This is a genomic window from Pseudoxanthomonas dokdonensis (assembly GCF_001431405.1).
Lineage (GTDB): Bacteria > Pseudomonadota > Gammaproteobacteria > Xanthomonadales > Xanthomonadaceae > Pseudoxanthomonas_A > Pseudoxanthomonas_A dokdonensis.
The window spans coordinates 1-56,189 of the sequence record NZ_LDJL01000017.1; the positions used below are offsets into that span (position 1 = coordinate 1).

Genomic DNA, 56,189 nt, shown 5'->3' on the forward strand with positions numbered 1-56,189 from the left:
CTCCCCCGTGCACGGGGGAGGGTTGGGGTGGGGGCGCGGTACGCCGGCCGTCAGCCGGAATGACGATAGGCGTAGGCGGCCAATGCCAGTGCGGCGATCAGCCGCTTTACGATCATCGTGACGAAGTGATTGTTCGGCTCCCTCCCCTGTTCACGGGGGAGGGCTGGGGTGGGGGCGCGTTACGCCGGCCGTCAGCCGGAATGACGATAGGCGTAGGCGGCCAATCCCAGTGCGGCGATCAGCCCGGCCAGGATCAGAAAGCCATAACGCAGGCGAAACAGCAGCGGATGCCGGGGCAGGTCGCGTTCGGTCTGGCGTGTGTCGAGGATCCAGCCATGACCGCATTGTGGACAGGCCAGTTGATAGCGTTTGTTGTAGACGAAACCGAACAGCAGATCGAATTCGCCATAACTGTATTTCAGCTGTGGCACGAAATCGGTCTGCTGCTGGCAACGCGGGCAATCGCGTGGCTCGGCCGGGCCGATGGCGACGGTGCGCTCACCCTGGCCAATCATGAACATCATCGGCATCCTCCCGGTACCATTCCGTTGCGGTAAGTGTGGCTTAGCGGACTCTGGCATGCCAGCAGCCAGCAGCCAGCAGCCAGCAGCCAGCCGTCAGCGGCCCGGGGTTAGTCGACGCTGCGGGCGCGGAACACCACGCTGATCCGTGGTGGCTGCTCGCGGCGGGACTTGGGAATACCGTGCTCGTGGCTCAGTTGCGAAGCATGGCTCATCCGCAGCAGGCTGCCCGGTGCCAGATCCACGGCAATGGTGTCGTCGCGACCAGCCAGCCGGCCCCGCGCCTGGCGCCGGATCAACATGCGTCGTGGCGCGCCCAGTGACACCAGCGTAATCGGCTGGCCTGGCTGCAGGTTGTGCAGCTTGTCGTGATGCATCGCCACGCTGTCATCGCCGTCGCGATACAGGTTCATGCCGATCCGGTTGTAGGGCGCCGGCGCTTCGGCCTGCACCCGTTGCAGGATTTCGGCCAGGGGCAACTCCGTCGGCAGCGCATCGGTGGCGTAGTGGGCCAGCAGCCGCGGTACGTCGACGATGCGCTGGTACATCGGCCGCTGCAGGTGGGTCCATGCCGCGTGGGCATGCAATTGCTGGAACCAGCGCCGGGCCAGCTGTGCATCGACAAACCGCGGCCAGTAGCGCACGCCACCTTCGGCGTCATCGACCAGTTGCAGCACGCGCGGTGCGAACAGATCATCAGCGGCAGCGGAGAATGCGCGCACCGCGGCCCTCAATGGAAATCACGCGAGCTGGTCTGCAGGCCGCCGAGCAACGGACTCAGGTCCTGCAGGTGGCGGGCGATCAGATGCTGCACGCCGTCGACCTGTTCCCAGCGACCGCGCACCGACAGCAGTCGCGCGCCCAGCAATGCCTTGCGCTGGCGCATGGCCAGATCCGGCCAGACCACCACGTTGACCATGCCGTGCTCGTCTTCCAGGGTCACGAAGATGGTGCCGTTGGCGGTGCCCGGACGCTGGCGCTGGGTGACGATGCCAGCGGCGTGCGCGCTGTGTCCATGCGCCAGTGCCTGCAGCTGCCGTGAGTCCAGGATCCGCTCTTGCCGCAATCGATCGCGCAGCAATGACAACGGGTGCGTGCGCAGGGTCAAGCCGACCGCGCGGTAGTCGGACAGGATTTCCTCGCCCAGATCCGGCGCCGGCAGCTGGATTGGCTGTTCGTCGGGACTTCCGGGCAACAGTGGTCGTTGCCGTTCGATCCCGGCGACTGCCCAGCGTGCGGCATGGCGATGACCGGCCAGTGATTGCAGGGCACCGGCTTCGGTCAGCGCGTGGCGCGCTTTTTCATCAAGGCCGGCGCGCAGGCACAGGTCGTGGATGTCGCGGAATGGCTGTTGCCGGCGCGCAGCGACCAGTGCAGTGGCCATTGTTTCGGACAGCCCGCCGACCTGGCGCAGCCCCAACCGGATGGCGGCCTGTCCACTGTCATCGCCACGCCGGTCGTGGCCGCCTTCCAGGCTGTTGTCCCAGTCGCTGCAGGTCGCGTCCACCGGCAGGATCTCCAATCCCCGGCGGCCGCCCTTGCCGCGTCGCGCATCCTGCACGATCTGGCTTGGCGAATAGAAGCCCATCGGCTGCGAATTGAGCAGCGCGCAGGTGAAGGCCGCCGGTTCGTGGCGTTTCAGCCAGCAGCTGATGTAGACCAGCTTGGCGAAGGAAGCCGCATGGCTCTGCGGGAATCCATACGAGCCGAATCCCTTGATCTGTTCGAATACCTGATCGATGAATTCGGTTGAATAGTTCCTGGCTTCCATCAATTCGCGGATCCGCTGCCGATGCGGCTGCATGTCGCCGCCGCGCCCCCATGCGGCCATCGAACGGCGCAGGCCATCGGCTTCCTCCGGGCTGTAACCGGCATGGATCACCAGTTCCATCACCTGTTCCTGGAACAACGGAATGCCCAGCGTGCGGCCAAGGATCTGTTCGATCCCCGTCGAGGGATACACCACCGGCTCCTTGCCCTGGCGGCGACGCAGGTAGGGATGGACCATGCCGCCCTGGATCGGTCCGGGGCGCACGATCGCCACTTCCACCACCAGGTCGTAGAAATCCGCCGGTTTCAGGCGTGGCAACATGCTCATCTGCGCGCGTGATTCAATCTGGAACACACCCACCGTGTCAGCCGCCTGGATCAGATCGAACGTCGGCCGGTCGTCCATCGGCAGCCGCGCCAGGTCAATGCGGTAACCGCGATGCCGTTCGACCAGTTGCACCGCCTTGCGGATGCAGGTCAGCATCCCCAGGGCCAGGCAATCGACCTTCAGCAGGCGCATGGTTTCCAGATCGTCCTTGTCCCACTGGATGATGGTGCGTTCGGCCATTGCCGCGTTTTCGACCGGCACCACCGTGCTCAGCGCTGCATCGCTGATGACAAAACCACCGACGTGCTGCGACAGGTGACGCGGATGGCCGTGCAACTGCCCGGCCACCGCCAGCACCTGCTGGATCAGCGGGTTGTCCGGATCAAAACCGGCTTCGGACAGGCGTTGCGGCATCGGTGTCTCGCCATTGCCCCAGCCATGGCATTCGGCCAGCAGGGCAATCTGATCCGGCGGCAGGCCGAACGCCTTGGCGACATCGCGCACCGCGCTCTTGCCGCGGTAACGGATCACGGTGGCGGCCAGTGCCGCGCGCTGGCGGCCATACTTGGCGTAGACGTACTGCAGCACTTCCTCACGCCGCTCATGTTCGAAATCGACGTCGATGTCCGGTGGTTCGTTGCGCTCCCTGGACAGGAAGCGCGCCATCAGCAGTCGGCTTTCGGCCGGGTTGACCACGGTGATGCCCAGCGCGAAGCACACCGCCGAATTGGCCGATGATCCCCGACCCTGGCAGAGGATGCCCAGCGACCTGGCATGGCGGACGATGTCCTCGACGGTCAGGAAGAAGGCTTCGTATTGCAGCTCGGCAATCAGCGCCAGCTCGCTGTCGATCTGGGTAGCAATGGCCGCCGGAATGCCATCGGGCCAGCGCTCGCGGCAACCAGCCTCGGTCAGCTGCCGCAACCAGCTGCTGGGGGTGTGGCCAAGTGGCACCAGTTCGGCTGGATAGCGGTAGCGCACTTGATCGAGGTGGAAATCGCAGCGGCGCGCCAGTTGCACCGCGTTGTCGAGCAGGGCCTGGCCGCCGGCCACCGCAGCGTAGATGTTGCCAAGAGCCCGCCGCGTGCGCAGATGGTGCTCGCCATTGCGGAACAGGTAACGGCCACAATCGGACAGCGTGCGGCCATGGCGGATGGCGGTCATCGTGTCCTGCAACATGCGCCTGCGGCGCACGTCCATGTGCACGTCACCGCTGGCCAGCGCGGTCATCCGCAAGCGGGTGGCCAGCTGCAACAGTTGTTGCAGGCGCAGCGCATCATCCTGTTCGCGATGCAGCTCCACCGCGAGGAAGGCCCGTTCGCCGAACACGCTGGACAACCATTGGCCCTGGCTTTCATCGATGACCATGGCCGGCAGCCACAGCGCGAACAGGCCGCATGCCCGCGCATCGTCGCCGATCGCCTGCTGCAAGTCCTGCCGGCTCAAGCGGTACTGGCCCTTGCCGGCAGCGCGACGTGCGGTGGTGATGATTTCGCACAATCTGGTGTAGCCAGCATGATGCTGGACCAGCAGCACCAGCCGGGTGCCGCAGGTCAGGGTCAGTTCGCTGCCGACGATCAGCTTGAGGCCGGTCGCGCGCGAGGCTTCCAGTGCGCGCACGATGCCGGCCAGCGAACACTCGTCGGTGATCGCCAGCGCTTCATAGCCACAGGCCCGGGCACGCAGGAACAGGGCCTCGGCATCGGATGCGCCACGCAGGAATGAAAAATCCGACAGGCAATGCAGCTCGGCATAGGCCGGCAGATCGTCGCTGGCAGCGGCGAGGTCATCGTTGGCTGCCTGCAGGTGCATCCGCTGCGCTACCTCCCAGGCACGCGGTACCCGTGCCCCGGGATGATCGGGACGTTGCTGGTCACGGCTCACGCGAACCACCCGTGCAGCATCCAGCCGCTACGCTCGCCCGGCGCGGCGAATGCCCAGGCACGCTGGCCTTGTGATGTTTCCAGCAGGTAGTAATCACGACGCGCGTCGGCGCCGTCCCACCAGCCACTTTCCAGACGTTCGGGGCCGTGGACGATGCGCGGGCGCGGGTCACGCAAGGGAATCGGTTGCGGCAACAGCCAGCATGGCCGGGCTGGACGCGGCGGTGCATCGTCGATGGCCTGCTGATCGGTCTGCAGCCGTTGCCAGGCATGCTCCGGTCGCGGGTCGCCCGATGGCGCCACCCGGTACACCGACGCATCGCCCAGCCGTGCGCGCAGGCGTTCACGCAGTTGCGGCCACGGCAATGTCTGCTGCGCGCGCTGGTCGAACAGATCGCGGCTGGCCGGCACGAATGACGGCAGCTCTCGCGCCAGCAAGCGCAACGCCAGCACTGGCTGCGATATCCGCACCCGTTCCAGGCGGTTGCGGGTGAGCTCGAACAGCATCGCCGGATCGCGCTCGGCAGCCAGCAGGCCGACTTCGACATCGGTATGTGCGCCTTCGTGCTCCAGTCGCAGCAGGAAACGCTGCACGCCGCCATCGCGGATCGACAGGCAGGTGCACAGGTCGCCAATCAAACGCCGCAACGGGAACAGCAGCGTCATGTGGTTTTCCACTTCGTAACCCAGTTCGACCCTGGCATCGAAATGATCCGGCGGGGTGTAATACGCCAGCGGGTCATCGGCCTGGCCATACAGGCGGTCCAGATGCTCCAGCAAGGGCAGGCCGAAGCGCCGGCGCAGGCTGTCGCGTGGCAATCCGCGTAGCGCATGCAGATCGCAGATACCCATCTGTTGCAGGCGTTCGCCAGCGCCATCGGGCAGGCGGGCGCGGCGTACCGGCACCCGATCCAGCCAGTCGGCCATGGCACCGGGGTGTGGCAACGCCATGCCATCGCGCAATCCCGCCAGTACCTGGGCCGCACGCGCGGTCGGCGCCAGGCCGATGCGATGGCTGAAGCCCAGTGCGGTCAGTTCCTCGCGCAACTGGGCCTGCAGGCGCGGCCACGGCCCCAGCAGACGGAAGCTGGCGCGCACCTCCAGCACGATGCAGCCAGGCCACTGCGCACTGACCAGTGAACTGTGGCGATAGGCCCAGGCGGCCAGGAAGCGTTGCCAATGCGCCTGGGCCTGCGGGTCGTGTTCGACCAGGCGCAGCTCCGGCAACAAGGCGTGGGCGGCGGTCAGGCGCATGCCAGGACGCAGGCCGGCCTGTGCGGCTGTTGCATTGACCGCATGCAGACTGCGCAGTTGCGGCGCACCGGTGACCAGCGCCAACGGCGCCTGCGGATCAGGCAAACGGCGGAGGACGGCGTCCAGCGCCAGCTGCGGCAGCAATACACAGGCCCACAACATGCGCGTGCCTCACCCGGCTTCGATGACGAAACGTTGCGCGGGAGCGGGACCGCCGCGGCATTTGAGGATCTGCCAGGCCGGCGTGCCCGCCGCCGGCGCCGTGCGCAGCAGGCGCAGGGCCGCTGGCGAAGGATTGGCCGCATGGGCGTGGTCGCGGAACGCGAAACCCAGGCAATCGCCGCTGTCGGCGGCCACCTGCAGGCGCCGCAATGAAGGCGCGCTGGCCTGCTGCGGCCAGCCCAGTACCGCCGCGCAGGCGCCGCTGCGCAGGCACTGCTCAAACGCCCACAAGCCATCGCGGGGCGTGGCGTCGATGATCTGCAAATGGGCCAGATCGATGCCGGCGGCCTGCCAGGCCGGTGCATACGGCAGATAGGGCGGGGCAATCACCGCCACGGTCGCCGCGGTCTGGGTCAGCCGAGCCAGGGTCGGCATCAGCAGCGCCAGCTCACCGACGCCATCGGCCGGCAACAGCAGTTCGGTCAGTGCCCGCCGTGGCCATCCGCCCTGCGGCAGCAGCCGATCCAGTGGCGCATGACCGCTGGGCTCGCCGTCGTCGGCAACACTGGCCTGACGCCCGGCATGCCACAGGGTGCGGGCATCCAGCAGGGTCTGGATGGTGGCGACGCTGCCGATGTCAGCCACGTCGCACCAGCCCGCAGTAAACGCCTTCGATGGCGAAATCCTGGCCGGCTTCGACCACGATCGGCGCATAGGCCGGGTTGCGCGGCAGCAACCGGATCCGGCGCTGCTGGTATTGCAGGCGCTTGATGGTCAGTTCGCCATCAATGCGCGCGACCACGATCTGTCCGTCACGGGCGTCGGGGCTGCGATGCACGCCCACCAGATCACCATCGAGGATGCCGTCGTCGATCATCGAATCGCCTTCGACCTTGAGCAGGTAATCCGGTGCCGGCGAAAACAACCGCCGGTCCAGCCACAGCTGCTGGTCCAGGCCGATGTCGGCGCCAATCGGTTGGCCGGCGGCAACCCGTCCCAGCACCGGCAGCGGCAGCAGGTCGGCGCTGCCACCGGGCAGGCGCAGACCGCGTTTCTGGCCGGGGATGGCTTCCAGCAGGCCATCGGCAATCAGCGCTTGGACGTGTTTCTGCGCCGCATTGCGCGAGGAAAAGCTGAAGGCGGCGGCGATTTCGGCCAGGCTCGGGGCTCGTCCGGCAGTCAGCTCGCGGCGCAGGAAAGCCAGCACCGCGGCACGTTGGGGGGGCAGGGAAGGCAGCATGTCCATAGGTGTACATTTGTACACCATTCGGTCGCATCAGGCGAGATTTTCATTGCCCGTCCGCCGTTCAGGCAGTGGCCCGCTAGGACTGTTCCAACTCCAGCCGGGTCAGGTACAGGCGCAGATCGAATTCGAGCTGGTGGTAGTCGGGCGCCATGTGCGTGCACAGCTGGTAGAACGCCTTGTTGTGCTCGGCTTCCTTCAGATGGGCCAGTTCGTGGACGACGATCATCTGCAGGAATTCCGCCGGTGCGTCGCGGAAGACCGTGGCGATGCGGATCTCGCGACTGGCCTTGAGCTTGCCGCCATGGACCCGGGAAATGCTGGTGTGGGTGCCCAGCGCGTGCTTCATCACCTGCAGTTTGCTGTCGTAGACGACTTTGCCCAGCGGCACCGAACGGCGCAGGTGGCGATCCTTCAACGCCTGCACGTATTCATACAGCTGGTCATCGCTGCGCACCGCATGCGCCTGGCTGTAGCGGGCGCTCAGCACCTCGCCCAGGCGACCCTGTGCAATCAGTTCGCGGACTTTTGCCTGCAGCTGCGGCGGATAGCCGGCGAGGTATTTCAGCGGGTCCATCGGTGCGCGGGTGGTGGTCACGGCAGGTATCATGGACCGGAAACCATCGGCAAGAAACCGCGACATGGCAAAGGCCAACCCACTCCAGGAACAACTGCTCAAGGCCGGCCTGGTCAAGAAATCGAAACTGGCCGAAGTCACCCGCGAGCAGCACAAGGCCCGGCATGGCAAAGCGCCGGCGCCGTCCAGCGAAATCCAGCGGGAAGCCGAGCGCGCACGTGCTGAAAAAGCCGAGCGCGACCGTGTCCTGGCCGCGCAACACAAGGCCCAGGTCCGGATCGCCGAACTGCGTGCCCAGGCCCGGCAGATCATCGAAGACCGCAAGCTGCCACGTTCAGGCGATATCGAATACCGCTTCAGTAGCGGCGGTGCCATCCGCAGCCTGCTGGTCAATGAGGATCTACGCCGGCAACTGGCCTCCGGCGCGCTGGTCATCGTCAGCCTGGATGGGCGTCACGAGCTGTTGCCCCGGGTCGCCGCCGACAAGGTGCGAGAACGCGATGCCAGGCTGATCGTGCTTGATCACGGACGCGATGGTGAACGCCAACCGGCAGCGACCGATGCCGAAGATGATGCCTATTACGCGCAGTTCCAGGTGCCCGACGATTTGATCTGGTAAGCGTCGCCCACAACTGCGCGGGTTCTCCTTGCGTTGCGGGTGGTCATCGTCAGGCCGTTGAATCCGGTTTGCCGAAGGCTTCCTCGATGATGGCCAGTTGCTGGACCGCCTCGGCATGGCCCTCGGCGGCAGCCTGGCGCACTTGATCCAGGCTGGGGTGGGGAATGATCAGCAACAGGCTTTCGCAGCGGGGACAGGCAAAGTCGGTGACCTCTTCCTGCAGGTCCATGGCCATGTCGGCGGACGCACCCTGCCAACCGCAGGCACAGTCGATGACGCGCTGTCGCCAGTCCGGAGTGAAGTAGGGCTGGATCAGTCCGCTCATGTCATGGCTGCCGTTGCTGTTGCCACATCCACTGCCACAGCTGTGGGTCGGCGTAGGTGAGATCCCAGGAATTATGGTTGGCCTGCGGCCATTCGGTGTAGTGCACGTCGGCGCCGGCGGCCTGCATCGCCGCATACATCCGCTGCGATTGTTGTGGTGGCACCACGTCGTCCTTGCCACCGTGGAAAATCCAGGTCGGGATGTGCTTGAGCCCGGCCGCGGCGGCGGCAAACGGATCCGGCGAAGCGGCCACCGCATCGACCACCAGTGGCGTGTCCACGTTCGGTTGGGTGATGCCGCCACAGACCGGTGCCAGCGCAGCGAAACGTCGTGGCTGCATCAAGGCCATTTGCCAGGTGCCGTAGCCACCGCGTGACATGCCGGTCAGATAGGTACGTTGCGGATCGCCGTTGAACTCGCCAGTGGCGGCATCCAGCGTGTCGAACGCCATCTGCGCGATGTCGCCGTCCCACGACCGCTCCAATGGTGATTGCGGAAACACCACGATTGCCGGAAAGCTGTCGGCATGGCTGCGCAGATAAGGTCCCAGCCCGGCCTGCGTCTGCAGCGCGCCATCGCTGCCGCGCTCCCCGGAACCATGCAGGAACAACACTACCGGCGTCCTGCCATGTCGCAACGCGGCTGCCGGCACGAATACCTGGTAGCGATAGGACTTGCCGCCGGATTCAATCTGGCGTGACACGAACGTGCCGGATGATGTGTCGGGCATTGATTGGCAGCCTGCCAGCAGCGAGATCAATACCAGTATCGACAATCGTGGCGGGAAACGGAAAAGCGGTGACAGACAGCGTGGAATGCGCATGGCAATGAGTCGGCAACACGAACCAGACATGAGATAGGACACATGTTTCAGTGCTGCGTCAACAGCCAGCCGGCCACCATGGCCAGATTGAGCACGACCATGCTCCAGAACGCGCGCCGGTAGCTCGGCTTGAGTGTCTTGTGGCGCAACAGGCGTTGTGCGATCCACGCACCGGGCCAACCGCCGAGCAGTTCCAGCAGGTGCAGGTTGTTTTCCGCGATCCGCCAGCGTCCGGACTGCGCCGCATGCTTGTCCAGCGCATAGGCGATGTAGGTGATGACGGATACGGTGACGGCCCACATCCCGGCTTCCAATGGCAGCCGTTGTCGATGGATGGCCCAGGCCAGTCCACCTAATGCGGTGATCAGCACCATCCAGCCTGCCAGCGACCGGTCATGACCGCGCTGGTTGCCATTGCCGTGCTTTGAGCGCGGCCGATGGGTGGCTGACGGCGATGCCGCCCGCCTGACCTGGACAGCACGCCATTTCCCATCGGCCTGCGACTGTGCGCTGAACTTGACCAGCTCACCGGGCTCCGGTCGCCGCCCCTGTTGCTGATAGTCGCGGATGTGCAGGAAATAGCGTGGATGCGCTTGTTCAAGCGCGACGATGAAGCCGAAGCCACGCTGGTCATCCCATTCGACAATCCTGCCGAGTCTTTGCATATCGCGCACCGCTGGAATTTGAACAACGGCAGAGCCGGACATGGCCGACCCTGCCTTGCCACGGAAGGATCAATGCAACAGCAGCAGCGTGGCCAGGCCGAGGAAGGTGAAGAAGCCCATCACGTCGGTGACCGTGGTCAGGAAAATACTGCTGGCCAGGGCTGGATCGTAGCCGAAGCGCTTCAGGGTGACCGGCACCATGACCCCGGCCAGCGCGGCAAACAGCAGGTTGGCGGTCAAGGCGATGAAAATCACCGCCGACAAGCCCGCGCTGTGGAACCAGAAAAACACGATTACCGCGAGCAGTGCACCCAGTACCAGGCCGTTGAGCAGACCGACCCGCGCTTCCTTCCACAGCAGCGTCTTGACGTTGGCCGCACCGACCTGGCCCAGTGCCAGGCCGCGAATCATCAGTGCCAGTACCTGGGTACCGGCATTGCCGCCCATGCCGGCGACAATCGGCATCAACACCGCCAACGCCACCAGCTTGTCGATGGTGCCTTCGAACTGACCGACCACGCTGGCGGCCAGGAACGCGGTGCCGAGATTGATCGACAGCCAGATCAGGCGCCGGCGCATGGCGCGCCAGACCGGGCTGAACAGATCTTCTTCCTCGTCCAGACCGGCCGCGCCCAGGGCCTGGTGCTCGGCCTGCTCGCGGATGATGTCGACCACGTCATCGATGGTGATGCGGCCGAGCAGGATGTTGTTGTCATCGACCACCGGTGCCGAAATCCAGTCGTGATCGGAGAACTGGCGGGCCACTTCGTCATCGGACTCATCGACATCGATCGCCGGCTGCTCGTCATCGATCAGGCGATTGATCGGGGTGCTGTCCTCGTGGGTGACCAGCGAGGCCAGCGACACCCGGCCCAGGTACTGGTGACGACGACTGACCACGTACAGATGATCGGTATGTTCGGGCAGTTCGCCGCGCAGGCGCAGGAAGCGCAATACCACGTCGACGTTGACGTCGGCGCGCACGGTCACCACGTCAGGGTTCATCAGGCGACCGGCGGTGTCTTCCGGATACGACAGCACCTGCTCCAGCCGCTCGCGGTTGTCGCGGTCCATCGACTTCAGTACTTCGTCGATCACCGTCGCCGGCAGGTCCTCGACCAGATCGGCCAGATCGTCGATATCCAGATCTTCGACCGCGGCGATGATTTCGTCGGTGTCCATCGCCGCCAGCAGGCTTTCGCGGACTTCATCGCCGACGTGGACCAGCACTTCGCCGTCGTCCTCGGCATCGACCAGGCCCCATACCACCTCGCGCTTGCCCGGTGGCAACGATTCCAGCAGGTTGCCGATCTCCGCCGGCGCCAGCGTGTTGACCAGGCGCCGCACCGGCCCCAGGCGCCCGCTGTCGAGGGCGTCGGACAACAGACGCAGCTGACGGGACGTCTTGTCGTGGCGGACGGCTTCGGCCATGGAGTGCTCCGGTAGGGGCCAATCCGTTGGACCGAATTGACCAGGGCATCAGATGTTCATCGCGACATTATCGCCCGCCTTGACAAGGATGGACAGCGTTGTCGGAGGATGTGAGATGGCGCCGCGGCCGCGGCGCGCGTTTCAGGCGCTGTTGCGTTTCAGCCAGCGCTCGATGCCGCTGCGACTGCGTGCCTGCAGCAGCTTGCCGGCATTGTCGCGCAGTTGTTGCAGATGGCTGGCGCGGATGCAGCGGCGCACTTCCAGCAGGGTCGCCGGATGCAGGCTGAATTCGGTCAGCCCAAGCGCCAGCAGCAGCGGCACCAGCCGCGGGTCGCCGGCAATCTCGCCGCACACCGACACACTCTTGCCGTGTTCGGCCCCCAGCCTGATGACATGCGCCAGCAACCGCAGCACGCCCGGATGCAGCGGTGAATACAGCTCGCCGAGGGCTTCATTGTTGCGATCCGCCGCCAGCAGGTACTGCACCAGATCGTTGGTGCCGACCGAGACGAAATCGACCAGACCGATGAAACCGGCCATGCCGATTGCCGCCGCCGGTACTTCGATCATCGCCCCCAACGGCAACCGCTGCGCGACCGGATGGCCCTGCTCACGCAGCTGCGCGGCGACCTTCTTCAGGCAGCGGCGCACGGCGATGATCTCCTCGCGGCTGCTGACCATCGGCACCAGGATGCGGACCGGGCCGTAGTCCGATGCGCGCAGGATGGCGCGCAACTGGGTTTCGAACACCGGCGCGTGCGCCAGCGACAGGCGTACGCCACGCACGCCCAGCGCCGGGTTGCCCTCATGTGGCAGGGTCAGCCCACTGCGATCGACCTTGTCCGAGCCCAGATCGAGGGTGCGGATGGTGACCGGACGGCCGTTCATGCCGAGGATGACATCGCGATAGGTCTGGAACTGTTCCTCTTCGTCCGGTGGCTGGTTGCGCTGCAGGAACAGGAATTCGGTCCGGTACAGGCCCAGCCCGGCGGCACCCAGCACGTGCGCCCTGGCGACGTCGTCGAGCGATTCGGCATTGGCGTACAGGGCGATGTCGCTGCCATCGAGGGTGCGGCTGGGTTTGCTGCGCAGACGGCCGAGTTCGCGTTCTTCGCGTTCGGCCTCGCGCAGGCGCAGCTGGTAGGCGCGCAGGTCTGACGGGTCGGGATTGACGATGAGCGCGCCGCTGGCGCCATCCACGCTCAGCACATCGCCGTCGTTGATGCGTTGCAGGGCATGCGCCGCGCCGACCACCAGCGGCATGTGCAGGCTGCGGGCGAGGATGGCGCTGTGCGAGAGCGTGCTGCCGGCGGAGGTCACCACCGCCACTACGCCCTGCGATTGCAACTGCGCCAGTTCGGACGGGGCGACGTTGTCGGTGACCAGGATCTGGCCGGCCACGCCCTGGGTTTCGACCGCGCGCTGGTGCAGGTGCAGGTGGATGCGGCCAATGACGTGGTCCAGGTCATCCATGCGACTCTTGAGGTATGGATCGTCCATGCCCTCGAACACCGCCGCCAGGCGATCGCGCTGCAGGCGCAGGGCGTAGTCGGCGCTGTAGCGCCCGGCCTGGATCAGCTGGTCCAGGCCCTGCAGCAGTTCCGGGTCGTCCAGCAGCAGGGCATGCAGATCCAGGAACTCGCCGACTTCCTTGGCCAATGCCCCGTGCAGGCGCTGGCGTAGCGCATGCATCTCATCACGGGTGGCGGCGATCGCCGCGTGCAGGCGCTGCAGCTGCTCTGCAATCTGATCCTGGGTGATGTGCTGTTCGGCGACGTCCAGTACGTGCGGAAGCCGCAGGTGGGCACGGCCCAACGCGCTGCCGCGGGATGCACCATGGCCCGACAGCAGCAGCCGCATCAGCCGTCCTCGTCGAAACGCCGTTCGAACAGCTCGACGACGGCCTGCATCGCTTCCATCTCGTCATCACCGTCCATCCGCACCAGCACCGACGTACCCTGTCCGGCGGCCAGCAGCATCACGCCCATGATGCTTTTCGCATTGACCTCGCGTCCCTTGGCCGCCAGCGTGCAGCCGCAGCGGAACGGTGCCAGCGTCTGCACCAGCTTGGCCGTGGCCCGTGCATGCAGGCCCAGGCGGTTGGAAATGGTGAGTTCGCGTTCAAGCATCGTCGTGTATGACTCCATTGCGTGCGCCAGCGGCGGCGGTCGCGGGCAGTTCGTTCAATCCCTGTTCCGAATAGTTCATCACCCGCAACAGCATCGGCAGGCTCAGCGCGGACACCCGTCTGACCGGCGTGCCCAGCTGGGCTACCCGTGCGGCCAGGTTGCTGGGGCTGGCGCCGTACAGGTCGGTCAGCACCAGCACCCCCTCGCCATCATCGACGCGGCGCAGGGCAGCTGACGCCAACGGCAACAAACTGTCCAGATCCGCGTCGAACGGTACTTCCAGCGCTTCGGCTTTCAGCGGCAGGTTGCGCAGCAGTACGCCCGCCACCGACAGCATCGCCGTGCCGATCCCCGGATGAGTAATGAGAAGAATGCCACAGGCCATGGGCAAACGTTAGCAGAAGTGCGTGCAGGGAATTAAGCCGGCAGACCGGGACGGTCTATTCCAGCTCGCGATGATAGGTCGCCACCTCGTCCCAGCCCTGCTGCCGGGCATGGCCGGCGATGACCTCGGCCAGGTATACCGAACGGTGCTTGCCGCCGGTGCAGCCGAAGGCGATGGTCACGTAACTGCGGGTCTCGCCCTGCAGGCGCGGCAGCCAGGTGTCGAGGAAGCGGGTGACCTGGTCCACGTATTCGGCTACTTCCGGCTGCGAAGCCAGGTAGTCGCGAACCTTGCCGTCGCGGCCGGAATAGGGCCGCAGTTCGGGAATCCAGTGCGGATTGGGCAGCACCCGGGCGTCGAACACGAAATCGGCGTCGCCGGGCACGCCGCGCTTGTAGGCGAACGATTCGAACAGCAGCGACAATACGTTGCCGCGCTGGAATGCGAATTCCGAGATGATGCGCCGGCGCAACTGGTGCACGTTGAGCTTGCTGGTGTCGATGACTACGTCGGCCTCGGCCAGCAAGGGCGCGGTAATCCTGCGTTCGCTGAGGATTGATTCGTGCAGCTGCAGGCCCGAATGGGCCAGCGGGTGCCGGCGCCGGGTATCGGAGAAACGCCGCAGCAGCACCTCGTCATCGGCATCGAAGAAGATCAGCTTGCCGTCCAGCCCCAGTTGCGCCAGCGCGCTGCGCCACTGCGCCAGCTTGCTGAGGTCACTGTGGCGGTTGCGCACGTCGATGCCAACCGCGACCTTCTGCGGCAGCACATCGTCGCGCATCAGGCTGCGCACGAACGACGGCAGCAGCTCTACCGGCAGGTTGTCGACGCAGTAGTAGTCCAGATCCTCGAAGGTCTTCAGGGCGACCGACTTGCCGGAACCGGACAGCCCGCTGACGATGACCACCATGGGCGGACTGGCGGTGCTGCCGTCTTCTTCCAGTTCGTGCCGCGGATCCGTATTCATGGCCGGGTCCGTTCCAGCAGATTGGTATGGCGGGCGATGAACATCGCCGCCGGGTCGATGCCCTTGGTGCGCAGGATATGCAGCCGGGTCGCCGCTTCGGTCAACACCGACAGGTTGCGCCCCGGCATCACCGGCAGGGTGATCAGCGGCACATCCAGATCCAGTACGTGGCGGGTGCCGCTGTCACCGGTAAGACGTTCGTAGCCGTGCGGGGTGGGTTCGGTCATCGGCCGGGTCAGGTGGACGATCAGGCGCAGATACTTGTTCTTCTTGACCGCGGTATCGCCAAACATCTCGCGTACGTTGAGGACGCCCAGTCCGCGCACTTCCAGCAGGTCCTGCAGCAGTTCCGGGCAGGTGCCGTCGAGCACGTCCGGTGCGATCTGGGTGAACTCGGGCGCGTCGTCGGCGACCAGGCGGTGGCCGCGGGTCAGTAGTTCCAGCGCCAGCTCGCTCTTGCCCGAGCCGGCTTCGCCGGTGATCAGCACGCCGATGGAATAGATCTCCATGAACACACCGTGCAGGGTCACCCGTGGCGCCAGCGTGCGGGCCATGTGGTACGAAAGATGGTTGAGCAGCTCGTGGCCGCGCTTGGGCGATGACCACAGCGGCGTGTCGGTCTCATTGGCCGCTTCGCGCAGATCCTCGGGGCAGGGCTGGTTCTTGCTGATGACCAGCGCCAGCGGCCGGAACTGGATGATCTTCTGGATGGTCTCCCAGCGTTGCCGCGAGTCCAGAGTATCCAGCCAGGTCAGTTCCTCGGTCCCGAGAATCTGCACCTTGTTGGGATAGACCGCGTTGAGATAGCCGGCCAGCGACGGACGCCGTGACTGGGTGTCGCCGGCATCGACCACGCGATGATCGCCCTTCTGCCCGGCCAGCCAGCGCAGGACCAGTTTGTCTTTCTGTTGATCGAACAACTCGCGGGCAGTGATGCTGGTGTTCATGCAATACCGGAAAGGACAGAAGAAAAACACGCCGGTCGCGGCGTTCCCTATGTCCGCAGTGTAGTGTGCCGGCGCCGTCGACGCGACCGTCGCGGCCGCTCAATCGGTGATGGGTGCGCTGGCGCTCATTGCCATTGCCGGATGCCTGGGCGGGTCGCTTCCCGCACCTGTGTGCCGGTGGTCCCGGACCGAGCCGGGACCACGGGACTGCGCGTGCTGTTACTCAGCCGGGGATTTCGGCGGCGCGCACGCTGTCGCGCTGGATGGTGTTCTTCTTGTCCTTGTACTTCAGCAGGACGCGGTCGAGTTTGTCGGCCAGCACATCGATGGCGGCGTACATGGTCGGTGCGCTGGCATCGGCGTGCAGGGTGCGCCCAGCGACGGAGATATTGGCTTCGGCCAGATAGTCGGGTTTGCGCGTGCCGAGTTGCGCACGTACCTCGAAAGGTTGATCGAAGTGCCGCTCCAGCTTCTGCAGCTTGGTTTCGACGTATTCGCGCAATGCCGGGGTGACTTCGATTTCATGGCCGTAAGTCTCGATACGCATCATTTCATCTCCTTCGGTCGATGGGCCGCGGTCTGCGCCGCGGTGATTTTGTTGCCTGGGTTGGGACAACAAAAAAAGGCTCTGGGTTTCGGCGGCTCTCCTTCTGGTTCAGGCGGGGGTACGTCACGGCCACGCTTGCCGCGATTGCCAAGCATTCGGCGGCATCCGGGCTTGCTAGCAAGATGGCGCTTTCGCGGCGGGTAATCAAGTGTCCACTGCCGCTTTACGACGAGTGTTGCGGCGGCCTCATGTTCATGAGGCGGATGTTGGCCTGGCGATGCCCGCGCGCATACATCGCGCGAATTTGATGTAAAAAAAGCGTTGCAGGATTCCGCCCCTCGGCCGCGCCGTCTCAGTCCAGGCGCACGCGCTCGTGCGAGGACAGGATGTTGAGGGCTTCGCGGTATTTGGCGATGGTGCGGCGGGCGACCGCAATCCCGGCATCCTTCAGCAGCTCGGCCAGCTTGGCGTCGGACAGCGGCTTGCGCGGGTTTTCCTGTTCCACCAGTTGCTTGATCATCGACTGGATGGCGGTGCTGGAGGCGCCACCACCGCCCTGGGTTTCCACGCCCGAGGCGAAGAAGGCGCGCAGCGGCAGGGTGCCGCGCGGGGTGCGCACGTATTTGCGGGCGACCGCTCGCGAGACGGTGGACTCGTGCAAGCCGACCTCGGTGGCGACTTCGCGCAGGGTCAGCGGTCGCAGTGCGCGCTCGCCGAATTCGAGGAAGCCGGCCTGCTCGCGCAGCAGGCACTGGACCACCTTGAGCAGGGTCTCGCCACGTGCTTCCAGGCTTTTGAGCAGCCAGCGGGCCTCCTGCAGGTGACCACGCAGGTAGCCGGCATCGCTGTCGCCGCAGCGGCTGATCATGCTTTCGTAAGCGCGATGGATGGTGATGCGGGGGGTCGATGCGCGTGACAGGGCGACCCGCCAGACACCACGCTGGCGCCAGATCACGCAGTCAGGCACCACATAATTGTCATGGGCCAGCTCGCCAATCTGCGCGCCGGGTTTTGGGTCGAGTCCGCGCAGCAGCTGGATCGCGGTTTCCACCTCCGCCAGCGGCTGCTTGAGTTCGCTGGCCAGGCCGGCGGCGCCGCTCCGGGGCAGGCGTTCCAGCGCGGTGCCGGCAATCAGCAGGGCCAGCGCCTTGCCCGGTGTGTCATCGCTGAGTACGCCGAGCTGCAGTTGCAGGCATTCGCTGAGGCTGCGCGCGGCGACGCCGACCGGGTCGAAGCGCTGCAGTTGATGCAGCACCACCAGGACTTCGTCTTCGTCGGCCAGGATTTCCGGACGCAGGCTGTCGGCGATGTCCGACAGTGGCACCCGCAGATAGCCATCGTCTTCCATCGCATCGATCAGGGTGGCGCCAATCCGGCGGTCGCGTTCGCTCAGGTGCGACAGATGCAACTGCCACAGCAGGTGGTCATGCAGGTTGTCGACTTCGGCCATGCGCTCGGCGGCGCTGCCGTGTTCATCATCATCGAATGAGCCGCCGCTGCCACCGCTCCATTGACTGTCCTCGGGCATCCAGTCATCGGCGGGGCCGTCGCTGTCGCGCGGGTCAGCGTCATCGGCTGGTGACGGTTCGCCGGCGGCTTCCCCGGCTGGGCTGTTTTCGCCACTGGGACCGCCGGCCTCCGACTCATCCGCCCAGTCCAGCAACGGATTGGTCTCGACAGCTTCACTGAGCTCTGCTTCAAGCTCGGTGGTGGACATCTGCAGCAGGCGGATGGCCTGACGCAACTGCGGCGTCATGACCAGCTGTTGCCCCAACGATGTCTGCAGACGTGCTTTCATTTCAACCCAGCGCTCCCCGGAGCCTGTCGTGTGCGGTGAACCACCAGCGATGGCGGCGGCGACTCCGGATCACGCCGGCGTCGCCGGCCGGTGCCAAGATTGCCACCGGCGGCGTATCGGTGATGTATGTATTCCCCGGGGCGGTACCACGCAACCGGCAGCATCGTTGCCGGCCGCGGATCATTCCGCCGTGGACGGCGCACCCCGCATCGCGGAGGCGCCGGCGCACTTCACAGACGGAACGCTTCGCCCAGATAGACGCGGCGCACGTCGGGATTGGCCAGCAACGCGTCCGGCGCCCCCTGCGCCAGTACCGTCCCTTCGTTGAGGATATACGCACGGTCGCAGATTCCCAAGGTCTCGCGCACGTTGTGGTCGGTAATCAGCACGCCGATGCCACGATCCTTCAGGTGTTTGACGATGCGCTGGATCTCGCCGACCGAGATCGGATCGACCCCGGCGAAGGGCTCGTCGAGCAGCATCAGCCGTGGCTTGGCCGCCAGCGCCCGGGCGATCTCGCAGCGGCGGCGCTCGCCGCCGGACAGGCTGGCGCCCATCTGGTCGGCGACATGGGTGATCTGCAGTTCGTCCAGCAATGAGGCCAGTTCGCGCTCCTGGCCGGGGCCGTCGAGGTCTTCGCGCAGTTCCAGGACCAGCCGGATGTTGTCGGACACGCTGAGCTTGCGGAATACCGATGGCTCCTGCGGCAGGTAGCCGACCCCCAGCTTCGCCCGCCGGTACATCGGTTCGCTGGTGATGTCCTGGCCATCCAGTTCGATCTTGCCGGCATCGGCACTGACCAGGCCGACGATCATGTAGAAGCAGGTGGTCTTGCCGGCACCATTGGGGCCCAGCACGCCGACGACTTCGCCGGCATCCAGGGTCAGGCCGAAATCGGCCACTACCTTGCGCTGGCGATAGCTCTTGCGCAGTCCCTGGGCGATCAGCATCAGTTGCCCCCGGTCTTTTTGGGTTGGATGACGGTGCGCACGCGGCTGCCATCGCCGCCGCTCTGCATGTTGCCGGATTTCAGGTCATAGACCATTTTCTGGCCACTGTTGGAGCCTTTCGGTGACTTGACGGTGTAGTCGCCGATGAAGGTCACCACGTCGGCCAGCAGATCGTATTCAACCCGGTTGGCGACGGCGGTCATCGGGCTGCCGTCATCGAGCTGCTGTTTCATGGTCACTGGCGAGCCGGTGAAAATGGCCTGCGAGAGATCGCCGTTCTTGCGGATGATCTCGCCTTTGTCCGCCTTGATGTCCAGCGTGCCCTGCTTGAGCGCCACGTTGCCGCTGAGGACGGTGGAACCATCACCATCGACGACGCCGGACTGATGGTCCGACTCGATTTCCATCGCCTGGTTGCGGTCGCTGGACTTGGCCATTGCCAGTGCCGGCAGCAACATCAATATCAGCGCGGCCAGCAACAACGGGGCGTTAGCGGGAGTTCGGTTCATAACGTGTCCTTACCTGCGACTTGAGAGTGTATTGGCCGGTTTCTAGATTGGTCTCGAATCCGCGGCCGGTAAGCGTGGCACCGGGCTGCGACATGCGGACCACCTGGTCGGTCACCGCCAGGTTTTTTTGCGGAAAGATGTTCAGGCGCTGGGTTTCGAAGCTGGAAGGCCGCTCCATGGCGCTCGGGCTGACGCCCTTGACGTCTTTCAACAGGCGCAGCTCGTCGCCCTTGGCACTGACCCAGCCGGTCTGCGAAGTGACGTGCCAGTGCTGGCCTTCGGCATTCGGGACCAGGAACAGCGGGGTGGTGATGCGATAGGTTTCGTCAGCCGGTTCGCGGTGCATCTCCGGCGCGCGCAGACTGACCGATTCCTTGCCCTGTTTGTCCAGCGCAACCATCTCGAAATCGTACATGACGTAGTCGGAGCGATCGGTTTCAGCCAGCGTCGGTGCTTCCTTCTTGCGCTGATCCCAGGCCGACCAGGCACTGAAGATCGCCGCTGCCAGCAGCACCACGCCAATCAACGCACGCCAGTTCATGAGCGGCTCCCGTCAAAGAATTCCTCGACCCGGCCCTGCGCGGCCAGGATCAGGTCGCAGGCCTCGCGGACTGCTCCCTGGCCACCGTTGGCGGTGCTCTGCCAGTGCGCGGATTGTGCCGTCCACGGGTGCGCATCGGCCGGAGCCAGGGCAAGGCCAACCGCCCGCAATGAGGGCAGGTCGGCCAAGTCATCGCCCATGAACGCGACCTGAGACAGGGTCAATCCCTGTTCGGCGGCCAGCGCCTGCACCTGGCTGAGCTTGTCCTTGACCCCATCCATCACCGCTATGCCCAGTTCCTGTCCGCGCCGATGCGCGACCGGACTGTGGCGGGCGGTGATCAGCACGACGTCGATGCCGGCGCGGCGCAGCAGCACCATGCCCTGGCCATCATGGACGTGGAAGGCCTTGCTTTCGCACCCTTGCTCGTCAAGGTACAGGCGGCCGTCGGTCAGCGTGCCGTCGACATCCAGGCACAGCAGGCGGATGGCGGCCGCGCGTGCCTGCAGATCCGGCGAAAGTGAGGTAAACGGGAAGCGATTCATGAGGTACGGTTAGACCACGCGCGCGCGCAACAGGTCATGAATATTGAGCGCTCCCAGTGGACGATGATCGCCATCGACGACAATCAGGCCGCTGATTTTGTGGGTTTCCATCAGGCGGGCGGCTTCGACCGCCAGTTGATCGGCGTCGATGGTCTTGGGCTGCCGGGTCATCACCTCGCCGATGGTGGCCTGGCGGACATCCAGTGCCGGATTGTCCAGCGTGCGGCGTAGATCACCATCGGTGAACATCCCGACCAGGCGTCCATCGTCATCGACCACCGCGGTCATGCCCAGGCGCTTGTGGCTCATTTCCATCAGTGCCTGGCTGAGGCTGGCGCTGGCCGGTACCGATGGCACCTCGTCGCCGCTGTGCATCACGTCGGTGATATGCAGCAGCAGGCGCCGGCCGAGGCTGCCGGCCGGGTGCGAACGGGCGAAGTCGTCGGCGGTGAAACCGCGCGCATCCAGCAACGCCACCGCCAGCGCATCGCCCATCGCCAGCGAGGCGGTGGTGCTGCTGGTCGGCGCCAGATCCAGTGGACAGGCTTCGGCTGGCACACTGACATCCAGATGGATATCGGCTTCGCGGGCCAGGGTCGACTGCGGCTTGCCGGTCATCGCGATCACGGTATTGCCCTGGCGCTTGAGCACCGGCAACAACATCAGGACTTCGTCCGACTCGCCGGAATACGACAGCGCCAGCACCACATCGCTATCGGTGATCATGCCAAGGTCGCCGTGGCCAGCTTCGCCCGGATGCACGTAGAACGCCGGCGTGCCGGTCGAAGCCAGGGTCGCGGCAATCTTGCGCGCGATATGGCCGGACTTGCCCATCCCGGTCGCCACCACCCGGCCGCCACCGGCAAGGATGCGCTGGCAGGCGGCCGAGAAGCTGCCGTCCAGCCGCGCGGCCATTGCCTGCAGGGCTTGGGTCTCGATATCGATGACCCGCCGGCCGCTGGCTAGCAGGCTGTCGACATCGGGGGCAATCCGGAGTGTGGTCTGGGGCATGAGCAGCCGTGCCAAGGGTAGAATAGGCTGGCATTTTATTAGGAAAAGCCTGTTGGACGCTGAAACCATCCGTAATCTGATCGAAACCGGCCTGCCGGACAGCCAGGCCCAGGTGCAGGGCGAAGACGGGGTGCACTTCGAGGCCACCGTCATCTGCGCGGCATTTGCCGGCAAGCTGCCGCTGGCACGGCACCGCATGGTCTACGCCACACTGGGCGATCTGATGGGCGGGGCGATCCACGCGTTGGCCCTGAAAACCCTGACCCCGGACGAAGTCCGCTGAGCATCGCCTCGCGCAGCAGCGTCCGTTCTTTCCGCCTTCCCATTGCAGGCCACACATGCAGAAAATCGTAGTCACCGGCGGTCATCCGCTGAACGGTGAAGTCACCATCTCCGGCGCCAAGAATGCGGTATTGCCGATCCTGTGCGCGACCCTGCTGGCCGATGGGCCGGTTGAAATCAGCAACGTGCCGCATCTTCACGATGTGGTGACCACGGTCAAACTGCTGGGTGAGCTGGGTGCCGGCATCAGCATCGACGAAGGCACCCTGGCCAAGGGCAGCAGCATCATCGTCGACCCGCGCAGCGTCAACCAGCATGTCGCACCGTATGAGCTGGTCAAGACCATGCGTGCCTCGATCCTGGTGCTGGGCCCGTTGCTGGCCAGGTTCGGCGCTGCCGAGGTCTCGCTGCCTGGCGGCTGCGCAATCGGCTCCCGCCCGGTCGACCAGCACATCAAGGGGCTGCAGGCACTGGGTGCGGAGATCACCGTCGAAAACGGCTTCATCAAGGCCAAGGCCGGGCGCCTGAAGGGCGGTCGTTATGTATTCGACATGGTCAGCGTGACCGGTACCGAAAACGTGCTGATGGCCGCGACCTTGGCCGAAGGCACCACTGTGCTGGAAAACGCAGCGATGGAACCGGAGGTCACCGATCTGGCCGATTGCCTGATTGCGCTGGGCGCGCGCATCGAAGGCGCCGGCACCTCGCGCATCACCATCCATGGCGTTGAACGCTTGAATAGCGGCCGCCATGCGGTGCTTCCGGATCGTATCGAGACCGGTACCTTCCTGGTGGCCGCGGCGATGACCGGTGGCCGTGTCACCGCGCGCAAGGCCCGCGCCGACACCCTGGATGCGGTGCTCGACAAGTTGACCGAAGCCGGCGCCGTCATCGAAACCACGGCCGACAGCATCACTCTGGACATGCAGGGGCGGCGGCCCAAGGCGGTCAGTTTGAGCACTGCTCCGTACCCGGCGTTCCCGACCGATATGCAGGCCCAATTCATGGCCTTGAACTGCGTCGCTGATGGCGTTGGCATCATCAACGAAACCATCTTCGAGAACCGCTTCATGCACGTCAACGAACTGCTGCGTCTGGGCGCCGACATCCGTGTCGAAGGGCATACCGCCGTCGTCCAGGGCGTCAAGCAGCTGAGCGGTGCGCCGGTGATGGCGACCGACCTGCGCGCGTCGGCCTCGTTGATCCTGGCTGGCCTCGTGGCCGAAGGCGACACCACCATCGACCGCATCTACCACCTCGACCGCGGCTACGAAAACATCGAAGAGAAGCTGGGTGCGCTGGGTGCGACGATCAAACGTGTTTCCTGACGGGCAAAGCTGCCCCATGTGTTCGACGGAGATTGACTGATGAGTCGCCATCGCCGCTTTACCGGCAAGCGCAAGGCTTTGCTGATCCTGGTTGCGCTGCTGCTGGCATTGGTTGCCTACCTGCATTTCACCGGTTCGGCCGGTACCCGTGGCCTGGAAACCAAGGACATGGACTGGGATGGCAATGGTCAGGTGACCGAGACCGAGATCATGCAGGCCTATTACGCAGTGGTGGTCGAAGAACAGATCGACGGCAACCGGGTCTGCAAGAGCTACGAATGGCGCGACGGCCACAAGCTGATCCGGGTCGATTGCGTCACCCGCATGCAGCCGGCGGCCAAGGCGGAATGAAAAAAGCCCGGCTTGGCCGGGCTTTTTCCTGGGTGGGCGCCGCAGGCGCGCAGCTTACTTCCAGGACTGGATATGCAGGTCGATGGAATCCTCGCCATCCTCGCGTTGCAGGATGCGCACCGGCACCGGCACGTCCGGTACCACCCACACCACCATCTGCTTGTCGCCATTGTTGTTGACGACCTTGGTCGCCTCGCGCGACTTGCCGCCGACGTTGATGGTTTCCTTGCCTGCCACCTTGTAGCTGACCATCTTGGCCTTGCCGTTTTCGATCATGCGGTAATTCAGTGGTTTGCCGGCGCTGACATCGCGCACGATGGCCAGGTTGACCAGTAGTGCGTCCATGTCGCCCGGCTTCAACGCCACCGGACCGGCACGGTCGGCCTTGACATCGCCACTCCAGGTCGCCTGGGCCTTGTCCCAGTCGTACTGGGTGTTGACCGACTTCTGCTTGACCAGCACCCTCGATACGTCGCTGCTGCTCAACGGACGCAGCGTACCACCGGCTTCCTCGAACACCGTCTTCTGGCTCAGATCGACCAGGTTGTTGCGGATGCTGAGCGCATATTCCCAGCGATTGTTGCCCTGTGCGCTGAGTACCATCTGGCCGTTGCCCTGCATGCCCATGGCGCTGGCCTGGTAGGCGGCGCTGAATGCTTCCATCGCGGAAGCCGGTGCGCAGGCGATGGCGCTCGCCAGGCCAATGCCGAGCAGCGAAGTCTTGCGGTGAGTTGGCTGATTCATCAGTTACTGCACTCCTTGGTAGTCCGAAAGCCGCAGGTCGATGGCGTCCTCGCCATTGTCCCTCTGCAGGATGCGGACGGGGGTAGGGACGCCGTTGGCGACCCAGAAGATGGTTTCGTCATTGCCACCATTGGTGCGGGCAATGCGCATCGCATCGTAGCTGAGGTCGTCAACGGCCACGATTTCAGTCTCCGCGGCCACGGCATACTGATACTGGCGCACCTTGCCGTTGTCGACCACCCGGTATTGCAACTGCTTGCCAGGTTCGGCGTCGCGGATCACGGCCAGGTTCATCAGCAGTGCGCTCAGGTCACCGTCCTGCAGAGGCAATGGCTGCCGCCGTTCCTTCTTGATGTCACCCTGCCAGTGCGCCTGGCGGGTCTGCCAATCGTAGACACCGGTCATCTTCTTGCCGGTGAACAGCGCATGCTTGACCGTGGCCTGGGTCAGCGGGATGTAGCGATCATCGCGGACGTCGAACAGCGTGCTCTGCTCGATATTGAGGCCGACGATGCGGGCAAAGCCCTTGGTGCCCTTGACCGCCAGATCGATCTGCCAGCGGCCGGCGTTGCCCTGGGTCACCCGCATCGTCGCACTGCCGGCCAGTTTGCCCTTGTTGAAGGCCTGGTAGGTGGCGACAAACGGCTCCAGCGCCGCCGCGGGCAAGGCAACGGCCAGCAATGCCAGCGTCAGGCATGGCGCCAGGTAACGGCTCATCGTCGGCAACACCCGTGGGGTCAGGAAAAACGTCCCGTCGAATCTAGGTGCAACGGTTTTAATAGCGGCTGACCGTCCAGTATCGCCATGTCGCCCTGTTCAGAAACCCGCCCGGCGCAGACCAGTTGCAGACTGGCGACCAGCAGCGAGTGCTCAAGCGGCAGCAGCCGCTGGGCGAGGCTGTCCGGGCTGTCCTGTGGCTGTACCTCGATGCTGGTCTGGGCGATGACGGTGCCGGCGTCCAGTTCAGGCACCAGGAAGTGCACGCTGGCCCCGTGCTGCGCATCACCTGCCGCCAGGGCGCGGGCGTGGGTGCGCAGGCCGCGGTACTTCGGCAGCAGCGACGGGTGGATGTTGAGCAGGCACCCGCGGAAGCGATCGATGAAACTGTCGCTGAGAATGCGCATGTAGCCGGCGCAGACGACCCAGTCGGGACGAACCGCGGCGACCGCATTGCCCAGTGCTTCGTCAAACGCCAGTCGATCCGGAAACGATTTGCCTTCCGCGCTCCAACGCAGCGCTGGCGGCACTCGTTGCAATGCCGGCGCGTCGTGCTTGTTGGAGAATACGCCGACGATTTCGGCATCCAGCGTGTGGTTGGCGATGGCGTCCAGGATGGCCTGCAGGTTGCTGCCGCGACCGGAGACCAGTACAGCGATACGGGATGTCATGGGCAGATGTTATCGAGCGTTGGCGTGAGGGAAGGTGAGCAGGTGGCAATGGGGCCGGCCAGCAAAAAGCCACGCCGTGGAGCCAGCTGGCGACGGCGCCACGGGTGCGCCTGCAGCGCCCGCTGCCGACCAGACTCAGCCAATGTGGACGCGTTCGCCGCCGCTTGCCTCGACCACCTGGCCAATCGACCAGTGCTCCAGGCCCAGGCGCGCGAGATCCTGCTGCAGGTCCGGCAACTGCTCGGCTGCCACCACCAGCACGAAGCCGATGCCGCAGTTGAAGGTGCGCCACATTTCGGTGTCTTCGACCGAACCTTCGCGCTGCAGCCACTGGAAGACCGGCGGCAGCGGCCAGCTGCCGGCCTTGATGTCCAGGCCCAGGCCTTCCGGAATGACCCGGATGATGTTCTCGGTCAGGCCACCGCCGGTGACGTGGGCCATTGCGTGCAGATCGTGCCGGGCCAGCAGTTCCAGCACCGGCTTGACGTACAAACGGGTCGGCGCCATCAGCGCGTCCTGCAGGCTGACGCCGTCTTCCAGGACCACATCGGTGGGGCTGCCGGCACGTTCGTAGATGCGCCGGATCAGCGAGTAGCCATTGGAGTGCGGGCCACTGGAGGCCAGCCCGACCAGCACATCGCCGCTGCGCACCTTGGCGCCATCGAGCAGCTGCGATTTTTCCACCGCGCCGACAGTGAAGCCGGCCAGGTCGTACTCGCCGGGGCCGTACATGTCGGGCATTTCGGCGGTTTCGCCCCCAATCAGTGCGCAGCCGGACAGTTCGCAACCCTTGGCGATGCCACCAACCACCGCGGCGGCGGTGTCGACATCGAGCTTGCCGGTAGCGAAGTAATCAAGAAAGAACAACGGCTCGGCGCCCTGCACCAGCACGTCATTGACGCACATGCCGACCAGGTCGATGCCGATGCTGTCATGCCGGCCCCACTGCTGGGCCAGCTTGAGCTTGGTGCCGACGCCATCGGTACCCGAGACCAGCACCGGTTCGCGGTACTTGCCGGAGAGATTGAACAGCGCGCCGAAACCACCCAGTCCGCCCATCACTTCCGGCCGGAAACTGCGCTTCACCAGCGGTTTGATGCGCTCGACCAGAGCGTTGCCGGCATCGATGTCGACCCCCGCGTCGCGGTAGGTCATGGGGGTGTTGGCAGGTGCGGTGGGCTGGGTCACGGGCGGTCGTCGCTGGGGCAAGAGCGACAATTTTAAAGGAATGCGGCCGGCACGTGGCGCGCGGCATGGAGGGCGGTCGAAGATTGGCCACCGCCAACCCGCGCCAGCCGCGGCCAAGCCACGGCAGGGGTGCGCCAGCGCGTTACTGGCGACGGGATTCGTGCCCCTGGCAGGCGGTAGTTCGAGCGTCCTGAACAGCCGGCGTTGGCTTGGAGGGGCCATTCGGGCAACAATTCACCTGATTTGCTGAGCACAAGGACGCTCGATGCGCCGGATTTCAGGTTTTTCCTTCGCCGCGGTCATGTTGCTGCTGACTGCTTTCTTCCTCCCGGGCATGGCCTGGGCGCAGTCGTCTGCGCGTACCGAAGGCGATGCCGCGGCCGCGCAGGGGGTGTACGAGGCCGAGGTCCCGGTCAATGGCCAGGCCGAATCGGACCGCAACAGCGGCTTCGCGCGGGCGATGGGCATCGTGCTGGGCAAGGTCTCCGGCGACCGTGCGGCGGCGACCAAGCCGCAGGTGCGCAGCGAGCTGCGCAACGCAGCCAACTATGTCGAAAGCTACGACTTCCGCCAGGACGAGGGCACCTCGGCCAGTGGTGCGCCGACCTTCCGGACCACCCTGGTGGTGCGTTTCGATCCTGCCCGCATTGATGCCATTGCCGGTGCGCTGGGGCTGGCGGTATGGCCCCAGCCGCGGCCGAAGCCGGTGATGTGGCTGGCGATCAACGACGGCAGCGGTCCGCGCCTGGTCGGCCTGCAGCAAGCCAATGCCGCGCGACCGGTGCTGGACCGTGCGATCCAGCGCGGCTACCGCCTGGGCCTGCCGACCGGCAGCGCTTCCGAACAGGCACTGGCCGGTGCCATCTGGCGCCAGGACACGGCGGCGGTGGCGCGTGCATCGGCACGCTACAGCCCGCCGATGCAACTGGTCGGCAAACTCTATCGCGCCGATGGCGGCTGGCAGGCCGACTGGGTGTTCGTAGACGGCGGCAAGGTACTGTCGCGCTGGTCGTCCAGCAATGCCGATCCGCGCCAGGCCATGGCTTCTGGTGCCGATGGCGCCGCCGATGCGCTGATGAAGCGCTATGCCAAGGCCGGCACGGTCGGTACGCCGGGCGTCTACCGGGTGGTGTTCAACGGCATCAACAGCACTGCTGATTACATCCGCCTGATGAGCGCCCTGCAAAGCAACGTGGTGGTGCGCAACATCACGCCGGTCAGCGCCAATGGCAGCACCCTTGAGCTGGATCTGGATCTGGTTTCCGGGCTGCCGGGCTTCAAGCAGATGCTCGGCAATGACAGCATCCTGGTCGGTGGTGAAGGCGAACCTCCCGTATTCTTCCTCCAATAAGCCGTCGGCAGGAGCTCAACCGCATGGAACAAACCCCTACCCCGGTCAGCACGCTGGCCAGGCGCTGGCAGTGGCTGCTGATCGCCGGCATCGTCGGTTGGCTCATCTATATGCTGTCGCCGGTGCTGACCCCGTTCGTGCTGGCGGCGCTGCTGGGCTGGCTCGGCGATCCGCTGGTCGATCGCCTGCAGCGCGCCGGGCGCTCGCGGCCGGTGGCGGTGACCCTGGTGTTCACCCTGATGGCGGCGCTGCTGACCCTGGCGTTGTTGATCCTGGTACCGATGATCGAGAAGCAGATCGGCACCCTGTTCGAATCATTGCCGGTCTATCGCGACTGGATGGTGCATACCGCGCTGCCATGGGTGGAGCGGCGCACCGGGCTGGAACTGGTCTCGTGGCTGGATACCGACCGGATCATGGAATGGCTGCGCGGCCACTGGAAGCAGGCGGGCGGCGTGGCGGCGACATTCTTCGGCCACCTGTCGCGTTCCGGCTTCGCGGTCATGGCCTGGGTCGCCAACCTGGTGCTGTTGCCGATCCTGACGTTCTACTTCCTGCGTGACTGGGACCTGCTGGTGGCCCGGGTGGCGGCGCTGGTACCGCGCGACCAGGTCAGCACGGTCAACCGGCTGGCGCGTGAGTCCAACGATGTGCTGGGCGCGTTCCTGCGTGGCCAGATCCTGGTCATGCTGGCACTGGGCGCCATCTACGCGATTGGCTTGTCGGTGGTAGGCCTGAAACTGGGACTGCTGATCGGCATCATCGCTGGTCTGATCAGCTTCGTGCCGTATCTGGGCACCGCCACCGGCATCGTGCTCGGGCTGATCGCCGCCGCTGTACAGAGCCAGGGCGACTGGAACCTGATCGCGCTGGTGCTGGGTGTATTCGTGGTCGGGCAGATGCTGGAAGGCTACGTGCTGACCCCACGCATCGTCGGTGACCGCATCGGCCTGCACCCGGTGGCGGTGATTTTCGCGATCATGGCGGGCGGCCAGTTGTTCGGCTTCCTTGGCATGCTGATCGCCCTGCCAGTGGCGGCAGTCACCAACGTCATGCTGCGCTACGCCCATGAGCGCTATACCCACAGCCATCTGTACGCAGGTGACGCGGCCGAGGTGGAGCCCGCAGCGCCGGTGGCGACCATCGTGATGCCTCCCAGTGACACGGAGCAACCGGGTCCGTGACAGCGTCCGCCGGCAACCATCCAGGTGCCAGTCCGCAACTGCCGCTGGCATTGCGGTTTCCACCGGATCAGCGATTTGAAACCTATATCAATGCCCCTCCGGGGGCATTGCCGCAATTGCGTGCATTGGCATTGCAGCCGGCGCAGGACTGGGTATTCCTGAGTGGTCCTGGCGGCGTCGGCAAAACCCATCTGTTGCTGTCGACCTGCGCTGAAGCCAGCGCCGCTGGTCGCCGGGTAGCCTATCTGTCGCTGCATACGGCTGCAGGCCGGCTGGGTGATGCCTTGCAGGCGCTTGAAGGCAATGATGTGGTGGCATTGGACAACGTGCAGGCGATCGTCGGCAATCGCGATGACGAAATCGCTTTGTTCGACGCTCACAACCGTGCTCGCACGGCTGGCACCGGGATTCTGTACGCATCGCGCGAAAACCCCGCAGAGCTGCCGTTGCTGTTGCCCGATCTGCGTTCGCGTCTGTCGCAATGCGCGCGTATTGCTTTGGCGCCACTGGACGATGACGGTCGTCGCGAAGTGCTGGCACAACGGGCGCAGCGACGTGGTCTGATTGTCGATGATGCAGCCTTGGACTGGCTGTTGCGACGCACCGGTCGGGATCTGGTCGGTCTTACCGGCATGCTTGAACGGCTCGACCGTGCATCGCTGGCCGAACAGCGCAAACTGACGGTGCCATTCCTGCGCAAAGTACTGGGCAACACGAACGAGGGCTAGGCCCGGTCCCGCGTGGTTGTTCAGACGCTGGTGTTGTCGCCCAGTTGCCGGTCCAGTAGTTGCAGCCGCTGCGGGGTGCCGACATCGGTCCAGCGGCCGCGATGGTGTTCACCGCTGACGCGCTGTGCGTTCATCGCGCTTCGCAGCAATGGCGCGAGCTTGAAGCGGGCAGGGCCATCTTCCAGTCCAGTGTCCGCTATCGGCCGGCGTTGCAGCAGCTCGGGCCGATAGACACCGATGCCGGAAAACGTCAGTCGCGGCGACCCGTCACTGGCCAGCAATGACGAAGCCGACAGATGGAAATCCCCCTGCGGGTTGTGCGGCGGGTTGTCGACCAGCACCAGGTGCGCCTCGCCGATGGGAGTCGATGGCAGGTGGGCGAAGTCGTAGTCGGTCCAGATATCGCCATTGACGGCAATGAACGGTCCGTCACCCAGGATCGGCAGCGCATGCTGCATGCCGCCGCCGGTTTCCAGCGGCGTCGGTCCTTCATACGAATAGTGCAGTCTCAGACCCCACCTGCTGCCATCGCCGAGCACCTGCGGGAACTGTCCGGCCAGCCAACTGGTGTTGATGACGACATCGCGGATGCCGCGCGCCGCCAGTTTTTCAAGATGCCAGACGATCAGCGGTTTGCCACCGGCCTGCAGCAGCGGCTTGGCGGTATGGTCGGTCAGCGGGCGCATGCGTTCGCCCAGCCCGGCGGCGAATATCAGGGCCTTCATGTATCGGCCTGCAGGCGTGCCATCGCCGGTTTGATGCGGTTCTCCAGCAGTATCTGCAGCGCCGACAGCTGGGGGTGCCTGGGCAAAACTTCCTCGAGATAACGGATGAAGCGCGGTGCATCCTGCAGGTAGCGGGACTTGCCATCGCGATAATGCAGGCGCGAAAAGATCCCCAGTATCTTGAGATGGCGCTGGATGCCGGACCAGTCCGCGTCGCGCAGGAAGCTCGTCCAGTCCGGTACCGGCAGACTGGCCTCGATGGCCATCTGGTGATAGCGCGCCAGCCAGCCGTCGACCCGCGCCAGTGGCCAGCTCAGGAATGCATCCTTGAACAGGCTGGCCGGGTCATAGGCAACCGGTCCACGCACGCAATCCTGGAAATCCAGCAGCGCCGGTGTCGGCAGTGTCGGCATCAGGTTGCGTGGCATGAAATCGCGATGTACCAATACCTTTTTCTGGCCCAAGGCATTGTCCATCAGCCGCCGCTGTGCCAGTTCCAGCTGTTCGGCACCTTCGCAGTCCAGTTCGATGCCGAGATGGCGGCGCAGAAACCATTCCTCGAACAGACCGGCATCGCGTTGCAGCAGCGCCTCGCCGAATATGCCGGCATCATCCGGCACCGGCAGCGCCTGCAGGCGCAACAGCTGGCCAAGCGCGCGATCGAACCACTCATCGGCATTGTCATCGCTGATGATCTGGGCCAAGGTCGGGCCACCGAGATCCTCCAGCAGCAGGAAGCCTGCGTCGAGGTCACGGGCCAGCACCTGCGGGACGCGCACGCCACCGGTATCCAGGCGGTCGCGCCATGCCAGCCACGGTCTGACGTCATCGGTGTCCGGCGGTGCATCCATGACGATAAGGCTCGGGTCGACGCTGTCGGTCCGCCAGTAACTGCGGAACCCGGCATCGACCGACGCACGCGACAACTGCAGGCCAGCACTGCCGGTCACCGCGCGCGCCCATTGCAGGCGTTGGGCTGCACGTGCAGTGTCGTCCTGAAGCGAAGATGTCATGCGCAAATCGCACCTGGGTAAGTAGTCCGTGGCACAGGGTAAACTGAGCCCTGGCGACTTGCGAGGACTCCATGGCACATCTTCAGATTGTTCTGCTGTCCGGAGGATCCGGCACCCGTTTGTGGCCTCTGTCGCGCGAGGGCTACCCCAAGCAGTTCCTGCCGCTGGTGGGCGACAAGACCATGCTGCAGGAAACGTGGCTGCGGGTGGCGCCCTGTCCACTGGCGCGCCGATCGTGGTCGCCAACGAAGAACATCGTTTCCTGGTCGCCGAGCAGCTCCGGCAGCTGGGTGCGCCAACACCGGCGATCGTGCTGGAACCGGTCGGCCGGAATACCGCGCCGGCCATCGCCGCGGCTGCACTGCAAGCCAGTCTGGTGGGGCAGGATCCGATCCTGCTGGTGTTGCCGTCCGACCACGTGGTGGCGGATGCGGCTGCGTTCCGTGGAGCGATAACCCAGGCAATACCGGCGGCGGAAGGCGGTGCGCTGGTGACCTTCGGCATCGTGCCCGATGCGCCGGAAACCGGTTTCGGCTATATCCAGGCCCAGCCAGGACATGGCATCCGTCCGGTGCAACGATTTGTCGAAAAACCTGATGAAGCCACCGCCGAGCGCTATCTGCGGGAAGGTGGTTATTACTGGAACAGCGGCATGTTCCTGTTTCGTGCCAGCGCCTATCTGGCGGAGCTTGGCAAATTCCAGCCGGCCATGCTGGAGGCGGTGCGCGATTCGCTGCAATCGGCGCGACAGGGCGGCGATTTCATCCGCCTGGACAAGGATGCGTTCGCTGCCAGCCCGGCCGATTCGATCGACTACGCGGTGATGGAAAAGACCGGCGAGGCGATGGTGTTGCCGGTCGATATCGGCTGGAATGACGTCGGCAGCTGGTCGGCTTTGTGGGACGTGGCCGAGCGCGATGAGGATGGCAATGCGCACCACGGTGATGTCATCGCGGTGGACAGCCGCAACAGCTATGCCTATGCACAGCGCCTGGTTGCCCTGGTCGGCGTCGATGACCTGGTGGTGGTGGAAACCGACGATGCCGTGCTGGTGGCGCGCAAGGATCGGGTCCAGGAGGTCAAGCAAGTGGTTGCCCGCCTCAAGCAGTCACAGCGCAGCCAGGCCATCCTGCATCGGGAAGTGCACCGGCCTTGGGGCAGCTACGATTCGGTCGATATCGGCAGCCGTCACCAGGTCAAGCGGATCAAGGTCAAACCAGGCGCCCAGTTGTCCCTGCAATCGCATCGGCACCGTGCCGAACACTGGATCGTAGTGAAAGGCGTTGCCCGCGTCACCCGTGACAATGATGTGTTCGAGCTGTACGAAAACCAGTCGACCTACATTCCGATCGGCGCCAAGCATCGACTGGAAAATCCCGGCAGCCAATGGCTGGAGCTGGTCGAAGTGCAGTCCGGTGACTATCTGGGCGAGGACGACATCGTCCGCTATTCCGACATCTACGGTCGTAGCGAATAGCCTGGCAGCGTGTCCCGCGGTAGTGGCCGCGCCTGTTTCGTTCAAGCATGGGTGGCGGGCGATCCCGCAATGCACTTCCGTAATCAGGCAAACAAAAAAAGCCCCGCAATGCGGGGCTTTTCTGTTCGATTAAGCAGCTTCAGCAGCAACCATGGTCGCCGTGCTGCTCGCCGCCCGCGACCGCCGCCACGCCGGCCGTTTCGCCGCGGACGCTGGCGGCATGATGCTCGGCCAGCACCCGGGCCACACAGGCGGTGACCTTCTTGCCCATCGGGATGTGCAGGAACTCGTTTGGACCGTGAGCGTTGGAATGCGGACCCAGCACGCCCGTGATCATGAACTGCGCACCGGGGAATTTCTCGCCCAGCATACCCATGAATGGAATGGTGCCGCCTTCGCCCATGTACATCGCCGGCGCGCCAAAGAATTCCTGGCTGGCGTCGTCGATGGCCTTGGACAGCCAGGGTGACATCGCCGGCGCATTCCAGCCGGTGCTGGCTTTTTCCAGTTCCAGGCTGACATGGGCGCCATTCGGCGGGTCCTTCAGCAGCAGGTCCTTCAGCAGTTCGCCGGCCTGCTTGCCATCCAGCGTCGGCGGCAGTCGCAGCGACACCTTCACCGAGGTATGCGGGCGCAGCACGTTGCCGGCCGATGATAATGCCGGCAGGCCGTCGGCACCGGTGATCGACAACGCCGATCGCCAGGTCCGGTTGAGCACCAGTTCGGTCAGATCTTCGGCCATCGGGGTCATCCCCGGCAGGAACGGAAATTTGTCGAACACCGCCGTATCCAGCACCTGCGCGGCCTGCTGCGCCTGGGCCAGGCGTTCGGCGGGGACCTCGACCTGCAGACCCTCAGGCAGGATGCGGCCGGTGTTTTCGTCCTCCAGGCGGGATAGCAACTGCCGCAGCAGGCGGAAACTGGAGGGCACGACGCCCGAGGCATCACCGGAATGCACGCCTTCCTCCAGCACCTTGACCGTGAAGTTGCCGCCGGCCATGCCGCGCAGGGAGGTCGTGCACCACAGCTGGTCGTAGTTGCCGCAGCCCGAGTCCAGGCATACCACCAGTGACGGCTTGCCAATCCTGTCGGCCAGATGATCGACATAGGCGGGCAGGTCGTAGCTGCCGGATTCCTCGCAGGCTTCAATCAGGATCACGCAGCGGGCGTGCGGGACGCCTTGTTCCTGCAGCGCCTGGATGGCGGTCAGCGAGCCGAAGATCGCATAGCCGTCATCGGCGCCGCCGCGTCCGTACAGCTTGTCGCCCTTGAGCACCGGCTTCCATGGACCCAGGTCGTCGTCCCAGCCGGTCATTTCCGGCTGCTTGTCCAAATGCCCATACAGCAGCACGGTGTCCTGGCCGGTATCGGCGCCGCTGGCGGCAATTTCGATGAAAATCAGCGGGGTGCGCTCAGGCAGGCGGATGACTTCGAGGGCCATGCCCTTGACCGGCTGTGCCTTGGCCCAGTCCTGCATCAGGGTGACCGCCTGCTCCATGTAGCCGTTGGCCACCCAGTCCTTGTCGAACATCGGCGACTTGTTGGGTATGCGGATGTATTCGACCAGTTGCGGCACGATTTCCTGGTCCCATTTGTCGGCGACGAACGCATCGACTTTGGCGGTGTCCATAACATCTCCTCGGGAATTGTGAGGACATTCTACGCCGGTCGCCAAGGGTAGGAAATTTCCTACGAGGGGCAACGGCCTTTTCCGGCAGTTTTTGTGGATGCCAAGGGATATCTTGTGGCCATGGCAACAAGCAGACTGTTTCCACCGTTCCTCAGGATGAACAGGAACGGAAACTCCGGGGCCGCCGGGTGAATCCTGGCAGCCGCGAAGGACCAGTCAAATACAAGGAGAGTTGCCATGGAATCGATCGCCAACCTGCTGAAAGCCCTAGCACTGTCGCTGGTGCTGGCCACCAGCGCATTTGCAGCCGACAAGGTGAACATCAACACCGCGGATGCAAGTCAGCTGCAGGCAGACCTGATCGGAATAGGCCCGTCCAAAGCGGAGGCCATTGTTGACTATCGCAAGACCAATGGACCCTTCAAGAGCCCGGAGGAACTGGCGATGGTCAAGGGAATCGGATTGAAGACAATCGAGAAGAATCGAGACCGTATTGAACTTCGCACTCCCGCCGTACCGGCCAAGCGCGCAGGTGCCAGTAAACCGGTTGACAAGAAGCCGGCGGCACTGACACGTCGCTAAACAGAACCCCCGCCTTGGCCATCGCAGGATGCGTGACCAGGACGGAAAGGGGCAGGAAGCCGTAGGGGGAGAGGGAAGGATGCCGACAGGGACGTACTAATCAACAGGATGCACCGCACGGATGGGTAGCACAGCAGGCAGGACGTCTGCAGACAGGCAAGGAGCCAACACGGAAGTATTGACCGCCCGGAGCATGGATATGCTGCCGGGCGGTCGTCTTTTGTGGCCGACTGAAGTGGGTCTCTCACACCGATGTACAGTCGCGGGAGATGTATTTGCTGAAAAGCGCTCCGCGGGCGAATGCATCATTCAGTGGGCCATGAACATTACCTGCTGGCCAGCCGCGCTGGCCATGCCGCCGATGGCGGCGACGCAAGCATCAACCTTTGCTAGCTGCCGACGCGTCGCGTCGGCAGCTAGCCCGGCAGCTAGCCCGGCAACAAGCCCGGCAACAAGTCCGACAGCAGCCCGACAGCAAGCCCGACAGCAAGTCCGACAGCAAGTCCGACAGCAAGTCCGACAGCAAGTCCGACAGCAAGTCCGACAGCAAGTCCGACAGCAAGCCAGTCGCGACTTCAGCGCTGCGTGGGTGGTTATCAGTGAAATGGAACCCTCCCCTGACCCGGAAGGCATAGCAGGATCTAAACTGCTTGCTTTGGCGAGAGAGTCGGTGATGGAAGCAGCAAGCCGTGTAATCAAAGCCGCCGAGTATCGGCGCGAGCGCTGGAAGAATGGCCTGGGCTGGACCCGCGAAATCATCCGCGGCCCCGCTAACGCGACGACTGACTGGCACTGGCGGGTGTCGATTGCCGAGATTGAACAGGATGCGGCGTTTTCACGCTTCCCGGGTATCGAAAGAGAGTTGGTACTGTTGAGCGGCAATGGCATGCGGCTGGTGTTCGATGATGGACAGCAGGCGCTGCTGGAGCCGCCTCGCGGCAAGCTGCGGTTTTCTGGCGATCGTGTCGTGAGAGCCGTGTTGACCGATGGCCCGACGCAGGACTTCAACCTGATGTGGAATCCAACCCACGTCCAGGCGGAGCTGGCGGTACGGCCGCTGACGGGGTCGATGGTGTTCTTCGTTGAGCCGGGCGTTACCTGGATGGTCCACATGGTGGCCGGTCAAGCCGGATGGAACGAAGATGCCGGCCTGCCATCATTGCAGAGCGGCGACACTGCCATCCTGGCCTCGGCGACGAGCAGAAGCCGTTTCGCGCTGGAAGGCGGGGGCAGCCTGATCGTGATCAGGCTGCCGGCAGCAGCAACAAGCAGGACCATCGCGTGAACAATGCCGAAAGCGGCAACAGTTCGCCCAGCGCGAAGCATGTCGCGCAGCAGCTGATGCCGAGCTGCCAAAGCAATGATCACGACCACGACAACAATCGCCTTCGGCGCTGCGGCGACAGACGGGGGTCATGAAAGCAGGGACAAAACACCATAATCCCATTCCCCCGAAACGCTGGTAACGCGGGCCAAATGCAAGCCTGCGTCTGCAAGAGCCAGCGAAAAGCCGACACCTGCGTTTACCTGACCAGCCGCGATGCATCGCTGAAGGCACGGCGGGAAGTCTCTGTTTCGCGCCTCTGCTGTGCCATCGATGCAGTTCACCCGGGATTCCGGGGGGTGCTTCGTGTGGCGCAGCTTGTGGTGTTGAGGGAGCGAGAGAGAATTCCGTCCAGCGTCGCGCATGCGATCGACGTAGTACAAAGATCCAAGGATCCCATATTGATCAGAGCGCACAGCTGGCTGCGACGACCAGGCGGTTGTAAGTCCACGCACTGTGTTGCCGATGTTTCCGTTGGCGCAGGTCCTTCTGGGGTTATACAGCCGCTTGCCTCGGATTGACGTTTGGCAAAGCCATGCCAATCCTGCATCGCGATGGCAGAAGATGGGCCGCCGGGTGACCGCTGTAACCTCAGCGTTGTCGCGGATTGCAGAGCGCAGCTTGCAGCGCGGTCGCAGTCGCGGTCGCAGCAGCAGCCGTCTATGGGCGCACCGCAAGCCGTGCCGGCTTCGTGCCGTTGGCGCGACCAGCCAGGTTCATATGGAGTGTTGCGGCCGTCAGCCGAGGGACACGGGCTGGACCTGGCCCTGGATTGATCTGTAGACGTCATGGACACCAAACAGGCACGCGCGAGCAGCTATCGCCGTTGCCGTTCGAAGTGGGTCGAATCAGTACACGTCGCGACGATAGCGGCCACTCTCAATCAGCTGTTCGACCTGTGCGTCGCCCAGAGTCGCACGCAGTACCGCGTCAACCGACGGCGCCATCCCGTGCAGACTGCCGCAGACCAGAATGACGGCACCGTCCTCGACCCATTGCCGGAGGACGCCGGCCGCTGCCCGCAGCCTGTCCTGTACGTAGATGCGGTCGGTCTGGTCGCGTGAGAACGCGGTATCGAGCCGTTCGATGAAACCCGCCTGCTGCCAGGCGAGCAGCTCTTCAGAAAAGAAAAAATCGATGTCCCGCTGGCGTTCGCCAAGCAACAGCCAGTTACGCCGACTGGACTGCCGGATCCGGTGTTTGAGATGAGCACGCAGGCCGGCGATACCGGTGCCGTTGCCAATCAGGATCAACGGCGCAGCGTCGACGGGCGGTTGGAAATTGGGATTGCGGCGCACGCGCAGATCGATGGTGGCGCCGATGTCGGCGTGCTGGCAAAGCCAGCCGCTGCCGAGCCCACTGCTGCCATCCTCATGCCGCGTCAACCGGACCAGCAGGCGTGCACTGCCTTCACTGGGCAATGTCGCAAGCGAATACTCGCGATGCGGCAACGGTTTGACTCTGTCCGCCAGCGCCTGCTCGTCCAGCGTCCGGATCTCGCTGGGTGCCGGCAGGTGAGCGGCGACCATGACATCGAGCAAGCGTCGCGCCTGTCCGTCCACCTGTACCGAGGCCTCTGGATCCAGGGTCGCCTGCCGTAGCAGGGCGACGACGCTGGCTGACGGATGACGAGGGCCGATTTCGACCAGGTCACCGGCGTTCCAGTCCGGCAGAGCGCCGTCGGCTGGCACCAGATCCAACTGGAATACCGGTTGCCCGACGCTGCCGGGATTCAACAGCTGCCGTCGTTGCAACCGCCAGGGTTGATAATCGACCGGCGACCAATCGGGAAGGTCGGTCACCCCGCTGAGCTGGCCCAGGTGATGTTGCCAATGGCGCAGCGCGCCTTCATCGGCATTGTCCACTTCCACCAGATCGAACAACGGTTGCGCGCCGGCATGCCGCAACCAGCGATCCAGCTGATGGCCAAAGGCACAGAAGTTCGCGTACTCGCGATCACCCAGCGCCAGCACCGCGTATTGCAGTCCATGCAGGTCTGCTGCCTGTGGCATCAACTGGCGGACGAACTTCAAGGCGTGGTCGGGTGGGTCGCCTTCTCCGGTGGTGCTGGCAATCAGCAACAGGCGCCGGGTAGCGCCCAGACGTGCATGGTCCAGCCGCTCCAGGGCCACCAGCTGGGCGTCGATACCTGCATCGTTCAACGACTGCGCGGTGCGTTCGGCCAGATCCAGCGCAAAACCGGTCTGACTGGCGTAGGCCACCGTGATTGTCGCCCCGGTGGTTGCCGAATTTCTGGCCTCGGCGAGGTGGCGCTGGTTTCGAGTGAACCAGGCCGACAATGCCAGGTACGCCAGCAGTGCGGCGACGGCCCAGACCCAGTGCGACATCGTTGGGGTGGCAATCCACCAGCTTCCCCGCTGCAGGCAGAACGAGATCGCGGCCAGCCCCACCAGCACGGACACGACCAGTCCGTGGCCCAGCCACGGTCGCCATGATGATGAGGACGAGGCGCCAACGGTCATCAGGATACGAACGCGTTGAACGCGGTTGTGGCCATGGCCGGCGTGCCAGCATCGCTGGCAACGAAGCGTGCGGCCAGACCCTGGCTCTGGGCGAATGCCAGACCGGCCTGCATGCCCATGACGGTCAAGGCCGTTGCCCAGGCATCGGCCTGCATCGCCTGCTGGCAGATCACGGTGACCGCGGCCGGCGCATCGAGCACTGGCCGCCCGCTGCGGGGATCAATGGTGTGCGAAAACGACTGGCCCTGCTGTTCGAACTGATGCCAGTGCAGTCCCGAAGTCGCGACGGCAACACCATCAAGTGCCAGCAACAGTGGATCATCGTCGTTGTCGGCATCATCCGGTGAGGCTTCCACCAGCACCTGCCAGCACTGGCCATCGGCCTTGCGTCCGTAGCCGGCCAGTTCGCCGCCGATTTCCACCAGGGCGGCGGGAACCTGTTGGTCGCGCAGATGGGCCAGCACGCAGTCGACGGCATAACCTTTGGCAATGGCCGAGAAGTCCAGATGCAAATCCCCGGGCTGCAACAGCAGCAGTGGTTCGATGGTGGTCTGTATCCGTTGCCAGCCGACCCGCGCGCGCGCCTGTGCCAGCGGTTCCGGTGCTGGAACCGCACGCGGGCCGGCATCAGCACCAAATCCCCAGGCCGCGACCAGCGGTCCGACAGTAGGGTCAAACGTACCGCCGCTGCGACGGGCGATGTCGAGCGCGCAGTGCAGCACGTTGCCAAAGTCTTCGGGCAGCCGATGCCAACTGCCCGCGGGGGCATGGTTGTAGCGGCTGATGTCGGAGCTGCTCCACCATGTACTCATCTGCGCGACGATGCTGTCCAGGCGCGCCTGCACGCCGTCGTGCAACGCGTGCAGATCATGCTCGCCAGGCAAGCGCAGGCGGACCGACCAGGTGGTGCCCATGGTCTGTCCCAGCAGGCTGTGCAGATGGGTTGTACTCACGTCGATAGGCATCGGCAGTCCGCAGGCAAGCGCACGCCTGGCGGCGTGGCTGGCCCCGCGTGGGATCCGTGTTTACTACTGCGGCAGCACTTCCAGGGTGGCGACATAGCTCAGGCGGCGCTTGCCGGCTTGCGGCAGCGACGTCCTGTCGTCTTCATAGGTGGTCTCCAGCCAGTACATGCCGGCCTCAGGCCAGGTCACGCTGAACTGCCCTTCGGCGTCGGTGCTGACATGGATCGATTCCTGCGCATTGCGGTAACGGGTACCGCCGCGGGTAATCTCGAATTGCAGCCCGCTCGCCGGTTTGCCATCCAACAGCATCCTGAAAGTAGCGCTTTCGCCAGCGAACAGATCGTTGGGATGGGTGACCGCGACCAGTTCCAGCCCCTGGCCGGTCGCCGCCAAGGCGGTCTGGCTGGGCGAACCATTGGTCACGAACGTCTCGATGCGTCCCGTCGATTGCGATACCTGCAGATCCTTGGCGTCCTTCGGCACTTCGCTGGCAAAGCTGGCCGGGCTGCCACGCCAGCGTTTGCGCTGGCCGTTTTCCTCCCAACTGCCAAACAATCCATTGTTGACCACGGCGATGCGATAGGTGCCGGTCTGCTTCAGTTCGACGTCGAACACGGTGCGGTACTTGCCGGTGGCGACGTTCTGCGCTTGCATCTGGCTGCCGTCGGGCGCGGTGATGACCAGTCCATCGGTACGCAAGGGCACATGGTTGAAGTAGAACAGGTCGTTGGACACGGCGGCATCCACCGTGATCCATGGGCTGTCACCGGCGATCACGGTCTGCGAAGGCAGCAGCCAGGTCTTGTGGGCCATTGCCTGCGACATCGGCAACAGGCTGGCCAGGGCGATGGCGGCAATCAGGGAACGCTTCATGTGTGTCTCCGGAGGGAATTGAGTGAATCAGGGCTTGACCGCCAGGCTGACCGCGCCCAGCTCGCTTTTGCCCTGGGCCTTGCCAGTGGAAGCGGCCGGCCAGGTAAAGGGAATCTTCAGCAGCTCGCGGCCGCCGACTTCGCGGGCGGCTTCCACCACCAGCGTGTACTGACCCGGTGCCAGTCCGGCCAGTTGCGGTTGCGCATCGCCAAAGGAAAGCGAATGCCTGCCCGCCGGGCGGGTCGGGCCGGTAACGCCATCTACCGGCAGTTCCAGGGTGCGACCGGACTTGCGCCACCATTGCCGCAGATCCGGCAGCCACTTGGTGCCATGGCCTTCCTTGGTGTCGGTGTTCTGGTACCAGACTGAAAGATCGGCGGCGGTCTTGTTGTCGGCGCCTTCAATCCAGATGGCGACGTAGGGGCGGTGATACTCGGCCACGTTCAACTTCGGCACTTCCACCGTGACGTCCAGCTGCGCGGCATAGACCGGTACGCCCAGCAAGCCGCTCAAGGCGATCGTCAGGCTGGTGGGAATGATGGTTCGTTTCATGGATGACGCTCGCGCTATGAAGGGAGTCAATGGATGAAAAGCAGGGCAATCAACAGCGGCACGATCAGGCCCAGCCCGACCATCGGCCAGGTCATCCGGCGCTGGCGCGCATGCAGCTGCAGCAGGAACAGGCCGGTGATGCAGAACACCAGGCAGGCGACGGCGAACAAGTCCAGGAACCAGCCCCAGGCCGGCCCGGCATTGCGACCTTTGTGCAGATCGTTGAAGTAGGAAATCCAGCCACGCCGGGTGGCTTCATACTCGACCGCGCCACTTTCGCGATCAATGCTCAGCCACGCGTCACTGCCGGGCCCGGGCATCGACAGATAGATTTCGTCTTGCGACCACTCGGCCGGCTTGCGGCCGATGGCGACGGCCAGCTCCTTGCCCAGCCAGGATGCCGACGCCGATGGCAGTGGTGCATTGCCGTCCGCATGTCCGCGCAGCCCGGCAAGCAGCGGCGCCGGCAGCTGCAATTGCCGGTTGTCGATTTGCGGCTCGGCTTCGATGCGCGAAGCATGATTGAGGGTGATGCCGGTGATGGCGAACAACAGCATGCCGATCAGGCATATCGCCGAACTGATCCAGTGCCACTGGTGCAGCGTGCGCAGCCAGAAGCCGCGACGCTGTTGCTGAATGGCGGCAGTGGAGGTACGCGTGGCGGCCAAGGAAGGACACTCGAAGAGGAGAATCGTGCCATGCATTTAAGCACGAATGAGAATTACTCTCAATTAGGGTGCCTGCCCGCGCGGCCATTGCTGGAAGCGACCGAGCGGGCAGGAGGCGGGCTGCGATGGTCATCGGCCACCGATTGCAGCCAATGGAACGGCTAGACTTCGGCCCAGCGCCGAAGCAGGTTGTGGTAGATGCCGGTGAGTTGCAGCACCGCGGCGCTGTCGGCGCCGGTGCGGGCCAGGGTCTGCACGCAGGTGTCCATTTCGTACAGCATGCGGCGTTGGCTGTCGTCACGGATCATGCTCTGCACCCAGAAGAATGACGCCAACCGCGCACCACGGCTGACCGGCTGCACCCGGTGCAGGCTGCTGGATGGATAGATCACTGCGTCGCCTGCCGGCAGTTTGACCTCGTGCTCGCCATAGGTGTCACTGATGATGAGTTCGCCGCCGTCATATTCGTCCGGCTCGCACAGGAACAGCGTGCAGGATACATCCGAGCGCAGCTGGCTGGCGGCGCTGCCGGCGGTCGCGGCCAGTTGCATGACCGCGCCGTCAACGTGGAAACCATACTGGCCGCCACCCTGGTATCGATTGAAACGTGGCGGCAGCAGCCGCAGCGGCAGCGTGGCGGCGAAAAACAACGGATTGCCCAGCACCGCGGCTTCGATCTGCGCGCCCAGTTGCTGGCGCAACGGTGAGTGATCCGCCAGTTGCTGGTTGCGCTTGACCTGCGCACCCTGGTCGCCGACGGTCTGCCGGCCGTCGACCCAGTCGGCGCCGTCCAGCCGCTGGCGGATGTCGGCGAGCTGTTGCGGAGTCAGGACATCGGGAATGTGCAGCAGCATGGCTAACCTGTAATCCTGCGGTCGGAAGCGGGGCGATGGCGCTCGCCCCGCATGGTACTCAGAAGCGGAAGTCCGCGGTCAACAGCAGCGAACGCGGCGCACCCGGGTTGTAGCGATAACCGCTCTTGTTGATCGACGCGACATAGTCTTCGTCGAGCAGGTTGTAGGCATTCAGGCGCAGATCGAAGTTGCTGCTGAAGGCGTAGCTGACCACGGCATCCAGCACCCAGTAATCCTCGGTGTAGGCCGGGGTGCCGATGGCACCGTCGCTGCCGCGCTTCATCGGGCCCGAATAGCGGGCACCGCCGCCGACGGTCAGGCCGGACGGAAACGCGTAGGTGGTCCACGCGGTAAAAGCCTTGTCCGGGGTGTAGGTGAGCTGGTTGGTACCGTCGGCGGTGATGGTGCTGCCTTCGACCACGCGGGCATCCATGGTGGTGTAGCCGGTGGAGAGCGACCAGTTGTCGGTCAGGCGGCCGACCGCGGAAATCTCGATGCCCTGCACCCGCTTCCTGCCGGTCTGGTAGTACAGCGCGTCAATCGGGTCCTGGACGATCTCGTTGGTCAGTTCGGTGCGGTAGATGGCGGTGCTGAGCAGCAGCTTCTCTCCCAGCAGGTTCCATTTGCTGCCTATTTCGGCGGTGCGTGCTTCCTGTGGATCGAAGTTGGGATTGTTGGCGTTGTTGGCTGAGCTGCTCAACTCCAGGCTGCTGCCCCCGGGCGGCTGCAGCGAGATGGCGTAGTTGGCGTATACGCTTACATCCCTGGAGGGTTTGAACAGCGCACCGACTTTCCAGTTGAACAGCGTGTCGGAGTCATCGGCATCGACACCCGGCACGATGGTGCCGGCGGGCAGTGTGCCGCAGGTGGGTGCGCCACGTCCGCCGCAGGCGACCGTGCTGCGGTATTCGGTTTCGTAGCGTTCCAGGCGCAGGCCGGCGTTCAATTCAAAGAATTCATTGAACTTCATGGTGTCGAACGCATATATCGACGCCGTATCGGTCTGGCCCTCGCTGTGGGCGCCGGTCGGTCCCCAGACCAGACCGCTGACGTCCGGGTCGGGATGGTAAAGGTTGACATCGGGCCAGGTGCTGCCGTCGAGCGCGGCCATGCCGGTGGTTTCCAGCTTCTCACGGGTCAGTTCGACGCCGCTGCTCAGACTGTGCTCGACACGGCCGGTGTCGAACAGCGCGGTGATGTTGAACTGGTTGGTGATGATGGTGTTCTGCTGGTTCTTGAACGTCGGCAGGCTGCGGGCGAAGGTCCAGCTGTCGATGTCATCCGGGTCGGGAATGGTCGGTGCATTGAGCCTGTAAGCGGTCAACATGTAGTCCTGTCGGGTCTTGCCCCAGCGGGTAATGTTGTGCAGGCGCAGACGCTCGTTGAAGTCGTGCTCGAGCCTCAACGTGGCCATGTCGGCGGTGACGTCGTCGTAGTCCGACAGCGTGCCGTAGAAGTTGCTGCTGTCGACCCTGGGGGCTTCACCGATCTGCGGATAGGCCGGGTCCGGGCTGGTGTAGCCGGGCAGGCCGATGGTCGGCACAGCGCCATCGGGCACGTTGTCCTGGTCCACGTGCAGCAGGTTGATGTAGAAGCGGGTCGCGCCATCCAGGCCGAATGCAAGCGACGGCGCGATGCCCCAGCGCTTGTTGTTGACCACATCGCGGCCGGGCACGTCGCTGTCCTGCCACATCGCATTGAGCCGGAATGCGCTGCCGGTCTGCGCTCCCAGAGTCTGGTTCCAGTCGGCGGTCACCCGCTTCTGGTCGTCACTGCCGACCGATACGCCGGCGCTGCTGTGGTTGCGCAGCTGCGGTTGCTTGCTGACCATGTTGATGGCGCCAGTCGGCGACGTACGACCGTTGTCCGGCCCGGACGGGCCTTTGGTGACTTCGACCTGTTCGATGTTGAACACATCGCGTGAAATCGAGCCCAGGTCACGCACGCCGTCGACGAAAATGCTGCTGGAGGCGTCGAAGCCGCGCATGTAAATCGAATCGCCGGTGGTGGTGTTGCCGTTCTCACCCGCATAGAACGTACCAACGCCAGGGCTGTTGCGCAGCACCTCGGTCAGCGTGGTCGCGCCCTGCTGGTTGAACAGCTCGCTGGAGAACACATTGATGGTCTGGGTAGTGTCCAGCAGTGAACGGGTGAACTTGGGCGAGGACAGGCGTTCGGCGCCATAGCCATTGACACCCTTGACCTGCAGCTGGGGCAGGGTGGTGGCATCGGTGTTGGCGTCGTCATTGGCCTGTGCGACGGTTGGCAGGGCCAGCGCCAGGCCGGTCAACAGCGAGGCGGTGGCCAGGCCAGAGGATGCATGCTTGCGCGATTTGATGAGGCTCATGGGATATCCGTTGAAGAGAAGTCCCAGTGGCGATGGCTGTGGGAGGAGAGGGAAGCGTCGGCCGTCGAGCGCCGTGACTCAGCTGCCGCCAAAGCGGCGCGGCCGCGATGTCGGCATGCGCGCAGCCGGGCAGACGGTGCATGGCACGCGGACCGGAATGGCAGCAGACAAATCGAGCACGGGATCAACGACCAGGCGGAGCCAACTGGCCCCATCAGGCTCGCATTCTAGATGAGAATGGTTATCTTTCGCAATCCATGGCGAAGCTGGCCGGCAGGCTGGCACAACACCTGTGCGGGAATCCGCTCAGCCGCGGTCGTCGCGGGTCCACCAGCCGCCGTGTTCCTGCTTGACCGGGAATTTGGCCACTGGCTGGTAAGCGGGAGCGCACAGGGCACGGCCGTCACGGACGTCGAATCTGGCGCCGTGCAGGACGCACTCGATGGTGCCGGCAGTGGCATCGAACTCGCCGGCGGAAAGTTCGAACTCTTCATGGCTGCACTGGTCTTCCAGTGCGTACACCTGGCCATCGAGATTGAGCACCAGAATCGGGGTGCCGGTGACTTCGTCGAAGACGGTTTTCATTTCACCCGGCAGCAATTCTGCGCTGGCGCAGACGAAGGTCCATGATTCGCTCATGCCGGTTGCTCCGCGAATGCGTGGCGAAGATCTTTTTCCAGCACCTCGAAGCGCAGGTCGTCGCGCCTGGGAATGCCGTAACGCTCGTCGCCGTAGGGAAATGGCTTCTTGATGCCAGTGCGGACGTAGCCACGGCGCTGGTAGAAAGCGATCAGCTCATCGCGCACGTCGATCACCGTCATCCGGACGCTGGGCAGTTGCCATTGGCGGGCGACGATGCGTTCGGCTTCGATCATCATCTGCTTGCCGATGCCGTTGCCCTGCTGCCCGGGCCGGACCGAGAACATGCCGAAGTAACCGGCGCCGTCCTCGATCGCCAGATGCGCGCAGGCGAGTATTTGCTGCGCGCCAGCGGGGTCCTGACCATCGCCAGCGCAGCCCAGCAGGATCAGGCTGTCAGGGCGCTGGATGTCGTGGGCCAGGCCATCGGCATCGATGCGCTGGCCGTCGAGCAGGTCGGCCTCGGTGGTCCAGCCCTGGCGACTGGCGTCACCCCGGTACGAGGATGTGACCAGTTCGATCAGGGCAGGGATGTCATCCAGGGTGGCGGTGCGGAAAGTCAGATCGTTCATGGATCGAATTCTAGAGCGTGTCGTGGTCTTTACAATCGCTGTCAAGGCGGGCCGTCTGGTTCTGACGCCCGGGCGGTTCACACCAGCAATCTGCGGACCTTGTTCAGGGCGGCGATGAACTGCTCGATTTCCTCGTGGGTGTTGTAGAACGCCAGCGAGGCACGGCAGGTGGCGGCCACACCGAAGAACTGCAGCAAGGGATGCGCGCAATGCTGGCCGGAACGCACGGCGACCCCTTCCAGGTCCAGCAGCGTCGCCAGGTCATGGGAGTGCGCGCCATCGATCACGAACGACAGGACAGCGGCCTTGTCGGCGGCGGTGCCGAACAGGCGCAGGCCGGGGACCTTCAGCAGTTCCTCGGTCGCGTGTGCGAGCAGCGTGCTTTCGCGTGCCTGGATCGCCTGCATGCCGACCGACTGCAGGTAGTCGACCGCCGCGCCCAGGCCGATGAAACCGGCAATGTTGGGAGTGCCGGCCTCGAACTTGTGTGGCGCGTCGTTGAACACGGTGCCGCCGAAGCTGACTTCCTTGATCATCTCGCCGCCGCCCAGGAACGGTGGCATCGCCTGCAGGTGTTCGCGCCGGGCCCATAGCGCGCCGGTGCCGGTCGGCCCACACATCTTGTGTCCGGTGAAGGCATAGAAGTCGCAACCGATGGCGGCGATGTCGACCGGCCGGTGTGGCACCGCCTGCGAGCCATCGACCAGGGTGGTAATGCCATGCTTGCGCGCCTGCCGGCAGATCTCGCGCACCGGATTGGTGGTGCCGAGCACGTTGGAGACATGGGCGATCGCCAGCAGCTTGACCTGCGGCGTCATCGCCGCATACAGCGCCGGCAGATCCAGCGAGCCATCAGCCAGAACCTCGGCGACCTTGATCACCGCGCCGGTACGTTCGGCGACCAGTTGCCAGGGCACGATGTTGGCGTGGTGTTCCATCCGCGAAACCAGGATCACGTCGCCAGCCCGCAACCTGGGCAATGCCCAGGAGTAGGCGACCAGATTGATCGCGAAGGTGGTGCCGCTGCACAGCACCAGTTCGTTGCCGCGCACGTTGAGGAAGCGCGCCAGCTTGTTGCGTGCGGCCTCGTAGGCTTCGGTGGCTTCGGTGCCGAGGGTGTGCACGGCGCGACTGACGTTGGCGTTGTGCTGGCGATAGAACGCGTCGGTGGCCTCGATCACCGGGGCTGGCTTCTGCCCGGTGTTGGCGCTGTCGAGATAGATCAGCGGCTTGCCGTGCACCTGCCGCGACAGCAGCGGGAAGTCAGCACGTATGCGCGCCCAGTCGATGGCATCGGCGGCGACCGATGCCTGCGCGCTGGCGTCCGTTTGCGGCTTCATGCGCGTTCCAGCCCGGCCAGGGCGACGTCCAGCTGTGCGTCCAGCCATTCGATGATGGCCGCCTCGCCGGTCATCGCCACCGGCTCGCGGCAGAATGCACTGGTCAGCAACTGCTTGGCCTGCTGCTCGCCCAACCCGCGCGAGCGCAGATAGAACAGGGCATTGGCATCCAACTGGCCGACCGTGGCACCGTGCGCGGCCTTGACCTCATCGGCATGGATTTCCAGCACCGGCTGGGTATCGACTTCGGCATGCTCGGACAACAGCAGGTTCTTGTTCGACAACGCCGCATCGGTGCCGTCGGCGCCTTCACGGATCAGGATCCCGCCGCGGAACACGACCCGGCCACGCTCGGCACCGATGCCACGCCAGGTCAGTTCGCAGCAGGTATCGCGGCCGACATGGTCGATGCCCAGCCGGGTATCGATATGGCGGCGGCCATCGGCGAGCAGCACCCCATTGGCCAGCAGGCGCGCGTTGTCACCCTGCAGGCGTACGTTCAACTGGTGGCGCGACAGTGCCGCGCCCAGTTCAACGTCGATGCGGATGTACTGGCTGTCGTTGCCCAGGACTGCGTCAGTGCGTAGTAACTGGGTCGCGCGGGCGCTGTCGCGCTGGCTGCGTGCGTGCGCCAGGCGTGCGCCGTCGGCGATCGTGATCCGGGTCGTGCTGTTGCCCAGGTGGGCATGCTCACCGAGCGCCAACTGATGTTCGACCAGCACCAGTCCGGCGCCGGCACCGATGTCGATCCGGTTGCGCAGGTGCCAGGCCAGGTCGCGTGTTTCTTCACCGTCCTGCGCGCTGACGAATACCAGGTGCAATGGCCTGCTGGCGTAGACCCCGGGCTCGACGTGCAGCAGCAGGCCTTCGCTGGACAACGCCGCGTTGAGACGGGCGAATACGTCATCGCGTTCGAACGCCGTCTGGGCCTTGGCCGCGTCGTCTTCGCCACTGGCCAGCGACTCGGACAACAGGCGCAGGCTGATGCCGTCGGCCAGATCCTTCAACAGCGAGTGCGCGGCCGAGAAGCGACCGTTGATGAACACCGCGCGCGGCGCCGGGATGTGGGCCAGCGCCAGTGGATCCACATGCGGGACGCGTTCGACCGCGGCAAAGCGGCGGCGCTCCAGTGCGCGCAGCGAGGTGTACTTCCAGGCTTCGCTGCGTGGGCCGGGCAGGCCATCGGCCAGCGTCGCATCCAGCAGTTCGCGCTGGCTGGCGTCGCCATCGAAGCCTTCGGCCAGCGATTGCAGTAGTTCACTCATCAGGCGGCCTGCTCCGGAATCACGCGGTCCTTCAACCAGGCATAGCCATGGGCTTCCAGTTGCAGGGCCAGTTCCGGGCCACCGCTTTCGACGATGCGACCGTCGGCCAGCACGTGGACCACGTCCGGCTTGATGTAGTCGAGCAGGCGCTGGTAGTGGGTAATGACCAGGAACGCGCGATCCGGCGAACGCAGCGCGTTGACGCCTTCGGCCACGCTCTTCAATGCGTCGATGTCCAGGCCGCTGTCGGTTTCATCCAGGATCGCCAGCTTCGGTTCCAGCACCGCCATCTGGAAGATTTCGTTGCGCTTTTTCTCGCCACCGGAGAAGCCTTCATTGACACCGCGATGCAGCAGTTCGTCCTTCAGGTGCAGGACCGCCAGTTTCTCGCGCACCAGCTTGAGGAACTGCATCGAATCCAGTTCGGCATCACCGCGTGCCTTGCGCTGCGCGTTCAGCGCCGCGCGCAGGAAGTAGGTGTTGTTGACGCCGGGGATTTCCACCGGGTACTGGAAGGCCAGGAAAACGCCGGCGGCGGCGCGCTCTTCCGGCGACAGCTGCAGCAGGTCGATGCCGTCGTAGGACACCGAGCCGGCGGTGACTTCGTAGCCTTCGCGGCCGGACAGCACGTTGCCCAGCGTTGATTTGCCGGCGCCGTTCGGACCCATGATGGCGTGTACCTGGCCGGGCTGCAGCTGCAGCGACAGGCCCTTGAGGATTTCCTTGCCGGCGACGCTGGCGTGCAGGTTTTCAATGTTCAGCATGATGGTGATCGTCTTTGGAATAGGGGGCGGGAAGCGGGTGCGAGGTCAGAGGTCGTACTCGCCGCGTTCCAGGAACTGTTGCCGCAGGTAGCTCGTGCGCGCCCGGGTCAGCGCGGTTTTGGCGTTGGCGTACAGCATCGGATACATCGAGCCGTACAGCACGCGTGGATTCTCGTCTTGGCCAAGCGGATAGCGCGCCGCCAGATCGGCATCGCGCAACTGTATCCACAGCCGTTGCGCCGACTTGATGTTGGCCAAGGCCACACTCTGGCCGGCATGCCGGTCCATTATCTGCCGGTAGACCTCGTTCAATTCGGCATCGGCCTGGGCCAGCGCCTGGCCGGCACAGGCGTTCAGCTCCATCTGCGAACCGGCGGGATTGCACGCGATGTCGCTGGCGAACACTGGCAGGGTCGTGGCCAGCAACACGACGGCTGGCAGATATTTCATCCGACCGATCCTTCCAGCGACACTTCCAGCAGCTTCTTGGCCTCGACCGCGAACTCCATTGGCAGCTCACGGAACACCTGCTTGCAGAAGCCGTCGACGATCAGGCTGATGGCGTCTTCCTGGCTGATGCCACGGGCGCGGCAATAGAACAGCTGGTCGTCGGAGATCTTGCTGGTGGTGGCTTCGTGTTCCAGCGTCGCGGTCGGGTTCTTGACCTCGATATAAGGGAAGGTATGCGCGCCGCAGCGCTTGCCGATCAGCAGGCTGTCGCACTGGGTGTAGTTGCGCGCGTTGGCGGCGCCGCGTTCCATCCGGACCTGGCCGCGATAGGTGTTCTGGCCACGGCCGGCGCTGATGCCCTTGCTGATGATTTTGGACTTGGTGTTCTTGCCGATGTGGATCATCTTGGTACCGGTATCGGCCTGCTGGCAGTGATGGGTCAGCGCGACCGAATGGAATTCGCCGGCCGAGTCGTCGCCGAGCAGGACGCAGGACGGGTACTTCCAGGTGATCGCCGAACCGGTCTCGACCTGGGTCCAGGTGACCTTGCTGCGCGCACCGCGGCATTCGGCGCGCTTGGTGACGAAATTGTAGATGCCGCCACGGCCTTCCTCGTCGCCCGGGTACCAGTTCTGCACGGTGCTGTATTTGATTTCGGCATCGTCCAGGGTGACCAGTTCGACCACCGCCGCATGCAGCTGGTTTTCATCGCGCATCGGTGCCGTGCAGCCTTCCAGGTAGGACACGTAGCTGCCTGCCTCGGCGATGATCAGGGTGCGCTCGAACTGGCCGGTGTGGCCGGCATTGATGCGGAAGTAGGTGCTCAGCTCCATCGGGCACTTCACCCCCTTGGGAATGAACACGAAGCTGCCATCGGAGAACACCGCCGAGTTGAGCGCGGCGAAGTAGTTGTCGCCGGTCGGCACCACGCTGCCCAGGTACTGCCTGACCAGTTCCGGGTGCTCCTTGATGGCCTCGGACATCGAACAGAAGATGATGCCTTTTTCGGCCAGTTCCTTGCGGAAGGTGGTGCCGACGCTGACCGAGTCGAATACCGCGTCCACCGCCACCCCGGCCAGCCTGGCCCGCTCGTGCAGCGGCACGCCCAGCTTGTCGTAGGTGTCGAGCAGTTCCTGCGGCACTTCGTCCAGCGAGGCGTACTTGGCCTTGGGCGCGCTGTAATAGCTGACCGCCTGGAAATCAATCGGCGCGATCTTCAGCTTGGCCCAGTGCGGCACCGGCATGGTCAGCCAGTGGCGATAGGCGGCCAGGCGCCATTCAGTCATCCACTGCGGTTCTTCTTTCTTGGCCGACAACGCACGCACGACGTCCTCGTCCAGGCCCGGTGGCAGCGAGTCGGATTCGATGTCGGTGATGAAGCCGGCGTCGTAGCGGCGCCCGAGCTGCTCCATGATCTGGGCATTGCGGGGCTCTGCGACGGTCGCTGCATTGGGAGTTTCTATCGGGGTATCGGTGGCCATGGGGCTGCCTGGTTCAGCGGGTGGCGACGTGGACGGCGATGGAACGCTTGCCGTGTTCGTCGGAAAAGGTTGCGGCCGGTTGCAGCATCTGCGCCAGACTGACCCGGCGCAGGGCATCGCCGACCACGTCGTTGATCAGTCGCCAGTTGCTGCGCACGCCACACTGGTGGGCGATGCCGCACTGGCTGTCGTGCTGGCTGCATTCGGTCATCGCCAGCGGCCCTTCCATGGCTTCGACGATTTCAATCAGTGAGATCCTGTCGGCGTCGCGCGCCAGCCGGTAGCCGCCATGCACGCCGCGCAGGCCTTCGACCAGTCCGGCCTGGGCCAGCGGCTTGAGCAGTTTGCTGACGGTGGGCGGTTCCAGGCCGGATTGTTCGGCCAGATCCGCCGCGCTCAACACCTCGCCCGGGCGCGCGGCGAGCACGGTCAGCACGACCGTGGCGTAGTCGGTCAGTTTGGTTACACGCAACATGGGACAGGCCGCATTCGGGAATCATTCTTAAAACGTACCGAAATTGTACTCTTTTACGCCGGGCAGGCCAAGCCGGGTGATTCAGTTGCCATTGCTCGCGGCCACGGTGGTGTTCGACGCCACGGCCGCGCCAGAATCAGGCAGAATCCCTTTTTCGAAATCGCGACGGACGCCCCATGCCCAGCAAAGTTGAAGCCCGCAAATCCGACATCCATGGCAATGGCGTGTTCGCCATCGCCCCGATCAAGAAGGGTGAGCGGGTGGTCGAATACAAGGGTGAACGCCGCACCCATGCCGAAGTCGATGCCGATGTCAGCGGTGACGTCGATTCCGGCCATACGTTCCTGTTCACCCTCAACGACAAGTACGTCATCGATGCCAACTACGGCGGCAACAAGGCGCGCTGGATGAACCACAGCTGCAAGCCCAACTGCGAGGCCGTGATCGAGGAGCATGATGGCAAGAACCGCAAGAAGGACCGGGTGTTCATCGAGGCGATCCGCAACATCAAGCCGGGTGAGGAGCTGACCTACAACTACGGCATCACCCTGGAAGAGAAGCACACCGCCAAGCTGAAGAAGATCTGGGCCTGCCGCTGCGGTGCAAAGAACTGCACCGGCACGATGCTGCAGCCCAAGCGCTGATTGGCGGCTGAAGCCGCGCTGGATACGGCATGGGGATGCCGCAAACGACTGAAAGGTTGCCATGACCAACGACGGTCGTGGCGACGCGACGCGGTCGCTATGGTGCCTGCCATCGATTAAAGGACTGGCAACGATGGGCATCGGCTCACCCACTATCACGACAATGCTGGCCCTGGCCGGGCTGGCGTTGCCAGCCGCGGCTGGCGCGGTCGACATCGATGGCCGGATCGACCCGGATGAATGGGCCCAGGCCCGGCATGTCACCGAGTTCCGCAAGGTCCAGCCGTTCTCCGGAGATCCCGCCTCGCAGGCGACCGAAGCCTGGATCCTGGCCACTCCCGAGGGCCTTGCCATCGCGTTCCGCAACCGCCAGGACGCCAGCGCGCCACGCACCCGCCAGCGCGTGCAGCGTGATTTCGGTGATCAGGTCGATCGGGTCAACCTGATGATCGATTTCGATGGTGATGGCCGCACCGGCTACAACTTCGTGCTGGCCTCGACCGGCGGCATCGGCGATGCAGTCATCACCAACGAGAACAATTTCAACGACGACTGGGATGGCAACTGGCAGCACGCGGTTTCCGAGGACGAGCAGGGCTGGTCGGCGGAGATGCTGATCCCGTGGTACATCGCGCCGATGCAGAGCGCCGATGGCCAGACCCGGCGGATGAAGATCTATCTGGATCGCGTGATTGGCTCCAGTGGCGAACGCGCGGCCTGGCCGCAGGCCAGTTACGAGCGCTCGCGGTTCCTGTCCGAGTTCGAGCCGATTGAAGTGATCAAGTACAGCCAGTCGCTGACCGCGATAACGCCGTATGTCTCGGGTCTGTATGACAACGTCGGCGGCGGCAGCGATTTCGAGGGTGGCGCCGACATCTTCTGGAAGCCCAACGGCCAGTTCCAGGCCACGGCGACCCTCAACCCGGACTTCGGCCAGGTTGAAAGCGACGACCTGGTGGTCAATTTCAGTGCCACCGAAACCTTCATCAGCGACAAGCGGCCGTTCTTCACCGAAAACCAGGGCCTGTTCGAATACACCACGCCATCGGATTTCAGCCAGCTGCTGTATACCCGCCGGGTTGGTGGCCCGGCCGATGATGGCAACGGCGCCGGCGACATCACCGCCGCGGTCAAGCTCAACGGCAGCATCGGCCAGGCCAAGTACGGTGTGTTCTATGCCGACGAAGGCGACGACGCTGGCCGCTCGTTCGCTGCGTTGCGGATGGTCCGCGACTTCAGCAGCCAGAATCTGGGAGTGATGCTGACCCAGGTCGATCGGCCGTACCTGGACCGGCAGGCCACCACCTGGGGGGTGGACCATGACTGGCGACCCAGCGCGCGCTGGAACATCCGCTCGCGGCTGTTCGGCAGCCGCATCGATCAGGCTGGCCAGCGCAGCGACGATACCGGTGCCACCATCTGGGCCGATTACCAGATGGATCACGGCTGGCGCCAGCAGTGGATTGCGATGCATTTCGGCAATGATCTGCAGATCAACGACGCCGGTTATCTGTCGCGCAACAGCCTCAATTACCTGCACTGGGAGTGGCGCAAGCGCTTCGACCAGCTGCCCGAGCGCTCGCGCTACGCCTCCAAGCAATGGCGCTGGCGCGCCAGTACCACCTACAACGATCACGGCCAGCGCCTGAGCAACCAGTTCCGGATGAGCCGCGAAGGCAACCTGCGCAACGGCAGCCACGATTACGCACAGGTCAACGTCAACAGTGCCGGCGTTGACGATCTGCTGACCCGTGGCAACGGGGTGCTGGCGCTGCCACCCAATTTCAATCTGCATTACGAATACGAACGGCCACGCAAGGGACGCTGGGCGCATGAAGTCAATGCCGATCTGGTCACTGGCGGCCTGGCTGGCAACGACGAACTGGGCTATGCGCTGGAGTACGAAGCGACCTATTTCATCAGCGATGCCTTCAGCCTCTACGGCGGCGCCTATGCCGATGAAACCCCGGACTGGCTGGTGTGGCAGGTCGACAATCTGATCGGAAGTTTCCGTGGCCGTGAATGGCATCTCAATGCCGGCATCAACTGGAACATCAGTGCGCGCCAGGAACTGCGGCTGAAGATGCAGGCGCTGGCCCTGGATGCCGACAACCGGGCGGCTTACCGGGTGGCTGGCAACGGCCGGGCAGTGGCCAGCGACGACGCGGTGGAGGATTTCAGCATCGCCAACCTCGGCTTCCAGATCCGCTATCGCTACGAACTGGCGCCGCTGTCCTACCTGTACGTGGTCTATGGCCGCGGCGGCTATGAGCGCAATGATTACGCCGATGATGCGCTGCCGTTGCTGCAGGACAGCTTCGGTCTGCGCGATGACGAACAGTTGCTGGTCAAGCTGTCATACCGTTTCGAGCTGTAGCGGCTTGGCTGACGGACGTGGGCGGCAATGGCGCGATGGTCCCCAGGCCGCTGGCTGCAGGCCCGGCGGTGCGCAGCGGGACTAGGACCACAGGCTGCGACGGGAATGGCTAGCGCGTCGCGTCCAGGCCCAGGCCGCGGATGAATTCGTCCAGCTGCGGCCGCAGCTTGGCGAACATGTCCGGCTGTGCCTGGCGATGCCGGTGCATCAGACCC

The 56,189-nt window shown here is 64.5% G+C and carries 57 protein-coding genes and 1 pseudogene (1 of these 58 running past the window's edge); 12 read left to right on the forward strand and 46 right to left on the reverse strand.

From position 1 onward, the window contains the following. Positions 1-191: 191 nt before the first annotated feature. The 7 genes from ABB29_RS14325 to ABB29_RS14355 all read right to left on the reverse strand — a co-directional run bounded on the left by ABB29_RS14325 (position 192) and on the right by ABB29_RS14355 (position 7,738). Positions 192-521 (reverse strand): hypothetical protein, encoded by a 330-nt coding sequence (locus ABB29_RS14325; RefSeq protein ID WP_170185878.1) that lies wholly within the window; start codon positions 519-521, stop codon positions 192-194. 110 nt (positions 522-631) lie between these two features. Continuing rightward, complete coding sequence (locus ABB29_RS14330) at positions 632-1,243, reverse strand: alpha-ketoglutarate-dependent dioxygenase AlkB (protein WP_083487952.1); 612 nt, start codon at positions 1,241-1,243, stop codon at positions 632-634. Between the two features lie 8 nt (positions 1,244-1,251). After that, positions 1,252-4,431, reverse strand: a complete 3,180-nt coding sequence (locus tag ABB29_RS14335; RefSeq protein WP_083487954.1) for an error-prone DNA polymerase — start codon at positions 4,429-4,431, stop codon at positions 1,252-1,254. 68 nt (positions 4,432-4,499) lie between these two features. After that, on the reverse strand, positions 4,500-5,918 hold the full coding sequence (locus ABB29_RS14340; protein WP_057660261.1) for a Y-family DNA polymerase: 1,419 nt from the start codon (positions 5,916-5,918) through the stop codon (positions 4,500-4,502). Positions 5,919-5,927: 9 nt separating this feature from the next. After that, positions 5,928-6,554, reverse strand: coding sequence for a translesion DNA synthesis-associated protein ImuA (gene imuA, locus ABB29_RS14345; RefSeq protein WP_425414780.1), 627 nt, complete (start codon positions 6,552-6,554; stop codon positions 5,928-5,930). Position 6,555: 1 nt separating this feature from the next. Further along, positions 6,556-7,155, reverse strand: coding sequence for a transcriptional repressor LexA (lexA, locus tag ABB29_RS14350; protein WP_057660527.1), 600 nt, complete (start codon positions 7,153-7,155; stop codon positions 6,556-6,558). 85 nt (positions 7,156-7,240) lie between these two features. Further along, on the reverse strand, positions 7,241-7,738 hold the full coding sequence (locus ABB29_RS14355) for a M48 family metallopeptidase (protein ID WP_057660529.1): 498 nt from the start codon (positions 7,736-7,738) through the stop codon (positions 7,241-7,243). A gap of 64 nt (positions 7,739-7,802) precedes the next feature. On the opposite strand from ABB29_RS14355, the gene ABB29_RS14360 reads away from it, so the two are divergent. Next, a complete protein-coding gene (locus ABB29_RS14360; protein ID WP_057660263.1) occupies positions 7,803-8,357 on the forward strand; it encodes a DUF2058 domain-containing protein in 555 nt (184 codons plus the stop codon). A 49-nt stretch (positions 8,358-8,406) separates the two neighbouring features. On the opposite strand, the gene ABB29_RS14365 is transcribed toward ABB29_RS14360, so the two are convergent. The 16 genes from ABB29_RS14365 to ABB29_RS14440 all read right to left on the reverse strand — a co-directional run bounded on the left by ABB29_RS14365 (position 8,407) and on the right by ABB29_RS14440 (position 21,930). Next, positions 8,407-8,682, reverse strand: a complete 276-nt coding sequence (locus ABB29_RS14365) for a hypothetical protein (RefSeq protein WP_057660265.1) — start codon at positions 8,680-8,682, stop codon at positions 8,407-8,409. A 1-nt stretch (position 8,683) separates the two neighbouring features. Next, positions 8,684-9,505 (reverse strand): carboxylesterase family protein, encoded by an 822-nt coding sequence (locus tag ABB29_RS14370; protein WP_057660268.1) that lies wholly within the window; start codon positions 9,503-9,505, stop codon positions 8,684-8,686. A gap of 47 nt (positions 9,506-9,552) precedes the next feature. Beyond that, positions 9,553-10,170: a DUF1294 domain-containing protein gene (locus tag ABB29_RS14375; protein ID WP_057660269.1), complete on the reverse strand. Its 618-nt coding sequence runs from the start codon at positions 10,168-10,170 to the stop codon at positions 9,553-9,555. A gap of 69 nt (positions 10,171-10,239) precedes the next feature. Then, positions 10,240-11,601 (reverse strand): magnesium transporter, encoded by a 1,362-nt coding sequence (gene mgtE, locus ABB29_RS14380; RefSeq protein WP_057660272.1) that lies wholly within the window; start codon positions 11,599-11,601, stop codon positions 10,240-10,242. A 141-nt stretch (positions 11,602-11,742) separates the two neighbouring features. Then, entirely contained in the window at positions 11,743-13,461 is a 1,719-nt protein-coding gene (gene ptsP, locus ABB29_RS14385) for a phosphoenolpyruvate--protein phosphotransferase (RefSeq protein WP_057660274.1), read from the reverse strand. Next, positions 13,461-13,730, reverse strand: a complete 270-nt coding sequence (locus ABB29_RS14390; protein ID WP_057660276.1) for an HPr family phosphocarrier protein — start codon at positions 13,728-13,730, stop codon at positions 13,461-13,463. Before ABB29_RS14390 ends, ptsP begins: the two co-directional genes overlap by 1 nt. After that, complete coding sequence (locus tag ABB29_RS14395) at positions 13,723-14,115, reverse strand: PTS sugar transporter subunit IIA (RefSeq protein ID WP_057660278.1); 393 nt, start codon at positions 14,113-14,115, stop codon at positions 13,723-13,725. Before ABB29_RS14395 ends, ABB29_RS14390 begins: the two co-directional genes overlap by 8 nt. 55 nt (positions 14,116-14,170) lie before the next feature. After that, entirely contained in the window at positions 14,171-15,025 is an 855-nt protein-coding gene (gene rapZ, locus ABB29_RS14400; RefSeq protein WP_157062684.1) for an RNase adapter RapZ, read from the reverse strand. A gap of 53 nt (positions 15,026-15,078) precedes the next feature. Beyond that, complete coding sequence (gene hprK, locus ABB29_RS14405; protein ID WP_057660282.1) at positions 15,079-16,029, reverse strand: HPr(Ser) kinase/phosphatase; 951 nt, start codon at positions 16,027-16,029, stop codon at positions 15,079-15,081. Between the two features lie 223 nt (positions 16,030-16,252). Beyond that, positions 16,253-16,576 carry a ribosome hibernation-promoting factor, HPF/YfiA family gene (hpf, locus tag ABB29_RS14410; protein WP_057660531.1) on the reverse strand — a complete coding sequence of 108 codons (324 nt, stop codon included), beginning with the start codon at positions 16,574-16,576 and terminating at the stop codon, positions 16,253-16,255. 352 nt (positions 16,577-16,928) lie between these two features. Next, positions 16,929-18,374 (reverse strand): RNA polymerase factor sigma-54, encoded by a 1,446-nt coding sequence (locus ABB29_RS14415; protein WP_057660284.1) that lies wholly within the window; start codon positions 18,372-18,374, stop codon positions 16,929-16,931. A gap of 230 nt (positions 18,375-18,604) precedes the next feature. Next, entirely contained in the window at positions 18,605-19,324 is a 720-nt protein-coding gene (gene lptB, locus ABB29_RS14420; RefSeq protein WP_057660285.1) for an LPS export ABC transporter ATP-binding protein, read from the reverse strand. Continuing rightward, complete coding sequence (gene lptA, locus ABB29_RS14425) at positions 19,324-19,833, reverse strand: lipopolysaccharide transport periplasmic protein LptA (RefSeq protein ID WP_057660286.1); 510 nt, start codon at positions 19,831-19,833, stop codon at positions 19,324-19,326. The genes lptB and lptA overlap by 1 nt, the downstream gene beginning before the upstream one ends. Next, on the reverse strand, positions 19,814-20,374 hold the full coding sequence (gene lptC, locus ABB29_RS14430; protein WP_057660287.1) for an LPS export ABC transporter periplasmic protein LptC: 561 nt from the start codon (positions 20,372-20,374) through the stop codon (positions 19,814-19,816). The genes lptA and lptC overlap by 20 nt, the downstream gene beginning before the upstream one ends. Next, positions 20,371-20,919, reverse strand: coding sequence for a KdsC family phosphatase (locus ABB29_RS14435; RefSeq protein WP_057660289.1), 549 nt, complete (start codon positions 20,917-20,919; stop codon positions 20,371-20,373). Before ABB29_RS14435 ends, lptC begins: the two co-directional genes overlap by 4 nt. Before the next feature lie 9 nt (positions 20,920-20,928). Beyond that, positions 20,929-21,930 (reverse strand): KpsF/GutQ family sugar-phosphate isomerase, encoded by a 1,002-nt coding sequence (locus ABB29_RS14440; RefSeq protein WP_057660291.1) that lies wholly within the window; start codon positions 21,928-21,930, stop codon positions 20,929-20,931. Between the two features lie 52 nt (positions 21,931-21,982). On the opposite strand from ABB29_RS14440, the gene ABB29_RS14445 reads away from it, so the two are divergent. From ABB29_RS14445 to ABB29_RS14455, 3 genes are read left to right on the forward strand one after another with little or no spacing between them, the layout of a single operon-like run. Further along, positions 21,983-22,213 carry a BolA family protein gene (locus tag ABB29_RS14445; protein WP_057660293.1) on the forward strand — a complete coding sequence of 77 codons (231 nt, stop codon included), beginning with the start codon at positions 21,983-21,985 and terminating at the stop codon, positions 22,211-22,213. 55 nt (positions 22,214-22,268) lie between these two features. Continuing rightward, positions 22,269-23,540 (forward strand): UDP-N-acetylglucosamine 1-carboxyvinyltransferase, encoded by a 1,272-nt coding sequence (murA, locus tag ABB29_RS14450; RefSeq protein ID WP_057660295.1) that lies wholly within the window; start codon positions 22,269-22,271, stop codon positions 23,538-23,540. Between the two features lie 39 nt (positions 23,541-23,579). Next, a complete protein-coding gene (locus ABB29_RS14455; RefSeq protein ID WP_057660296.1) occupies positions 23,580-23,891 on the forward strand; it encodes a hypothetical protein in 312 nt (103 codons plus the stop codon). 54 nt (positions 23,892-23,945) lie between these two features. On the opposite strand, the gene ABB29_RS14460 is transcribed toward ABB29_RS14455, so the two are convergent. From ABB29_RS14460 to purM, 4 genes are all read right to left on the reverse strand, one after another. Further along, positions 23,946-24,635, reverse strand: a complete 690-nt coding sequence (locus tag ABB29_RS14460) for a DUF3108 domain-containing protein (RefSeq protein ID WP_057660298.1) — start codon at positions 24,633-24,635, stop codon at positions 23,946-23,948. 3 nt (positions 24,636-24,638) lie between these two features. Then, positions 24,639-25,352, reverse strand: coding sequence for a DUF3108 domain-containing protein (locus ABB29_RS14465; RefSeq protein WP_083487957.1), 714 nt, complete (start codon positions 25,350-25,352; stop codon positions 24,639-24,641). 20 nt (positions 25,353-25,372) lie between these two features. After that, on the reverse strand, positions 25,373-26,023 hold the full coding sequence (gene purN / locus ABB29_RS14470; protein WP_057660301.1) for a phosphoribosylglycinamide formyltransferase: 651 nt from the start codon (positions 26,021-26,023) through the stop codon (positions 25,373-25,375). 135 nt (positions 26,024-26,158) lie between these two features. Beyond that, complete coding sequence (purM, locus tag ABB29_RS14475) at positions 26,159-27,178, reverse strand: phosphoribosylformylglycinamidine cyclo-ligase (RefSeq protein ID WP_157062685.1); 1,020 nt, start codon at positions 27,176-27,178, stop codon at positions 26,159-26,161. A gap of 298 nt (positions 27,179-27,476) precedes the next feature. Between purM and ABB29_RS14480 the strand changes: the two genes are divergently transcribed. Genes ABB29_RS14480 through hda form a run of 3 tightly spaced genes read left to right on the forward strand, consistent with a single transcriptional unit; the run spans position 27,477 to position 30,474 of the window. After that, a complete protein-coding gene (locus ABB29_RS14480; RefSeq protein ID WP_057660307.1) occupies positions 27,477-28,562 on the forward strand; it encodes a DUF2066 domain-containing protein in 1,086 nt (361 codons plus the stop codon). Positions 28,563-28,585: 23 nt separating this feature from the next. After that, positions 28,586-29,746, forward strand: coding sequence for an AI-2E family transporter (locus tag ABB29_RS14485; RefSeq protein WP_057660309.1), 1,161 nt, complete (start codon positions 28,586-28,588; stop codon positions 29,744-29,746). Continuing rightward, on the forward strand, positions 29,743-30,474 hold the full coding sequence (gene hda / locus ABB29_RS14490; protein ID WP_057660311.1) for a DnaA regulatory inactivator Hda: 732 nt from the start codon (positions 29,743-29,745) through the stop codon (positions 30,472-30,474). Before ABB29_RS14485 ends, hda begins: the two co-directional genes overlap by 4 nt. A 20-nt stretch (positions 30,475-30,494) precedes the next feature. Here the strand turns inward: hda and murU are convergent, their stop codons facing one another. Both murU and ABB29_RS14500 read right to left on the reverse strand, forming a co-directional pair. Then, a complete protein-coding gene (murU, locus tag ABB29_RS14495) occupies positions 30,495-31,199 on the reverse strand; it encodes an N-acetylmuramate alpha-1-phosphate uridylyltransferase MurU (RefSeq protein WP_057660312.1) in 705 nt (234 codons plus the stop codon). Further along, positions 31,196-32,212, reverse strand: coding sequence for an aminoglycoside phosphotransferase family protein (locus ABB29_RS14500; RefSeq protein WP_057660314.1), 1,017 nt, complete (start codon positions 32,210-32,212; stop codon positions 31,196-31,198). The genes murU and ABB29_RS14500 overlap by 4 nt, the downstream gene beginning before the upstream one ends. A 71-nt stretch (positions 32,213-32,283) precedes the next feature. On the opposite strand from ABB29_RS14500, the pseudogene ABB29_RS14505 reads away from it, so the two are divergent. Beyond that, positions 32,284-33,689, forward strand: a pseudogene (locus ABB29_RS14505) (mannose-1-phosphate guanylyltransferase/mannose-6-phosphate isomerase). A 139-nt stretch (positions 33,690-33,828) separates the two neighbouring features. Here ABB29_RS14505 and ABB29_RS14510 read toward each other — a convergent pair. Next, positions 33,829-35,319: a M20 family metallopeptidase gene (locus ABB29_RS14510; RefSeq protein WP_057660316.1), complete on the reverse strand. Its 1,491-nt coding sequence runs from the start codon at positions 35,317-35,319 to the stop codon at positions 33,829-33,831. 237 nt (positions 35,320-35,556) lie between these two features. On the opposite strand from ABB29_RS14510, the gene ABB29_RS14515 reads away from it, so the two are divergent. Next, entirely contained in the window at positions 35,557-35,901 is a 345-nt protein-coding gene (locus ABB29_RS14515; protein ID WP_057660318.1) for a ComEA family DNA-binding protein, read from the forward strand. Between the two features lie 604 nt (positions 35,902-36,505). Then, positions 36,506-37,186 (forward strand): HutD/Ves family protein, encoded by a 681-nt coding sequence (locus ABB29_RS14525; protein WP_425414779.1) that lies wholly within the window; start codon positions 36,506-36,508, stop codon positions 37,184-37,186. Between the two features lie 887 nt (positions 37,187-38,073). Here ABB29_RS14525 and ABB29_RS14530 read toward each other — a convergent pair. From ABB29_RS14530 to ABB29_RS14600, 15 genes are all read right to left on the reverse strand, one after another. Continuing rightward, on the reverse strand, positions 38,074-39,648 hold the full coding sequence (locus ABB29_RS14530) for a sulfite reductase subunit alpha (RefSeq protein ID WP_245622647.1): 1,575 nt from the start codon (positions 39,646-39,648) through the stop codon (positions 38,074-38,076). 59 nt (positions 39,649-39,707) lie between these two features. Continuing rightward, positions 39,708-40,661: an FAD:protein FMN transferase gene (locus ABB29_RS14535; protein ID WP_245622648.1), complete on the reverse strand. Its 954-nt coding sequence runs from the start codon at positions 40,659-40,661 to the stop codon at positions 39,708-39,710. A gap of 75 nt (positions 40,662-40,736) precedes the next feature. Next, the gene (locus ABB29_RS14540; protein WP_057660327.1) at positions 40,737-41,546 is read right to left on the reverse strand and encodes a DUF4198 domain-containing protein; all 810 of its coding nucleotides are present in this window, start codon (positions 41,544-41,546) and stop codon (positions 40,737-40,739) included. A gap of 27 nt (positions 41,547-41,573) precedes the next feature. Further along, positions 41,574-42,083, reverse strand: coding sequence for a DUF2271 domain-containing protein (locus ABB29_RS14545; protein ID WP_157062686.1), 510 nt, complete (start codon positions 42,081-42,083; stop codon positions 41,574-41,576). Between the two features lie 41 nt (positions 42,084-42,124). Further along, positions 42,125-42,766, reverse strand: coding sequence for a PepSY-associated TM helix domain-containing protein (locus tag ABB29_RS14550; RefSeq protein ID WP_057660332.1), 642 nt, complete (start codon positions 42,764-42,766; stop codon positions 42,125-42,127). A gap of 161 nt (positions 42,767-42,927) precedes the next feature. Then, positions 42,928-43,620: a Fe2+-dependent dioxygenase gene (locus ABB29_RS14555; protein ID WP_057660333.1), complete on the reverse strand. Its 693-nt coding sequence runs from the start codon at positions 43,618-43,620 to the stop codon at positions 42,928-42,930. Positions 43,621-43,678: 58 nt separating this feature from the next. Next, complete coding sequence (locus ABB29_RS14560) at positions 43,679-45,967, reverse strand: catecholate siderophore receptor Fiu (RefSeq protein ID WP_057660334.1); 2,289 nt, start codon at positions 45,965-45,967, stop codon at positions 43,679-43,681. 306 nt (positions 45,968-46,273) lie between these two features. Continuing rightward, positions 46,274-46,606 (reverse strand): non-heme iron oxygenase ferredoxin subunit, encoded by a 333-nt coding sequence (locus ABB29_RS14565; protein WP_057660336.1) that lies wholly within the window; start codon positions 46,604-46,606, stop codon positions 46,274-46,276. Next, a complete protein-coding gene (locus ABB29_RS14570) occupies positions 46,603-47,178 on the reverse strand; it encodes a GNAT family N-acetyltransferase (RefSeq protein WP_057660338.1) in 576 nt (191 codons plus the stop codon). Before ABB29_RS14570 ends, ABB29_RS14565 begins: the two co-directional genes overlap by 4 nt. A gap of 77 nt (positions 47,179-47,255) precedes the next feature. Further along, complete coding sequence (locus ABB29_RS14575) at positions 47,256-48,518, reverse strand: cysteine desulfurase (RefSeq protein ID WP_057660340.1); 1,263 nt, start codon at positions 48,516-48,518, stop codon at positions 47,256-47,258. Beyond that, positions 48,515-49,783, reverse strand: coding sequence for a Fe-S cluster assembly protein SufD (sufD, locus tag ABB29_RS14580; RefSeq protein ID WP_057660342.1), 1,269 nt, complete (start codon positions 49,781-49,783; stop codon positions 48,515-48,517). Before sufD ends, ABB29_RS14575 begins: the two co-directional genes overlap by 4 nt. Continuing rightward, on the reverse strand, positions 49,783-50,547 hold the full coding sequence (sufC, locus tag ABB29_RS14585) for a Fe-S cluster assembly ATPase SufC (RefSeq protein WP_057660344.1): 765 nt from the start codon (positions 50,545-50,547) through the stop codon (positions 49,783-49,785). The genes sufD and sufC overlap by 1 nt, the downstream gene beginning before the upstream one ends. A gap of 45 nt (positions 50,548-50,592) precedes the next feature. Further along, positions 50,593-50,997 carry a lysozyme inhibitor LprI family protein gene (locus ABB29_RS14590; protein ID WP_057660346.1) on the reverse strand — a complete coding sequence of 135 codons (405 nt, stop codon included), beginning with the start codon at positions 50,995-50,997 and terminating at the stop codon, positions 50,593-50,595. Further along, on the reverse strand, positions 50,994-52,478 hold the full coding sequence (gene sufB, locus ABB29_RS14595; RefSeq protein WP_057660347.1) for a Fe-S cluster assembly protein SufB: 1,485 nt from the start codon (positions 52,476-52,478) through the stop codon (positions 50,994-50,996). The genes ABB29_RS14590 and sufB overlap by 4 nt, the downstream gene beginning before the upstream one ends. Before the next feature lie 13 nt (positions 52,479-52,491). Then, positions 52,492-52,953: an SUF system Fe-S cluster assembly regulator gene (locus ABB29_RS14600; RefSeq protein WP_057660349.1), complete on the reverse strand. Its 462-nt coding sequence runs from the start codon at positions 52,951-52,953 to the stop codon at positions 52,492-52,494. 176 nt (positions 52,954-53,129) lie between these two features. Here ABB29_RS14600 and ABB29_RS14605 point away from each other — a divergent pair, with 176 nt between their 5' ends. Both ABB29_RS14605 and ABB29_RS14610 read left to right on the forward strand, forming a co-directional pair. Further along, positions 53,130-53,597, forward strand: coding sequence for an SET domain-containing protein (locus ABB29_RS14605; RefSeq protein WP_057660351.1), 468 nt, complete (start codon positions 53,130-53,132; stop codon positions 53,595-53,597). A 61-nt stretch (positions 53,598-53,658) separates the two neighbouring features. Next, complete coding sequence (locus ABB29_RS14610; RefSeq protein WP_245622649.1) at positions 53,659-55,974, forward strand: DUF5916 domain-containing protein; 2,316 nt, start codon at positions 53,659-53,661, stop codon at positions 55,972-55,974. Positions 55,975-56,083: 109 nt separating this feature from the next. Here the strand turns inward: ABB29_RS14610 and ABB29_RS14615 are convergent, their stop codons facing one another. Then, positions 56,084-56,189, reverse strand: partial view of a DUF3861 family protein gene (locus ABB29_RS14615; RefSeq protein WP_057660354.1) — the 3' end only. It continues 209 nt past the right edge of the window; the window shows 106 of its 315 coding nt (coding positions 210-315); its start codon lies beyond the right edge, outside the window; it ends in the stop codon at positions 56,084-56,086.

Bases quoted from the DNA above. Each gene is read 5' to 3' on its own strand.
- ABB29_RS14570 (WP_057660338.1), bottom strand. From the start codon at position 47,178: ATGAACGATCTGACTTTCCGCACCGCCACCCTGGATGACATCCCTGCC.
- ABB29_RS14370 (WP_057660268.1), bottom strand. From the start codon at position 9,505: ATGCGCATTCCACGCTGTCTGTCACCGCTTTTCCGTTTCCCGCCACGA.
- ABB29_RS14340 (WP_057660261.1), bottom strand. From the start codon at position 5,918: ATGTTGTGGGCCTGTGTATTGCTGCCGCAGCTGGCGCTGGACGCCGTC.
- ABB29_RS14555 (WP_057660333.1), bottom strand. From the start codon at position 43,620: ATGCTGCTGCACATTCCCGATGTCCTGACTCCGCAACAGCTCGCCGAC.
- ABB29_RS14395 (WP_057660278.1), bottom strand. From the start codon at position 14,115: ATGGCCTGTGGCATTCTTCTCATTACTCATCCGGGGATCGGCACGGCG.
- murA (WP_057660295.1), top strand. From the start codon at position 22,269: ATGCAGAAAATCGTAGTCACCGGCGGTCATCCGCTGAACGGTGAAGTC.
- ptsP (WP_057660274.1), bottom strand. From the start codon at position 13,461: ATGCGGCTGCTGCTGTCGGGCCATGGTGCATCCCGCGGCAGCGCGTTG.
- ABB29_RS14465 (WP_083487957.1), bottom strand. From the start codon at position 25,352: ATGAGCCGTTACCTGGCGCCATGCCTGACGCTGGCATTGCTGGCCGTT.
- ABB29_RS14560 (WP_057660334.1), bottom strand. From the start codon at position 45,967: ATGAGCCTCATCAAATCGCGCAAGCATGCATCCTCTGGCCTGGCCACC.
- ABB29_RS14390 (WP_057660276.1), bottom strand. From the start codon at position 13,730: ATGCTTGAACGCGAACTCACCATTTCCAACCGCCTGGGCCTGCATGCA.
- ABB29_RS14575 (WP_057660340.1), bottom strand. From the start codon at position 48,518: ATGAAGCCGCAAACGGACGCCAGCGCGCAGGCATCGGTCGCCGCCGAT.
- ABB29_RS14435 (WP_057660289.1), bottom strand. From the start codon at position 20,919: ATGAATCGCTTCCCGTTTACCTCACTTTCGCCGGATCTGCAGGCACGC.
- ABB29_RS14565 (WP_057660336.1), bottom strand. From the start codon at position 46,606: ATGAGCGAATCATGGACCTTCGTCTGCGCCAGCGCAGAATTGCTGCCG.
- ABB29_RS14460 (WP_057660298.1), bottom strand. From the start codon at position 24,635: ATGAATCAGCCAACTCACCGCAAGACTTCGCTGCTCGGCATTGGCCTG.
- ABB29_RS14525 (WP_425414779.1), top strand. From the start codon at position 36,506: ATGGAACCCTCCCCTGACCCGGAAGGCATAGCAGGATCTAAACTGCTT.
- ABB29_RS14415 (WP_057660284.1), bottom strand. From the start codon at position 18,374: ATGAAAGCACGTCTGCAGACATCGTTGGGGCAACAGCTGGTCATGACG.
- purN (WP_057660301.1), bottom strand. From the start codon at position 26,023: ATGACATCCCGTATCGCTGTACTGGTCTCCGGTCGCGGCAGCAACCTG.
- lptC (WP_057660287.1), bottom strand. From the start codon at position 20,374: ATGAACTGGCGTGCGTTGATTGGCGTGGTGCTGCTGGCAGCGGCGATC.
- ABB29_RS14365 (WP_057660265.1), bottom strand. From the start codon at position 8,682: ATGAGCGGACTGATCCAGCCCTACTTCACTCCGGACTGGCGACAGCGC.
- ABB29_RS14590 (WP_057660346.1), bottom strand. From the start codon at position 50,997: ATGAAATATCTGCCAGCCGTCGTGTTGCTGGCCACGACCCTGCCAGTG.
- lptA (WP_057660286.1), bottom strand. From the start codon at position 19,833: ATGAACCGAACTCCCGCTAACGCCCCGTTGTTGCTGGCCGCGCTGATA.
- ABB29_RS14515 (WP_057660318.1), top strand. From the start codon at position 35,557: ATGGAATCGATCGCCAACCTGCTGAAAGCCCTAGCACTGTCGCTGGTG.
- sufD (WP_057660342.1), bottom strand. From the start codon at position 49,783: ATGAGTGAACTACTGCAATCGCTGGCCGAAGGCTTCGATGGCGACGCC.
- mgtE (WP_057660272.1), bottom strand. From the start codon at position 11,601: ATGGCCGAAGCCGTCCGCCACGACAAGACGTCCCGTCAGCTGCGTCTG.
- ABB29_RS14455 (WP_057660296.1), top strand. From the start codon at position 23,580: ATGAGTCGCCATCGCCGCTTTACCGGCAAGCGCAAGGCTTTGCTGATC.
- lptB (WP_057660285.1), bottom strand. From the start codon at position 19,324: ATGCTGATCGCCCAGGGACTGCGCAAGAGCTATCGCCAGCGCAAGGTA.
- ABB29_RS14480 (WP_057660307.1), top strand. From the start codon at position 27,477: ATGCGCCGGATTTCAGGTTTTTCCTTCGCCGCGGTCATGTTGCTGCTG.
- hpf (WP_057660531.1), bottom strand. From the start codon at position 16,576: ATGCGTATCGAGACTTACGGCCATGAAATCGAAGTCACCCCGGCATTG.
- ABB29_RS14500 (WP_057660314.1), bottom strand. From the start codon at position 32,212: ATGACATCTTCGCTTCAGGACGACACTGCACGTGCAGCCCAACGCCTG.
- rapZ (WP_157062684.1), bottom strand. From the start codon at position 15,025: ATGGTGGTCATCGTCAGCGGGCTGTCCGGTTCCGGCAAGTCGGTCGCC.
- ABB29_RS14375 (WP_057660269.1), bottom strand. From the start codon at position 10,170: ATGCAAAGACTCGGCAGGATTGTCGAATGGGATGACCAGCGTGGCTTC.
- ABB29_RS14325 (WP_170185878.1), bottom strand. From the start codon at position 521: ATGTTCATGATTGGCCAGGGTGAGCGCACCGTCGCCATCGGCCCGGCC.
- murU (WP_057660312.1), bottom strand. From the start codon at position 31,199: ATGAAGGCCCTGATATTCGCCGCCGGGCTGGGCGAACGCATGCGCCCG.
- ABB29_RS14605 (WP_057660351.1), top strand. From the start codon at position 53,130: ATGCCCAGCAAAGTTGAAGCCCGCAAATCCGACATCCATGGCAATGGC.
- sufB (WP_057660347.1), bottom strand. From the start codon at position 52,478: ATGGCCACCGATACCCCGATAGAAACTCCCAATGCAGCGACCGTCGCA.
- ABB29_RS14440 (WP_057660291.1), bottom strand. From the start codon at position 21,930: ATGCCCCAGACCACACTCCGGATTGCCCCCGATGTCGACAGCCTGCTA.
- ABB29_RS14540 (WP_057660327.1), bottom strand. From the start codon at position 41,546: ATGAAGCGTTCCCTGATTGCCGCCATCGCCCTGGCCAGCCTGTTGCCG.
- purM (WP_157062685.1), bottom strand. From the start codon at position 27,178: ATGACCTACCGCGACGCGGGGGTCGACATCGATGCCGGCAACGCTCTG.
- ABB29_RS14610 (WP_245622649.1), top strand. From the start codon at position 53,659: ATGACCAACGACGGTCGTGGCGACGCGACGCGGTCGCTATGGTGCCTG.
- hprK (WP_057660282.1), bottom strand. From the start codon at position 16,029: ATGAACACCAGCATCACTGCCCGCGAGTTGTTCGATCAACAGAAAGAC.
- ABB29_RS14485 (WP_057660309.1), top strand. From the start codon at position 28,586: ATGGAACAAACCCCTACCCCGGTCAGCACGCTGGCCAGGCGCTGGCAG.
- ABB29_RS14360 (WP_057660263.1), top strand. From the start codon at position 7,803: ATGGCAAAGGCCAACCCACTCCAGGAACAACTGCTCAAGGCCGGCCTG.
- ABB29_RS14355 (WP_057660529.1), bottom strand. From the start codon at position 7,738: ATGGACCCGCTGAAATACCTCGCCGGCTATCCGCCGCAGCTGCAGGCA.
- ABB29_RS14510 (WP_057660316.1), bottom strand. From the start codon at position 35,319: ATGGACACCGCCAAAGTCGATGCGTTCGTCGCCGACAAATGGGACCAG.
- ABB29_RS14600 (WP_057660349.1), bottom strand. From the start codon at position 52,953: ATGTTGCGTGTAACCAAACTGACCGACTACGCCACGGTCGTGCTGACC.
- sufC (WP_057660344.1), bottom strand. From the start codon at position 50,547: ATGCTGAACATTGAAAACCTGCACGCCAGCGTCGCCGGCAAGGAAATC.
- ABB29_RS14335 (WP_083487954.1), bottom strand. From the start codon at position 4,431: ATGCACCTGCAGGCAGCCAACGATGACCTCGCCGCTGCCAGCGACGAT.